The 40,920-nt window shown below is 51.9% G+C and carries 51 protein-coding genes, 1 tRNA gene and 1 riboswitch; of the genes, 18 read left to right on the forward strand and 34 right to left on the reverse strand.

The window, feature by feature from the left end; all coding sequences use genetic code 11:
• The 7 genes from GJ1_RS10675 to GJ1_RS10700 all read right to left on the reverse strand — a co-directional run.
• Positions 1-700: restriction endonuclease subunit S (locus GJ1_RS10675; RefSeq protein WP_174520114.1), on the reverse strand; the 700-nt coding region annotated here is incomplete at its 3' end.
• Positions 697-2,178: a class I SAM-dependent DNA methyltransferase gene (locus tag GJ1_RS10680; RefSeq protein ID WP_013146029.1), complete on the reverse strand. Its 1,482-nt coding sequence runs from the start codon at positions 2,176-2,178 to the stop codon at positions 697-699. The genes GJ1_RS10680 and GJ1_RS10675, both read right to left, overlap by 4 nt.
• A 2-nt stretch (positions 2,179-2,180) precedes the next feature.
• The gene (gene hsdR, locus GJ1_RS10685) at positions 2,181-5,423 is read right to left on the reverse strand and encodes a type I restriction-modification system endonuclease (RefSeq protein ID WP_066232230.1); all 3,243 of its coding nucleotides are present in this window, start codon (positions 5,421-5,423) and stop codon (positions 2,181-2,183) included.
• 189 nt (positions 5,424-5,612) lie between these two features.
• Positions 5,613-6,158, reverse strand: a complete 546-nt coding sequence (locus GJ1_RS10690) for a P-loop nucleotide/nucleoside kinase family protein (protein ID WP_066232106.1) — start codon at positions 6,156-6,158, stop codon at positions 5,613-5,615.
• 213 nt (positions 6,159-6,371) lie between these two features.
• Positions 6,372-7,427 (reverse strand): RNA-guided endonuclease TnpB family protein, encoded by a 1,056-nt coding sequence (locus tag GJ1_RS10695; RefSeq protein WP_066232110.1) that lies wholly within the window; start codon positions 7,425-7,427, stop codon positions 6,372-6,374.
• 4 nt (positions 7,428-7,431) lie between these two features.
• Positions 7,432-7,830 (reverse strand): IS200/IS605 family transposase, encoded by a 399-nt coding sequence (gene tnpA / locus GJ1_RS17875; RefSeq protein ID WP_074043776.1) that lies wholly within the window; start codon positions 7,828-7,830, stop codon positions 7,432-7,434.
• Positions 7,831-8,154: 324 nt separating this feature from the next.
• Positions 8,155-8,227 (reverse strand) — tRNA-Val (locus GJ1_RS10700).
• A gap of 311 nt (positions 8,228-8,538) precedes the next feature.
• On the opposite strand from GJ1_RS10700, the gene GJ1_RS19275 reads away from it, so the two are divergent.
• The gene (locus GJ1_RS19275) at positions 8,539-9,000 is read left to right on the forward strand and encodes an HD domain-containing phosphohydrolase (RefSeq protein WP_066232113.1); all 462 of its coding nucleotides are present in this window, start codon (positions 8,539-8,541) and stop codon (positions 8,998-9,000) included.
• A 38-nt stretch (positions 9,001-9,038) separates the two neighbouring features.
• On the opposite strand, the gene metC is transcribed toward GJ1_RS19275, so the two are convergent.
• Both metC and GJ1_RS10715 read right to left on the reverse strand, forming a co-directional pair.
• Positions 9,039-10,217: a cystathionine beta-lyase gene (gene metC, locus GJ1_RS10710; RefSeq protein WP_066232116.1), complete on the reverse strand. Its 1,179-nt coding sequence runs from the start codon at positions 10,215-10,217 to the stop codon at positions 9,039-9,041.
• Positions 10,218-10,220: 3 nt separating this feature from the next.
• Positions 10,221-11,324: a methionine biosynthesis PLP-dependent protein gene (locus tag GJ1_RS10715; RefSeq protein ID WP_066232119.1), complete on the reverse strand. Its 1,104-nt coding sequence runs from the start codon at positions 11,322-11,324 to the stop codon at positions 10,221-10,223.
• A 199-nt stretch (positions 11,325-11,523) separates the two neighbouring features.
• Positions 11,524-11,634: riboswitch (SAM riboswitch) on the reverse strand.
• Between the two features lie 186 nt (positions 11,635-11,820).
• Between GJ1_RS10715 and GJ1_RS10720 the strand changes: the two genes are divergently transcribed.
• From GJ1_RS10720 to GJ1_RS10730, 3 genes are all read left to right on the forward strand, one after another.
• Positions 11,821-12,549 (forward strand): GTNG_0744 family esterase, encoded by a 729-nt coding sequence (locus GJ1_RS10720; protein ID WP_066232122.1) that lies wholly within the window; start codon positions 11,821-11,823, stop codon positions 12,547-12,549.
• A 97-nt stretch (positions 12,550-12,646) separates the two neighbouring features.
• A complete protein-coding gene (locus GJ1_RS10725) occupies positions 12,647-13,168 on the forward strand; it encodes a YjcG family protein (RefSeq protein ID WP_066232125.1) in 522 nt (173 codons plus the stop codon).
• 2 nt (positions 13,169-13,170) lie between these two features.
• The gene (locus GJ1_RS10730) at positions 13,171-13,605 is read left to right on the forward strand and encodes a GNAT family N-acetyltransferase (protein ID WP_066232127.1); all 435 of its coding nucleotides are present in this window, start codon (positions 13,171-13,173) and stop codon (positions 13,603-13,605) included.
• A gap of 262 nt (positions 13,606-13,867) precedes the next feature.
• On the opposite strand, the gene spoVIF is transcribed toward GJ1_RS10730, so the two are convergent.
• From spoVIF to GJ1_RS10740, 3 genes are all read right to left on the reverse strand, one after another.
• Positions 13,868-14,125: a sporulation-specific transcription regulator SpoVIF gene (spoVIF, locus tag GJ1_RS10735; RefSeq protein ID WP_066232129.1), complete on the reverse strand. Its 258-nt coding sequence runs from the start codon at positions 14,123-14,125 to the stop codon at positions 13,868-13,870.
• Positions 14,126-14,249: 124 nt separating this feature from the next.
• On the reverse strand, positions 14,250-14,378 hold the full coding sequence (locus GJ1_RS17880; RefSeq protein WP_013146038.1) for a YjcZ family sporulation protein: 129 nt from the start codon (positions 14,376-14,378) through the stop codon (positions 14,250-14,252).
• 76 nt (positions 14,379-14,454) lie between these two features.
• Entirely contained in the window at positions 14,455-14,691 is a 237-nt protein-coding gene (locus tag GJ1_RS10740) for a hypothetical protein (protein WP_066232132.1), read from the reverse strand.
• Positions 14,692-14,819: 128 nt separating this feature from the next.
• Between GJ1_RS10740 and GJ1_RS10745 the strand changes: the two genes are divergently transcribed.
• Positions 14,820-15,140, forward strand: a complete 321-nt coding sequence (locus tag GJ1_RS10745) for a thioredoxin family protein (protein WP_066232134.1) — start codon at positions 14,820-14,822, stop codon at positions 15,138-15,140.
• Between the two features lie 163 nt (positions 15,141-15,303).
• Here GJ1_RS10745 and GJ1_RS18680 read toward each other — a convergent pair whose 3' ends face one another.
• The 11 genes from GJ1_RS18680 to GJ1_RS10795 form a co-directional block, all read right to left on the reverse strand.
• Positions 15,304-15,474 carry a hypothetical protein gene (locus GJ1_RS18680; RefSeq protein ID WP_167346111.1) on the reverse strand — a complete coding sequence of 57 codons (171 nt, stop codon included), beginning with the start codon at positions 15,472-15,474 and terminating at the stop codon, positions 15,304-15,306.
• Between the two features lie 20 nt (positions 15,475-15,494).
• Positions 15,495-16,355 carry a DUF421 domain-containing protein gene (locus GJ1_RS10750; protein WP_066232136.1) on the reverse strand — a complete coding sequence of 287 codons (861 nt, stop codon included), beginning with the start codon at positions 16,353-16,355 and terminating at the stop codon, positions 15,495-15,497.
• Between the two features lie 12 nt (positions 16,356-16,367).
• Positions 16,368-16,574 (reverse strand): DUF1657 domain-containing protein, encoded by a 207-nt coding sequence (locus GJ1_RS10755; RefSeq protein ID WP_066232141.1) that lies wholly within the window; start codon positions 16,572-16,574, stop codon positions 16,368-16,370.
• Positions 16,575-16,586: 12 nt separating this feature from the next.
• Positions 16,587-16,943 carry a stage V sporulation protein AE gene (gene spoVAE / locus GJ1_RS10760; RefSeq protein WP_013146042.1) on the reverse strand — a complete coding sequence of 119 codons (357 nt, stop codon included), beginning with the start codon at positions 16,941-16,943 and terminating at the stop codon, positions 16,587-16,589.
• 1 nt (position 16,944) lies between these two features.
• Positions 16,945-17,958, reverse strand: a complete 1,014-nt coding sequence (gene spoVAD / locus GJ1_RS10765) for a stage V sporulation protein AD (RefSeq protein ID WP_066232145.1) — start codon at positions 17,956-17,958, stop codon at positions 16,945-16,947.
• The gene (gene spoVAC / locus GJ1_RS10770; protein WP_066232148.1) at positions 17,958-18,437 is read right to left on the reverse strand and encodes a stage V sporulation protein AC; all 480 of its coding nucleotides are present in this window, start codon (positions 18,435-18,437) and stop codon (positions 17,958-17,960) included. Before spoVAC ends, spoVAD begins: the two co-directional genes overlap by 1 nt.
• Positions 18,438-18,448: 11 nt before the next feature.
• A complete protein-coding gene (locus tag GJ1_RS10775) occupies positions 18,449-18,925 on the reverse strand; it encodes a YhcN/YlaJ family sporulation lipoprotein (protein WP_066232233.1) in 477 nt (158 codons plus the stop codon).
• A gap of 95 nt (positions 18,926-19,020) precedes the next feature.
• Positions 19,021-19,227 (reverse strand): DUF1657 domain-containing protein, encoded by a 207-nt coding sequence (locus tag GJ1_RS10780; protein ID WP_066232151.1) that lies wholly within the window; start codon positions 19,225-19,227, stop codon positions 19,021-19,023.
• 158 nt (positions 19,228-19,385) lie between these two features.
• Complete coding sequence (locus tag GJ1_RS10785) at positions 19,386-19,589, reverse strand: holin (protein ID WP_066232154.1); 204 nt, start codon at positions 19,587-19,589, stop codon at positions 19,386-19,388.
• Between the two features lie 27 nt (positions 19,590-19,616).
• Positions 19,617-19,847 (reverse strand): hypothetical protein, encoded by a 231-nt coding sequence (locus GJ1_RS10790; protein ID WP_066232156.1) that lies wholly within the window; start codon positions 19,845-19,847, stop codon positions 19,617-19,619.
• Between the two features lie 382 nt (positions 19,848-20,229).
• Complete coding sequence (locus GJ1_RS10795; RefSeq protein ID WP_066232159.1) at positions 20,230-20,568, reverse strand: spore coat protein regulator protein YlbO; 339 nt, start codon at positions 20,566-20,568, stop codon at positions 20,230-20,232.
• Positions 20,569-20,722: 154 nt separating this feature from the next.
• Here GJ1_RS10795 and GJ1_RS10800 point away from each other — a divergent pair, with 154 nt between their 5' ends.
• Together GJ1_RS10800 and GJ1_RS10805 are read left to right on the forward strand one after the other, a co-directional pair.
• Positions 20,723-21,442 (forward strand): BMQ_0737 family morphogenetic spore coat protein, encoded by a 720-nt coding sequence (locus GJ1_RS10800; RefSeq protein ID WP_066232161.1) that lies wholly within the window; start codon positions 20,723-20,725, stop codon positions 21,440-21,442.
• A gap of 101 nt (positions 21,443-21,543) precedes the next feature.
• Positions 21,544-22,308, forward strand: a complete 765-nt coding sequence (locus GJ1_RS10805) for a hypothetical protein (RefSeq protein ID WP_066232164.1) — start codon at positions 21,544-21,546, stop codon at positions 22,306-22,308.
• Between the two features lie 285 nt (positions 22,309-22,593).
• Here GJ1_RS10805 and GJ1_RS10810 read toward each other — a convergent pair whose 3' ends face one another.
• Positions 22,594-22,944, reverse strand: coding sequence for a DUF1360 domain-containing protein (locus GJ1_RS10810; protein WP_066232167.1), 351 nt, complete (start codon positions 22,942-22,944; stop codon positions 22,594-22,596).
• A 179-nt stretch (positions 22,945-23,123) separates the two neighbouring features.
• On the opposite strand from GJ1_RS10810, the gene GJ1_RS10815 reads away from it, so the two are divergent.
• Together GJ1_RS10815 and GJ1_RS10820 are read left to right on the forward strand one after the other, a co-directional pair.
• Entirely contained in the window at positions 23,124-23,420 is a 297-nt protein-coding gene (locus GJ1_RS10815; protein WP_066232173.1) for a hypothetical protein, read from the forward strand.
• A 347-nt stretch (positions 23,421-23,767) separates the two neighbouring features.
• Positions 23,768-24,850, forward strand: coding sequence for a glycosyltransferase (locus GJ1_RS10820; protein WP_066232178.1), 1,083 nt, complete (start codon positions 23,768-23,770; stop codon positions 24,848-24,850).
• 14 nt (positions 24,851-24,864) lie between these two features.
• Here GJ1_RS10820 and GJ1_RS18370 read toward each other — a convergent pair whose 3' ends face one another.
• The gene (locus GJ1_RS18370) at positions 24,865-25,026 is read right to left on the reverse strand and encodes a hypothetical protein (protein ID WP_157068380.1); all 162 of its coding nucleotides are present in this window, start codon (positions 25,024-25,026) and stop codon (positions 24,865-24,867) included.
• Between the two features lie 180 nt (positions 25,027-25,206).
• Here GJ1_RS18370 and GJ1_RS10825 point away from each other — a divergent pair, with 180 nt between their 5' ends.
• Genes GJ1_RS10825 through GJ1_RS10835 form a run of 3 tightly spaced genes read left to right on the forward strand, consistent with a single transcriptional unit; the run spans position 25,207 to position 28,594 of the window.
• Positions 25,207-26,490 carry a UDP-glucose dehydrogenase family protein gene (locus GJ1_RS10825; RefSeq protein ID WP_066232181.1) on the forward strand — a complete coding sequence of 428 codons (1,284 nt, stop codon included), beginning with the start codon at positions 25,207-25,209 and terminating at the stop codon, positions 26,488-26,490.
• Complete coding sequence (locus GJ1_RS10830) at positions 26,487-27,443, forward strand: NAD-dependent epimerase/dehydratase family protein (protein WP_066232184.1); 957 nt, start codon at positions 26,487-26,489, stop codon at positions 27,441-27,443. Before GJ1_RS10825 ends, GJ1_RS10830 begins: the two co-directional genes overlap by 4 nt.
• Positions 27,440-28,594: a glycosyltransferase family 4 protein gene (locus GJ1_RS10835; RefSeq protein ID WP_066232187.1), complete on the forward strand. Its 1,155-nt coding sequence runs from the start codon at positions 27,440-27,442 to the stop codon at positions 28,592-28,594. Before GJ1_RS10830 ends, GJ1_RS10835 begins: the two co-directional genes overlap by 4 nt.
• Positions 28,595-28,695: 101 nt before the next feature.
• Here the strand turns inward: GJ1_RS10835 and GJ1_RS17895 are convergent, their stop codons facing one another.
• Both GJ1_RS17895 and GJ1_RS18690 read right to left on the reverse strand, forming a co-directional pair.
• On the reverse strand, positions 28,696-29,178 hold the full coding sequence (locus tag GJ1_RS17895) for a transposase (protein ID WP_083509990.1): 483 nt from the start codon (positions 29,176-29,178) through the stop codon (positions 28,696-28,698).
• Positions 29,175-29,348: a hypothetical protein gene (locus GJ1_RS18690; protein WP_167346113.1), complete on the reverse strand. Its 174-nt coding sequence runs from the start codon at positions 29,346-29,348 to the stop codon at positions 29,175-29,177. The genes GJ1_RS17895 and GJ1_RS18690 overlap by 4 nt, the downstream gene beginning before the upstream one ends.
• Before the next feature lie 496 nt (positions 29,349-29,844).
• Here GJ1_RS18690 and GJ1_RS10850 point away from each other — a divergent pair, with 496 nt between their 5' ends.
• Entirely contained in the window at positions 29,845-30,939 is a 1,095-nt protein-coding gene (locus GJ1_RS10850; RefSeq protein ID WP_066232197.1) for a CotS family spore coat protein, read from the forward strand.
• A 2-nt stretch (positions 30,940-30,941) separates the two neighbouring features.
• Positions 30,942-32,498 (forward strand): glycosyltransferase family 4 protein, encoded by a 1,557-nt coding sequence (locus GJ1_RS10855; RefSeq protein WP_066232200.1) that lies wholly within the window; start codon positions 30,942-30,944, stop codon positions 32,496-32,498.
• A 356-nt stretch (positions 32,499-32,854) separates the two neighbouring features.
• Here the strand turns inward: GJ1_RS10855 and GJ1_RS10860 are convergent, their stop codons facing one another.
• Positions 32,855-33,265 carry a CotO family spore coat protein gene (locus GJ1_RS10860; RefSeq protein WP_066232203.1) on the reverse strand — a complete coding sequence of 137 codons (411 nt, stop codon included), beginning with the start codon at positions 33,263-33,265 and terminating at the stop codon, positions 32,855-32,857.
• Positions 33,266-33,383: 118 nt separating this feature from the next.
• Positions 33,384-34,160 carry an enoyl-ACP reductase FabI gene (fabI, locus tag GJ1_RS10865; RefSeq protein ID WP_066232205.1) on the reverse strand — a complete coding sequence of 259 codons (777 nt, stop codon included), beginning with the start codon at positions 34,158-34,160 and terminating at the stop codon, positions 33,384-33,386.
• 198 nt (positions 34,161-34,358) lie between these two features.
• On the opposite strand from fabI, the gene GJ1_RS10870 reads away from it, so the two are divergent.
• Positions 34,359-35,537 (forward strand): FtsW/RodA/SpoVE family cell cycle protein, encoded by a 1,179-nt coding sequence (locus tag GJ1_RS10870; RefSeq protein ID WP_066232208.1) that lies wholly within the window; start codon positions 34,359-34,361, stop codon positions 35,535-35,537.
• A 198-nt stretch (positions 35,538-35,735) separates the two neighbouring features.
• Positions 35,736-36,473: a bis(5'-nucleosyl)-tetraphosphatase PrpE gene (gene prpE / locus GJ1_RS10875; RefSeq protein ID WP_066232211.1), complete on the forward strand. Its 738-nt coding sequence runs from the start codon at positions 35,736-35,738 to the stop codon at positions 36,471-36,473.
• Here prpE and GJ1_RS10880 read toward each other — a convergent pair.
• The 5 genes from GJ1_RS10880 to GJ1_RS10895 form a co-directional block, all read right to left on the reverse strand.
• A complete protein-coding gene (locus tag GJ1_RS10880) occupies positions 36,470-37,381 on the reverse strand; it encodes an RluA family pseudouridine synthase (RefSeq protein ID WP_066232214.1) in 912 nt (303 codons plus the stop codon). The two genes, prpE and GJ1_RS10880, sit on opposite strands and share 4 nt — an antisense overlap.
• Positions 37,347-37,523: a hypothetical protein gene (locus tag GJ1_RS18695; protein WP_167346114.1), complete on the reverse strand. Its 177-nt coding sequence runs from the start codon at positions 37,521-37,523 to the stop codon at positions 37,347-37,349. The genes GJ1_RS10880 and GJ1_RS18695 overlap by 35 nt, the downstream gene beginning before the upstream one ends.
• Before the next feature lie 42 nt (positions 37,524-37,565).
• A complete protein-coding gene (locus GJ1_RS10885; RefSeq protein ID WP_066232216.1) occupies positions 37,566-38,381 on the reverse strand; it encodes an NAD kinase in 816 nt (271 codons plus the stop codon).
• Positions 38,378-39,016: a GTP diphosphokinase gene (gene yjbM / locus GJ1_RS10890; protein WP_066232219.1), complete on the reverse strand. Its 639-nt coding sequence runs from the start codon at positions 39,014-39,016 to the stop codon at positions 38,378-38,380. Before yjbM ends, GJ1_RS10885 begins: the two co-directional genes overlap by 4 nt.
• A gap of 159 nt (positions 39,017-39,175) precedes the next feature.
• A complete protein-coding gene (locus GJ1_RS10895; protein ID WP_066232222.1) occupies positions 39,176-39,553 on the reverse strand; it encodes a UPF0738 family protein in 378 nt (125 codons plus the stop codon).
• A 134-nt stretch (positions 39,554-39,687) separates the two neighbouring features.
• Between GJ1_RS10895 and GJ1_RS10900 the strand changes: the two genes are divergently transcribed.
• Positions 39,688-40,281 (forward strand): CYTH domain-containing protein, encoded by a 594-nt coding sequence (locus GJ1_RS10900; protein WP_066232225.1) that lies wholly within the window; start codon positions 39,688-39,690, stop codon positions 40,279-40,281.
• Positions 40,278-40,901 carry a lytic transglycosylase domain-containing protein gene (locus GJ1_RS10905; RefSeq protein ID WP_066232228.1) on the forward strand — a complete coding sequence of 208 codons (624 nt, stop codon included), beginning with the start codon at positions 40,278-40,280 and terminating at the stop codon, positions 40,899-40,901. Before GJ1_RS10900 ends, GJ1_RS10905 begins: the two co-directional genes overlap by 4 nt.
• Positions 40,902-40,920: the final 19 nt, after the last annotated feature.

Here is a 40,920-nt window from a genome sequence, read left to right on the forward strand (position 1 = left end):
ATATACTTTTCTCGCTCGGATCATTTGTCCCTAATTGCCCTTTAAACGCCTTCTCCAAAATTACCGCCCGCCGCTGTTCGATCGACTCCTTCACTTCTTCAATCAGCCGCTTTGCTTCGTCGATTTTCGCAAACAGCCGCTCAATTTTATCGGCGATGCGTTTTTGTTCGTTTAGGGGGGGGAGTGGGAAAGACAGACTTTCAATGAGAGCACCACTTATATTTGGCTGTGCTCCACCATACGCCAATTTCGAAATTTCTGTCGAGGAACTAATCACAAAATAATTTCTATACGCTGCATATAAAATGTTATCATTAATCGTTTTGATATTTCCAACGCGTTGGTTTTGCATAGCGATTTCGTCCGAATTATATATACCTATTTTCCCAGTAGTAGCCCCAGACATTGCGATTAATAAGTCGCCTTTGCGCACCAAAAACTTTTCATTGTAGAGCTCTCTAGGAACCCTAACAGCGGTTTCGGGAGTTGTTTCCATACCATTTAAATCGGATATTCGAATTATTGGTATACCCTCATCAGAATAATCAGTGCTTTTAAATGCATATCCATTAAATAACTTGGCAACAACTCCAAATTTCACCCACACCCAATTCCCCGGCACTTCGTACGGCTGCTCGTCTTTGGGCACGAGCGCTTCTTCGAGCAGCTGTTCCATCGATTTTGGTTTGGCCTTGCTCATCGTTCTGACACCTCGAGTCGTTCAGCGACGTGGAGCATTTCGGTTTTTGCCGGTTCGTAGCGGGTCGGGTGTTCGGCCGCTTTCAGTTCGGCAATGACTTCATTGAGCAGCGAGATGGCGAGCTCTAATTTCTCCACCGCTTCTTCAGCCGAGTCGATCGGGTCGGGCAAGTTGTCGTACACGGACAGCGATTCGTCGGCGATGAGACCGATGTCGAGGCTGTCGCCTTTTTTGGCGATGTCGTCGCGGGTGAAGACGTTCCACCGTTCATCGTCGACTTGATGGCGGTCTTCGGCGGTGTAGGCTTTCATAAATCCGGCGAAATGGTCTTTCGTCAGCGGATTGCGCTTGCCAAACGACGGCATGTTCGTGCGAAGATCGTACACCCATACTTCTTTCGTGTTGCCCGTGTCTGTTTCCCCGCGGGTGAAGAACAAGACGTTCGTTTTCACCCCTTGGGCGTAGAAAATGCCGGTCGGCAAGCGCAAGATCGTATGGACGTTGCATTTGTCCATCAAGTCGCGGCGGATGTCGGCGCCGACGCCGCCTTCAAACAGCACGTTGTCGGGCACAACGACCGCGGCGCGCGCCTTGCCGTTTGGTCTGAGCGCCCGGTAAATGTGCTGGAGGAAGTTCAGCTGCTTGTTTGACGTCATAAACGTAAAGTCGGTCCGTGTCGCCCGTTCCCCGCCTTTTTTTGTGCCAAACGGCGGGTTTGTCAAAATGACGTCATACCCTTTCAGCTGTTCGCCAAGGGGAGAGAGCGTGTCGCCAAGCAAAATGTCGCCGTGCACATCATGCAAGAGGGCGTTCATGACCGCGAGGCGGTGCGTGTCGCGGACGAGCTCGACCCCGGAGAACGCTTCATATTTCTGGAACCGAATTTCTTCTTCCGATAAATCAAAATAGTCGTCCGTTTTCGCCCGGACGTGGCGGCTGGCGGCGATCATAAAGCCGAACGTCCCCGCCGCCGGGTCGTGGCAGCGCTCGCCGGGCTTCGGGTCAACGAGTTCGACGATGACGTCAATCAGCACGCGGGGGGTGAAATATTGCCCCGCGCCTGATTTCAATTCGCTCGCGTTTTTCTCGAGCAGCCCTTCGTACAAGGCGCCGAGCCCTTCTTCTTTCGCGTTGTACCAGTCAAGCGCGTCGATGGTGCGGATGATTTTTTCCAAGTTTTTCGGCTCACGGATGTTGGACGTCGCGTCGGTGTAAATTTGCCTTAACAGTTCGTTCTCTTCCTGCCCAAGCGCCATGAGCAGCTGTTGGTAATACGTTTTCAGCTCGATTCCATCCTTTTTGGCGAGCACGTCCCAACGGTATGGCTCGGGGATGATGTATTCTTGCCCGGTTTCTTTCATCATTTTCAAAAACAGCAAATACGTCAGCTCGGTGACATATTGGTGGTACGTGATGCCGTCGTCGCGCAAGACATTGCACAAGTTCCACAGCTTTTGGACAATTTCTCGGTTGTTCATCTCTAGGCTTGCTCCTTCTTGGCGTAGTTGTACAAGTTTTCATTAATTTCGCGCACGATTTGCGGCAATTGACCGCCGAAAATATTGTTCAGCTGCTTAAAGCCGCCGTGGCTTTTAAACGGTTCGTAGTCAAACGCTTTTTCCGGGTCGGGATGGAGGACGTATTCTTGCAGCAGCTGTTTTTCGATCCGCTCAAGCCATTTCTTTTGCAGCGGCGGCCATGGTTTCATCCGGTAAATGGCGTTCATGGCGCGGCGAATTCGTTCTTCATGACTGATGAGCGGGTCGCCGAGCGCCTGTTGGCGGATGAAGGCGATAATGTCGGCGGCGATGTCCTCATTTTTCGCCTCCCGCCATGCCGCCTGCAGTTTTTTCTCGGAAAAGCCTCTTCGGTCAAGTTCCAATCGCAGTTGTTTCAACTCTTCCCTCGTCAGTTCGGACGGCCGCTGGCAGACAATCATCAGCGCCGGGATTTTATTCATGTTCGTGCGGATAAATTCACCGAACGCCTCTAAATAGTCGTCCGGTTTTTCCGCATTGCCGTAGCCTCGTTTGACGCCAAGCAGCTTGTCTTCATGGTGGGAAATGTATTGCTTGCGCTCGCGGTACCGGTTTTCGTCCAAATAGCGGAACATCGATTTATATTCTTTCAGCCCGTCTTTCAGTTCATCAGACGGCAGCGATTTCAGCCAGTCGATGAATTCATCGACCGTTTTTCCGCCGGAAAGCACGCGGAAATCTTCGTGTTGCCTGTCGGACCACGTCCGCTTTTTCCGTTGCATCTTCGCAATGATTTGTTCTTTTTGGTATTCCAGATGGGCGGTCTGTTCAAGCTGTTCGAGTTCATCGAACAGCTCCGTCAGCGTCGCCTGCGGGCGGGCGACGACCGGTTTCATGCTTGTATACGGCTTTAACGTTTCGTAAATGCCGACGGCGTCAAAGATGTTGAAATGGTCTTTCCCAATCTCATCGCACCGCCTTGTCGCCCGGCCGAGCATTTGTTCATACAAAATGCGCGAGCGAACGCGGCGCAAAAAGACGAGGTTCGTAATCGCCGGCACATCGACCCCTGTCGTTAACAAATCGACCGTCACCGCGATTGTCGGGTATTTTTCGTTTTTAAACCTGCGGATCGCTCCTGACGGGTCTTTGATCGATCCGGTGATTTTCATGACCGCATTGTCATCGAACTCTCCGTATACGCGCGCAAATTCTTCTTTCAGCAGTCGGACGACGAGATCAGCGTGATCGTCCGTCGCGGCAAAAATGAGCGTCTTCCCTTCATCATCCGGAGCGATATAGTTGACGAGCTCGCGAATGATGACGCGGTTAAAGCTTTCCGTTACGACTTTCGTGTTAAAGTGCGAAACATCAATGTTCAGTTCATCCTCCAAATACTCTTGCGACACCGTATGGGATACGGCGTCGTAGACATCAACCGTCTCTCCTTTCGCCCACGTAATCCCTTCCCGTTTCAGCACCGTATCAAACTGATACGGCGGCTCATGGTCGACCAAATACCCGTCGATGACCGCCTCGCGATACGAATACGTAAACACGGGCGGGCCGAAAATGTCCGTCGTATGCAAGGCGGGCGTCGCGGTCAAACCGATGCGGACGGCATCGAAGTAATCGAGCACTTGCCGATACTTGCTTACATAATCGCGATGGTCTTTAAACTCCAGCTCGATTTCGTTCATTTCTTTATCCAACGTATAGCCGCGGTGGGCTTCGTCGACGATGATGCAGTCATACTGGTCAATCGGCGGAACGTCTTCGGGACGGTCGTTGTAAAAAATGCGCTTCAACATTCCTTGAACGGTGGCGATATGCACTTTCGTCTCCGGATCGGGCTTTTGGTCGTACAGCGACTGCAAACCGTAAATCTCGGCAAACGTCTGAAAGTGCTCCATTCGGCTTTCTTTAAACGCCGCTTCCGCTTGTTCGGCGAGCGCTTTTCGGTCAACGAGAAACAAAATGCGCCGAAACCGTTTCGCTTTGAGCAAGCGGTAAATCAAGCCGATCGCCATGCGCGTTTTTCCCGTTCCCGTCGCCATGGCGACAAGCACGCTCCGGCGCTTGTCTTCAAGCGCCCGCTCAACAGCCTGAATCGCCCGCACTTGGTACGGCCGCAGTTTCAAATAATCGAACGTCTCATCGCGCAGCCGCTGTTCGGATCGTTCAATGTCTTGTTCCAGCAGCTGTTTCAACCCGTCCGGCGTATACCAGCCTTGCAGCGGGCGCGGATGGTTCGTCGATTTCCGGGCGTCCAAAAACCAAATGCCGGACTTTTGTTCAAGCTGTTTCACGTACGGACGGCCGTTGGTGGCGAACAAAAATGGAACGAAATACTCCCCCCACGGCTCGTGAATCACTTCTTGCCCATGGCGCACAACGAGACGGGCGTATTGTTTTGCCTGTTCGATATCGGCGGGGATGTCTTTGCTTGCGCGTTTCGCTTCAATGAGGCCGACCAGCTCCAAGCCGATAAAAAGAGCATAATCGGCAACCCCGTGCCGAAGCGGCCATTCGGCAATCGCCAAATTCCGCCCCTTCTCTGGCCGCGCGCCTTTGGCAAAGCGCAGTTTTTCCGAATCAGCCTCCCAGCCAGCCGCCCGCAGCTGTTCATCGATGATGAGGCGCGTCTCTGCCTCAGTCAGTTCGAAATTCGCCACCGCCCGCCGCGAATAGTCACGCCGCTTTTGTTTTTCCTCGGCACTCGTATACAGCCCCGTCTCGCGGATGTGCGAAAGCTCCGCTTCCAAGTCGGCAAGCCGCTGTTTATACGATTCGATGAGCCGATTCAGTTCATCCGTCGATTCAGACGATGGCGGCAGCGGCTCTCGATACTGGGGAGCTTCGAACGACCAGTCGCCGTACACTTCCATAAACCATACAGCTAGGCGAAACGCCATGTGCAATAGCGTCTTTGCCTCATGCACGTCCCCATAATTGGGATCATGCACCGCTTGATTGCCTTTTAAGCGGATCATCGTGAAGATGTCATATATCTCTTTTGGGATGATTTGTTCATACAGCAGCACCTTGAGGCGGTCTTGCTGATCGGTGCCGCGCTCTTCGCGAATGCCTTCGAACGCCAATATGTATTTCGTCATCGCCTCGGCCAACTTGCGCAGCTCGCTGATCGCCACGTTTGGGTTTTGATGCACATGCCGCTCGGCCGTCTCCCCTACCCGGGCAAGCACATCCCATTTTCCTTCTAGAAATTGAAAGTTATGCGCCATGTCCATCCCTCATCTTCGTCTCTTTTGCAACTTTCTTCTTTTGTTATTATCATATCATGAAAAAAAGCCCGCTGAAAACGGGCTGTTTGTGTTCACCGGCAGAGCAATAAAATTCGCAGTGTCATTGCTTCAAAGATGTGAGAATCAACTCGCGATGGCAAGGAAAGAGCAGCGCCAATGAAACATCTTTTAACAAATTCGAAATCTTTGATTGCTCATGATTTCATCAATCATCTCATCTATGTCATCCTTACGTTTCCCGCTAGTATCCAAAAGATGCTTTCGATCGAATCCTGATGCATGGAACTCATTCAGCAAAATGAGGCAGCGTTCCCCCATTTGTTGCTCGGGGGCCCTCATCTCATCCCTTTGCCTTAACGTTTTCCCATCTGCCCACAAAACAACATACATAACCGTTACGTTTAAATTCTTTACATTTTCATACAACCATATCACTTCATGAGGAAAGGCAATATAATCCACTACCACATCATTGCCGTATTTTACAAAATTTCTTGCAAGACTTAGAATATTATCCCAAATTAATGAAAGCTCTTCTTTACTTTCCCACGGTTTTTTCCGTCCATTGATATGCATATGGCTGATGTCATCGCCCGAAATATACGCACTACGCTCCAACTTGTTCGCCAATGCTGTTGAAATTGTTGATTTGCCAACCCCAGCGGGGCCTGATATGACATAGACTGTGCTTGTTTGATTATTTTTCATATGCATCCCTTTTTACCTATCTTTCAACCAAATTTTTTATAGAACGATCGACTTCTTTTTGACACTCCGCACGCCTAAATCCGTGGGATTCTTGGGTCATTCGCGTCCTCATCCATTTCTGGTTCGGACAACGCCCAAGTTTAGGGGTGTGTCATCACCCCGTCCCATCGGGTTAAGCTGTACCCCCATGGGCGGCGCACCTGTGACCAGTGCGCTAGGTTAGGAGGCGAAACCCGAAATCGCTTTGGCGATGTTGATCGCGCCATTCAAGTCGGCGTGGAGGGTGTATCCGCATTGTTTACACTGAAAGTGGATGCCATTGCGATTTCCCTTTTCCCGATGTCCACATTTACACGTTTGGCTCGTGTAGGTTGGATCCACCCACTCCACCCGAATGCCTGCCATTTCCGCTTTATAGGCAATCATCGTTTGCAGTTGGTGAAATGCCCAAGCATGAAGGCTTCGCCCCGCTTCTTTGGCCGATTTGGCCCGTTTCCGAATCCCCGTCAACGCTTCCATCCGAATCACGCCAACACCGTTGGCGAGGGCAAAATTCACGAGTTGACGGCTGATTTTGTGATTTTGATCCTTCATCCAGCGGGACTCTTTACGGCCGATTTTGCGAATCATATAGAGCTTTTTGGCTTTGCCCAACGTTCGCCGCAAAGCCGCATAGCGTCGGCGCACAAAGGCGCATTGGTTCCCTTTGAAAAACAACGATTTCGTTCCCACGCTGGCCACGGCGATATAGCGAAGTCCCAAATCAACGCCCATTGCCTTTGTTTCGTGCTGTGGCTTCACGTCAAAGGTGATCGCGATCGCCAAATACCATCTCGTTCTCTTTTTGTAGAGCTTGGCGGCCCCTTGTTTGGCGGTTCCGTCCAACAGCCGCTTCAGCCACCCTTCTTGATAGGGGCGCGCAACCACTGGCACGCCAATTCGCTTCTCCAGTGTGGGGAAGGAAACCGTGTAGAACGCTCCTTTCTTTTCCACCTTCACGTTTTGATTGTTAAAGCAACACCAGAATGTTCGGAACTTCTTTGCCTTTTGTTTTTTCTTTTGGGACTTCACTTCTCGAATCGTCTGATTGACGACGGCGGAAGGAAACCGCTGCGACGAAAACGTTTTAAAAATTTTGCTCGTCGCTTGATTCAGTTCGGGATGATTCAACAGCCAATTCGCAAACGCGGTATTCACTGCTGTCATCCGTTCATACATATCTTGTTTGGCTTTCGTTGGCTTGTGCAGCTCCAGCCTTAGGGTGATCGTCGGCATGGATTCACCCCCTTTTCTTTTGAGATTCCACATAACGTTTTATTGTCTCACTTGATACATTCCCTGCTGTACTAACGAAGAAAGAGCGTGTCCAAAGACTCGGCAGATGAGACAAGTGTTGAAATTCTTGTCTTAATCGTCTGGAAGTCGCTCCTTTCACTTTTGCCATCATATCTGATGGAGAATCAGAAGGGAGGCAATTCAAGAACAAATGACAATGATCAGGCATCACTTCCATAGCAAGGATGATCCAATCATTCTCCTGGCAAATTTCTTCTACTAACTGCTTGAATCGCTCTTCCACTCTGCCCACTAACACCTTTCTTCGATACCGTGGACAGAAAACAAAATGATAGTTAATCAACGATACAATTGTTTTCGTTCTTCGATATTCTTGTTCCATATTATTAATTGTATCGGTTTAATGGTTATACTGAAACGCCATACCGCCAAGATACGGTTGCTTTTGCCATTCTTGTATCGGTTTAATGGTTATACTGAAACCCTTAAAGATAAACATTGTTGCGCTAAACAATCCCATTAAGGGATTTACCGAGCAACACCGTCTTTCATCCCACGATTGAAACCGTGGGCTTTCATACGGTTTTTTCTGTAAATGTTTTCGCTAAACATAGTCTCCCACATACAACCCAAACATTCAAATTAAAAACGACAACATAAACAAAAAAATCCCTTTAAGCCTTGCAGCTCAAGGGATTTCACTTGATGATTCCGACTGGGCTCGAACCAGCGACCTCCACCCTGTCAAGGTGGCGCTCTCCCAGCTGAGCTACGGAATCATATGTTGTTGTTCACTGTTAAACACATTTTTAATTATATAAACGGGAATACAGGTTGTCAACTATTTTTTTAAAAAATGAGTGTTCACCGTGAAAAAGGGGAAGCTCGTGCCGCCCCCTATCAAAACAACCCGCTCTCAAACGGCTCGAGCAAAAGCGGGGTGTACCGGCGGCGGGCGGATTCGTACTGCGTGATGATGCGGCAGCGCTGCTGTTCGGCAAGGGGGGCAGGGAGATCAGCTCGGTGGCAAGCTGCAAGCTGGCCGTCGAGATGACGCAGCGTTCAAGGGCGCGTGAGACGGCGAAGTCGAATGTTTTTATTGGCACAGCTTCAACAAATCCTCAATGTGCTCGTTAACGTGCAAACCGCTTTTCAGCAACGGCTGCCAGCTGTTTCCCTCACGACAATAGAACCTCCGACCATTTCCTCTGTCTTGCATCCCGTCAGCTTACTGCTTACCCATATGAAACGGGAGGAAAAAGAAGTGTATCAACCGATCGTTCATAACGTCTATCACGAGCGCATTGATGGCAAGGGATATCCGGACGGCTTAACAGGCGACGACATTCCGTTGTTTGGCAAAATCATCGCGGTGGCCGATGCATTTGACGCCATGACTTCGGATCGTCCGTACCGTAAAGGGATGGATATTCATCAAGCGGCAGACATCTTGAGAAAAGGAAAGGGAACCCAGTGGGACGGCGAACTCGTCGATCTCTTTTTGAAACACTTAAAAGAGGAGCGGCTGTTGTCAACCTCAGCGGCATCTTGACCCGCCCGCCGAGCTGTGAAGGCTTGGCGGGCTGATGGCTATGTCGTTGAAACCGATGGCCGCTCTTTCACAAACGACAGCGCCTGCTCAAAATCGGCGATCAAATCGTTGACATCCTCCAGTCCGACGCTCAGCCGCAGCAAGCCGTCGGTGATGCCGCGACGAAGCCGCTCGTCTTTCGGCATGGCGGCGTGCGACATTTTCGCCGGGTGCGATAAAATCGACTCGACCGCGCCAAGGCTGACGGCGAACACGGGCAGGCGGACGTTGCGGACGAACGTCCGGGCCGCTTCTTCATCGGCCAAGCGGAACGACAGCACGGCGCCAAACCCGTCCGCTTGATGGCGCTGGATGTCATGGCCTGGGTGGTTCTCGAGCCCCGGATAATACACTTCTTCGACCTTTGGGTGACAAGCCAAATATTGGGCGATGGCGGCCGCTGATTCAGATGACTGCTTCAGCCGGACGTGGAGCGTTTTTAATCCGCGCAGCACAAGCCACGCATCTTGGACGCCAAGGACAGCGCCAAATGCGTTTTGCAGTTTGTACAGCTCTTTTCCCAACTCTTCATCTTTCACGACCGCCAGCCCGGCGACGACGTCGCTATGGCCGGCTAAAAACTTCGTGGCGCTGTGAAGGACAATATCGACGCCAAGGTCAAGCGGCCGCTGCAGCGCCGGCGTCATGAACGTATTATCCAAGAACGTCAAACAGCCGTGCGCTTTCGCCAGCTTGACGACGCCTTGAATGTCGGTCACTTTTAACAGCGGATTGGACGGCGTTTCCATATAAATGACTTTCGTGTTCGGACGAATGTTTTCCGCTACTGTGTTTAAATCCGTCATATCGACAAACGTATGCTCGATGCCAAAGCGGGTCAACACTTCCGTGATCATCCGGTACGTGCCGCCGTAGACGTCTTCAGTCACGAGGACGTGGTCGCCTCGGGACAAGAGCAAAAACGCCGTCGAAATGGCGGCCATGCCAGAAGCGAAGGCGAATCCGCGCACGCCGCCTTCTAACGCCGCGATCGTTTCCTCGAGCGCCTCGCGCGTCGGGTTGCCGGAGCGGCTGTAGTCGTATTTGCCGAATGAATCGAAATCGAACTGATGGAACGTGGAGGCGTGCTGGATCGGCACGCTCACCGCTCCCGTGTGGCGATCGACTTTCCATTCATTATGGAGCAGTTTCGTTGAAAACGACCATTCCCGTTCCATCGCTTACACCTCTTTCATGTGTTTGAACGCTTGCGCCAAGTCGGCGATTAAATCATCCGCATGTTCGATGCCGACCGAGAAGCGGAGCAGTCGGTTGCAGACGCCGTTTTGGATGCGGATTTCTTCCGGAATGTCGGCGTGCGTCTGCGTCGCCGGGTACGTGATGAAGCTTTCGACTCCGCCTAAGCTTTCCGCGAATGTAATGAGGCGCAAGCTTTTTAAAAACCCGTTCACCCACTTTTCATCGGCAATCCGGAACGACAGCATCCCGCCTCTTCCCGGATACAACACATCGGTGACATCTTCATGTTCGCGCAAAAAGGCGCTCACTCGCTTCGCGTTTTCTTCATGTTGGCGCATCCTTAGGGCCAGCGTTTTCATCCCGCGGATCAACAGCCACGAATCAAACGGCGACAACACTGCGCCGATGGCGTTATGGTATTCGGCCAAGCGTTGACAGAGCTCCTCGCCTTTGGCGACGACAAGGCCAGCCAAGACGTCGTTATGGCCGCCCAAGTATTTCGTCGCGCTGTGGATGACAATATCGGCGCCTTGTTCGATCGGGCGTTGAAGCACCGGCGTATAAAACGTGTTGTCAACGATCAACAAAAGCCCATGCCGCTTGGCGAGCTCGGAGACGGCGGCAATATCCGTCTCATGCATCAGCGGGTTCGTCGGCGTTTCCAAAAAAATGGCTTTCGTTTTTTCCGTTATGGTTTCTTCCACTGCATCGAGGTCAGTGAAGTCAACGTAATGGAACGCAAGGCCGTACTTGCGCCAGCCGCGCTCAAACAAGCGGTACGTGCCGCCGTAAAGGTCGGCCGATACGAGAAACTCGTCTCCGCTCTCAAACAAGGCAAGCACCGTCTGAATGGCGGCCATGCCAGAGCTGAACGCATAGCCTTGGTCGCCGCCTTCGAGTTTTGCGATCGCTTCTTCGACGATTTTGCGCGTCGGGTTGCCGGTGCGGATGTAGTCAAACCCGGTCGACTCCCCGATGCCAGCATGGCGATAGGCCGTGGAAAAATAAACCGGAGGGTTGACCGTCCCCGTCACCGTTTCGCTCCGGTTGCCAATTTGCGCTAACAACGTCTCCAGTTTCTCCATCTCATCTCTCTCCTTCTGCTGAAAATTCCATCATGGATTGACGGCCGACCGCTTGGCGCAAAACGAAGCGCCGCTGTCTCTCGGGCAGCGGCCGAGCGCCTTGGTCCTAGACCGCCACGCGGTTCATCGGAGCGGCCGCTTGAATAAATAAAAAAAGTCTTCTAAGAAGAAGACTTTTCCATACACATGGTCATGCTTCTTCTTATCTGCCGAATTGAATGCTCAATTCGCTGGATTTAGCACCTGGCCGCCGGGCGGCTGGTTGCTGAAGCTTCATTGGGCCAGTTCCCTCCGCTTCTCTTGATAAGAACGAGACGTGTATTCAATTTTTCTAATTTAATAAAAAATGTAGCGCATTCCGCCCGTTTTTGCAAGCCATTTTTTTATCAACCGCACGGTTCGGCAAATTCACAAAAAATTCGAGCCCTTCATTAACATCTTTTGACGCAAATATGTTACAATAACAGATGAACTTACGCTTTCATGGAGGATGGTCATGGCGACAGCAACAGGAACGATGCGCGACTACAAGCTGTACAGCGGAGAGCTGCAAGAAGAAATCGAACTGCTCGTCTACTTGCCAAGCAATTTTTCGCCCCTTTACAAATATTCTTTATTAATCGCGCAAGACGGCAAAGATTATTTTATGTATGGAAAAATAAAAGCTGTCATCGAAATGCTGATGGAAGACAGAAAGATCGACCGGACGATCGTCGTCGGCATCCCGTATCGGAACGTCAACGACCGCTACGAGAAATACCACCCACAAGGCCGAAAACACGAAGCATACGTTCGTTTTTTAGCCCATGAACTCGTTCCGTTTTTGGACCGGGAACTGCCGACGTATCAAATGGGCAAAGGCCGGGCGCTGATCGGCGACTCGCTCGGCGGAACGGTGTCGCTTTTAGCCGGGTTGTTGTATCCGCATACATTCGGGAAAATCGCCATGCAGTCCCCCTATATCGACGACTCGATATTGGCGCGCATCCGCTCATTCCGCGATCCATCGCTCCTTTCGCTTTACCATTCTGTCGGCACGGAGGAAACAGCGGTGAAAACAACGGACGGCCATGTGCGCGATTTTGTCACCCCGAATCGAATGGCGCGGGATTTGTTTATGGGACAACGATTTGCTTATACGTACCATGAGTTCAAAGGAGGCCATGCGTGGACGTATTGGCAGCCGGATGTGCCGCGGGCAGTAGCCTCTGTTTTATCGTTATAGGCCAAAACAGAACGGCTTCGAGGACGTCGAGCCGCTGTATCCTTTCCGTACGCCGTTTGCGCATGGAAAACAAACTGGTTCAAGGAGGGAAAACAAAATGAAGTACGGCATTGTGATCTTTCCGCCAAAACGGATTCAAGATTTCGCCAACTCGTACCGGAAACGGTACGACAGCCATTACGCCCTCATTCCGCCGCATATTACGCTGAAATACCCGTTTGAAGCGGATGAGGAGCAACTGAAAGAAATCACGAAAGAGCTGCGCCGCATTGCGGCGGAAACGCCCCCCATCCCGATCAAAGTGACGAAATTCAGCTCGTTTTATCCGACAAGCAACATCATTTATTTAAAAGTGGAGCCAAACGACGTGCTCGAGCGCCTTCATGAACAACTGCACAGCGGCTTGTTTGCCGGAAAGCCGGAGTTTGTGTTCGTGCCTCACATTACGATCGGCCGCGATTTGCCGGGCGCGGAATATGCGGACGTCTACAGCCAGCTGAAGTTGCAAGAGGTGCACTTCGAGGAGACCGTCGACCGCTTCCATCTCCTCTACCAGCTTGAGAACGGATCGTGGACCGTGTATGAAACGTTTGTCGTTGGAGGAAAGGAAACAGTCTGACAATGAACGTCGCGATTGGAACAACAAAAGACTGCGCCTTGTATGAAGACGCCCTGCACGTCCGCCGACTCGTGTTCATTGAAGAGCAAAACGTGCCAGAAGAAGAGGAAGTCGATGCGTTCGAGCACGACTCGTTCCATCTCGTCCTGTATGACGGCGAGGCACCGGTCGGCGCTGGCCGGCTTCGCTTCATTGACGAAGGCGTCGGCAAAATCGAGCGCATTTGCGTCCTGCCGTCCCACCGCGGCCGCGGCGCCGGACGGATGGTGATGGAAGCGATCGAACAGCTGGCAAAAACAAAAGGAGCAAAAACAGTGAAGCTGAACGCTCAGACGCACGCGGAACCGTTTTACAAAAAGCTCGGCTACACGACCGTCTCCGGCGTCTTTATGGATGCTGGCATCCCGCATGTCACGATGGTGAAATCGCTCGAATGACTATCTGATTAAGCGTCCCCGCCTATATTGCATCAAGAGCTGGGGGGATTCCTCCTAGAAGGCCGGTGAAAAAACAACCGTTTCCCCTAAATTGTTGGCTCTCGAGTGAAGAGAGGCGCAGGACTTACAATGTTTCTCAATTGGAGAAACTTCATTGTTGAGCCACATTTTCCGTTAAATCACCGGCTTTCTAGACACCTTTTCTTTTTGCTCGGTCAAGACAGATCAAAAGGGAGCTGTGCACACGCAAGCTCCCTTTTGCTTATTTTTTATTGTTCAGCATATTGGCAATCGTATTGAAATCAATTTGCTTGCCGTTATGGACGATCGCCTTGACGATTTGGTCTTCAAGTTCTTTTGGCACTTTTCGGTTGGCGATTTGCGCCACCCGCTTCACGACTTGGCGCACCGTTTTTTCGTCGCTGAAATTGGCGTTTTGCAGCGAGTTGGCCAGCTCAAAAATGTCTTTCATGTTGACGCCCGTTTTCTTTTCGATGTTTTTGAAAAATTGCTGATCCATCGTTCCGCCTCCTTCTCCCTGCTATTATCGTATGGATGCCCCCGCCTCGGCGTGCATCAAAGGAAAGAAAAATACGAGCCGCTCCGTGGCGCCGAAACGGCCCGTATTCCATTCGCTTGTTCCGTTAAGCGACAAATGCCGCGCCGACAATAATCAACAAAATGAACAACACGACAATCAGCACAAAGCCACCGCCATAGCCACCGCCATAGCCGTAGCCGTAAGGATAACCATAACCGCAGAAGCCCATCATAATGTGCACCTCCTTCTCCGTTTACTGTATCGTATTCACCGGCTTAGCGAGGCGTATGGGCGCAAACGCCATTTTGTCATCCAAATCGGCGGAACAGCTCGGCAAATTCCCGCTCCTTCTTCGCAAACCATTGCTCGATGTAGTCTAAGTTGCCTTGCACACTTTTTAGAAACCCATTGTTCAATTTTTCGATTTCTTGCAGCTGCTTGTCGAAGTCTTTTCCCCATTGTTCAAACAGGCGGATGAACGTTTCATGCCCTTCTTTGCGCGACGCAACCCAACCTTCGAGCGCCTTTTCCAGCTCTTTGCTCACACGTTTCCCCCCTTTCTTACTGTTGTATGCAAAAACGGCTGCCCGGGGTGAAGGCGTCGCCGTTCTTTTTTTACCTTGCCATATGGTAAAGTAAAGATGAACGGCAACATGAAAGGGAGGGAACGAATGTGAAAACGATTGAAACAGCTGAACAATTTCAAGCTGCCATTTCCGGCGACAAACCAGCCATCGTCAAATTTTACACGACTTGGTGTCCAGACTGTATGCGCCTCAATATGTTTATCGATGACATCGTTCGCGACTATGGGCAATACGACTGGTTTGAAATCAACCGCGACCAGTTTCCGGAACTTGGCGAGAAATACCAAGTGCTTGGCATCCCGAGCTTGCTCGTCTTCCGCAATGGAGAAAAAATTGCTCATCTGCACAGTGCTGACGCCAAAACGCCGGAAGAAGTGCGCGCCTTTTTGCAGTCTCTCCCAGCGTAAATCGGTCCTGTTTCGCTCTGAAAGTCATCCGGATGAACAATAAAAACGCCGCCCGCTTTTTCGGGCGGCGACTGGCGCAAAAAAATCGAAGCTGTCCGCAAAACATTTGCGGACAGCCTTATTTTGCCGTTAGACGGGTGTTACCTATCAAAAAAGAGCGCCGTTAGTATTCGATTTCGTCATAATCTTTCGGCTGGTGCGTCCGCTGCGGGCTCTCAAACATAAATTCAATGGAAATTTCTTCATCGGTCGTCCGCGTCCGTTCGGAGCGTCCGTTTGTTTTCAATTGGATTTGGATTTCCTCATCGGTCGTTTTTGTCCGTTTGTCTTCCATCGTCGTTTCCTCCTATGTCCTCAGTTTCGCAAGAGCGGCTCGACTTTTTGCACAAGCTCTTGCATTTTCGAGGCGTTTCGTTCATACAGCGCCTTCGCCTCTTCGGAATTGGTCTGCAACGCATACAGCTCCAAGTCAGCTTGCACTTTTTTCATCGCGGCCAAAAGCAGTTTTTTCTCCTGCGGCTCGGCAATTTGGATCTTGTCGTCATACAAATCGATTGTCAGTTGCCCGTATGAATCGACTTGGGCGAGAAAGACGTTTTCGACCGCCACCCCTTGCTTGTCGAGCTGCTCCTTCAGCCAGCCGCGCCCAAGCCCCATCGCAGCGAGAGGCTCATCCAAAATCATACCGTCCATAATGACCGTTTGCGGCTCTTTTTCCCGCGGCGGGTTTGGGAACACGTCGCCGACGGTGAGCGGCTGTTTTTCCCGTTTCAGCAGGATGTTCAAATCGCCGTTGGGCTCAAGCACCGCAAACTCGACGTCGGCGACGCGGAACACATCTTTTTTGCGCAGCTGTTCGAGCAGCTCGTCAACCGTATATTTCTCCCGTTTCAAATTTTCCTCTAAAATTTTGCCATTTTTAATAAAAACCGTGGAATTACCCTCGACAAAATCGCGAAATTTCTTGTTGCGCAGCGAGAGACGAGCGACAGCCACTGGAAACAGCGACCAAATCAAAATGCTGGTGATGCCTTCTTGCAACGAAATGCCTAAATCGACCGACATCGTTCCAGCGATATCGCCGACGGTGATGCCGACGATGTATTCAAAAAACGACAATTTTGATAATTGCTTTTTGCCGAGAATGCGGGTGATCACAAATAACCCGATTAAAATGCAAATCGAACGAATGGCGGTTTCTAACCATATAGGCATCGATCATGCTCCTTACTTTCCGTGGTATTGCGGCTCTTCGAACTCGAGCCGGCCGATCCGGTTTTTGATGTCCGCGATGATCTCCTCTGTCACAAGCATCGCTTCATGAAACGTCCGCTGCGCCGTTTCGTCCTGGGAAGTGAGCGCCAGCTGTTGCAGCCCAGCGTGAATGCCTTTTAGGCTCGCCAACGTTTGTTTCACTTGCGAAGCAACGGTCATGGAAGATCCCTCCTATCCTTTCGGGCGGAACAAGAGCGCCCCGATAAACCCAAAGACGATCGCCGCGGAGATGCCGGCGCTCGTCACTTCAAACATGCCGGTCAATACGCCGATAATGCCATGTTTTTCCGCCTCTTGCATCGCACCATGAACGAGTGCGTTTCCAAAGCTCGTAATCGGAATCGTCGCCCCGGCGCCGGCAAAATCGATGAGTGGCTCATACAAACCGAATCCATCCAAAATCGCCCCGACGACGACGAGAATCGTCAACGTATGCGCAGGTGTCAGTTTAAAGACATCCATCAAAATTTGCCCGATCACGCAAATCAGCCCGCCGACAACAAACGCCCAAAAAAACATAGCCAACACGCTACGCCTCACCTCCATACTCGATCGCCACCGCGTGGGCGATGCACGGAATCGTCTCGTTTTGCTGGAACGATAGCGGCGACAATAGCGCCCCTGTCGCGACTGCCAAAATGCGCTTCAGCTCGCCGCGCCGCATCCGTTTGATGAGATGCCCGTAAACGACAACGGCGGAACAAGCCGCCCCGCTCGCCCCAGACAATACCGGCTGCCCGTCGCGGTAAATGAGCAGCCCGCAATCTTGGTAGCGTTCCTCATCGATGTCAATGCCGTGCTGGCGCAACAAGTCAAGGGAAACTTGGCGGCCGATCCGTCCTAAATCGCCGGTGACGATCAAATCGTAATACGATGCATCGATTTGCCTATCGCGCAAATGCGCCTCAATCGTATCGACCGCCGCCGGCGCCATCGCTCCACCCATGTTGAACGGATCGGCAAGCCCCATATCAACGACGCGCCCGATCGTCGCCGCTGTCACGCGCGGCCCGTCTCCTTTCGGGCTGACGATCGCTACGCCTGCTCCCGTCACCGTCCATTGCGCCGTCGGCGGCTTTTGCCCGCCGTATTCCGTCGGGTAGCGGAACTGCTTTTCGACGGCGGCATTGTGGCTTGAGGCACCGGTTAATATATAGTCTGCCCCGCCGTAGTTCGTAATAAAAGCGCTGAGCGCCAGTCCTTCCATCGAAGTGGAACAGGCGCCAAAAACACCGAGATACGGCATGCCGAGCGTCCGGGCGGCGAAGTTCGTCGGGGTCATTTGGTTGATCAAGTCGCCGGCGATGAGAAATTGCACTTTTTCTTTCTCCAGGCCCGCTTTTTCCATCGCCTGAAACGCTGCTTCTTCAATGAGCACGCGGTGCGCCTTTTCATACGACTCTTCGCCGAGCCATAAATCTTCATGGAGAAGATCAAAGTCTTCCGCGAGGCGGCCGTTCGCCTCAAACGGCCCGCCGACCGCCGCTGTTGCGATGATCACCGGCTTGTTCGCAAACACCCATGTACGGTGTCCTTTCAGCATTACAATCCCCCCCACTGGGTCGCAATCGTTTTGACAAGGGCAATGACAAAGGCGGAAAACGTACCGAACAAAATGACAGAGCCGGCAAGCTTGAACATGTTCGATCCGACGCCCAACACAAATCCTTCCGTCCGGTGCTCAATCGCCGCCGAGATGACGGCGTTGCCAAACCCTGTCACCGGCACGGCGCTTCCCGCCCCGGCGAATTGGGCGATCCGGTCATAGAAGCCAAGCCCAGTTAAAATCATCGATAAAAAGACCATCGTCGCCACCGTCGGATTGCCTGCCGTTTGTTCGGTGAAATCAAAGAAGTACATATAGAAATAAGAGATCGCCTGCCCGATCGTGCAAATGATTCCGCCGACGAGAAACGCGCAAACACAGTTGCGAACGATAGGGCGCTTCGTCTCCCTCTCTTTTTCAAATAAATGGTATTCCTGTTGAACAGGAGTCAGCTTTTTCCGTTTTTCATTCGCCATAATAACACCTCTTATGTCTGCTCTTTGCTTAGCTTTTCAATCCGCCTGATTTCCTGATTGAATTTTCGTTCATCCCAGCGTGGATTGTCCATGTTGGCTTTTAATTCTTTCGTCTTCCAAAAAATTTTCAAATCGCTCGAGGAAACGACGTCGTAGCCGGGAAACATGTCACGCAGTTTGTGGTCAATGTCTTTCTCAATTTGCTTTCGACTCCACCGCTTCATATGGGGAATTTGATAAGCGACAAGCAACCGATCCCCGCTGTTGACCGCCACCACATCCCGGACGTCGTCGCGCTGGCGCAAATAGGCAACCGCCCGCTCGGCCGGACCTTGGTTCAGCTCCGCATGTTTCGCCGTCCCGGACGTGTGGGTTCTCAGCAAGTTCGCCCTTTGCAGCGATTGTTTTTGTTCCGTTTCTTCCTTGGCGCAGCCGCTCGTTGCAATGATTGCCGCCACGGCCGCCAACCACCATTTTTTCATCTCCATCAACCCATTCGTTTTATGTATTTCCGCAAAGCCGGGAAAAGGTTGGCGTGCTGCCAACCTTCCCGCCTGAACCATCCCATTCGCCTTAGCGAAGGTTATTGTTGTTTATATTGTGGCTCTTCATTTTGAATTTCTTGCACGCGCGAGTTCACCAAATCGATGATCGCCTGCGTTTGTTGGGCAGCTTGTTGGTAAAGCTGTTTGGCAGCTTGGTTTTCCGTTTGCAAAGCAAACGTTTCGAAGCTCGCTTGCGCCGATTTTAATCCAGCCAATGTTTGTTTCACTTGTGTTGCAACTGTCATGATTCATGTCCTCCTTATATGGTGCAAAATTGGCGGTGACAATGTTTAGAATGTTTTTTTGCCGTCAAATTATAATTGTCATTTTCTGCAAAACGTTCTGTCGCCTTTCCAGCTTTTCCGGGCATGAAAAGGGCGCCTTCTGCAGGCGCCCATACGGTTTACGACTTGTTATCAACTTTGTCGGAATAGCCGCGGCCGAGCGACGGGTTGTTTAAAATGCCGGCCATCACCAAAATGCTTAACAGGGCATGGTATAGCCGTTCATATTTGCCAAGATCAATGTCGACACCGAACGTCTCAAGCGCAATCACGACAAACGAGCCGATTGCCAGCCAAAGCCCATAATTTTTAAAACGCTCCACCGTTTGCGTCCCCCATTTGCTTCGTCGCTAAATCCATGAGAACGGTCTCCGTTCCCCTTCGTTTCGATCATGGCCTCCTTCATCGTGTTCTCCCTTATCCCGGTCCCGCACATCTTCAACAGCTTCCATTTCCGTATCATCGCGGTGCGGGAACAACCATGGATCGCGGATGCGGCCGCGCGGCATAATGACGATGTCATCGGCATGAATGATCAATTTATCGACATGAATCACTTTCGCTTTTTTCCGATCCGACATGCCCTTCCCTCCTTCCTTTCGCCTAGTTGCACTGTTAGACTATGCAAGGAGGCGAAGCGAAGTATAGGCATCTCTCACAGATTTCCGTTATTTCTTCTTGATGACGGCTGGCCGACCGCATCCGCATCCGCTCGGACGCCGCACAGGCTGCGTTGTCGAAGAAAGCACCCTTGTCACCGGTTTCGACGGAGTAGGCTTCTTCATTCCTCATCCCTCCATCCCGAAAAAGTGTAGCCCTCGCCGATCAACCAATTTATGTTCAAGTCCATTTCCGTACGATTCGTCTCTAATCGAAACGGCATAAAAACAAACAATGTCTAACGGCGAGAGAAAAAGCGAGCGGCTACTGCTATTGTATGGCTTGGCGAGCCAAGGGTGCCTCTCATTTTTCGTTTCGCTCCGGGTGTGGCATGATGGCATTTTCTTGCCTCAGCGTACGGAAAAACCAGCTGTCCGGACGTTCGTCCTCATCCGCCTTGCCTGCTTCTTCGATCCATGGCACTTGCTGTTGCAACTGACGGCGGAGCTCGTCATTTTCCTTCGCCAGCTGTTTGAGCTGCTCGTAGCGCTTGGCGCTCTGGTAAGCCAGTTCCTTTAACACAATGTTTTCGGCTTCCACCTCTTTCAGCCGGCGCTCCAGTTCAGCCATTCGCCCAGCAAGCCGCTGTTCACCTGTCCCCCTTCTCTCTTCATTCATCGCCCCATGTTTGTCTTTCATCATTCGACATCTCCTCCTTTGATTCATCGTTGTCTGCGCCCACCAACAAAAAATCCGCATCTGTCCCAACACATTTACCTAAGCCGTTCCATAGTATACAGTAGTCCCAAACCACCAGGCGTTGGGGAACAAATGAACGATAGGAGGAACGAACAAAATGGGTCATCATCACCGTCGCGATACAGAAAGAGTATGCATCAGAACGCGCAAAATTTACGACTGGGTGACGCGCCAAATCGATGTTCCATTGCGAAGCTTCAGCGGCGAGGATTTGGAAGCGATCTTCCCGACGAATCATTGCCCGCGGGAGGGAACGATTTGCGACTTTTTAGGAGCGCAACATACAAACCCGCAAAACTTGACGATTCGCTGCTTCCTGACGGACGCCTACGGAAACCCGATCGACTCGGTCGTTGACCAAGACGCATTAATTTGCCAAGAAATTACGCAACCAAACGGCCGGCAGTCCGTAAACGTCACCCTTCCTTCTGGAGAAACGGTGACGTTGCAAAAAGTCAAAGCGCTCATCAAAGGGCATGTCGTCGTGCAAATTGTCAGCCCAACCGGCACGGTCATTTGCCAATCGACACCGATTCCGTTCGCTACAGCACAAACGTTCATCTTGTGCGCCCCAGAAGGCACGCAGCTCAACTGCCATATTTCGTTCTTCGAATGCGACACGAGCCTAGTCTGCACAGACAACTTTGCACAACTTGATGTTTCCATCACCTTATGCCTTGAAGTCCAAGTGGAAGCTGATGTCAAAATCGAAGTCGAAGCTCGTTTCTGCCAACCGCGCGAAGAATTGGCCGAAGCCGTGCTTTGCCCGACAACCAAATTCCCGCCGCAATGCCCGGACGTATTCCCGGCCATGTAGCGTCCTGCACCGTTCAGGCTGTTGTTCCAACAACAGCCTTTTTTATATGGCATGCACCCGCAATGGATACATAAGATGAGAATGGAAGGGGTGGAAACCGTATGAAAAACAAAAACGACCAACACCTCCGTCTGCAGCAGCAAATCATCCACTACCGGTCAGAAGCAGCCTCATGCCGGCAACAAGTGCAGCAACTGGAGGCCGAGTTGGCCAAGGAAAAAATGCGCAGCGCCTATTTGAAAGAGAAGCTGCGTGAAGCAGAAACAACCAACGTTGAAACGTACAAGAAAAAAATCGCCGCCTTGGAACGCCAGCTTCTGTTGTGTGAAATTGCACTGGAAGAAACGCGATATAACACCTCAAAAGAGACACAGACACCAGCGTTTGAACGAGCTGCTGCCGTGTCAGCGTTGTTTCACTATTCTGTCGTCGTTCCACCGCGCCTCGATGAGGAAGAGATAACTATCATCGGCGATTTCATCATTCGCAACCACGGAACGGCGCCGCTTCACCATCTGATTGTCTGCCTCCGCCTTTCGCCCCCAAAGACGGCGGTGCTGAGCGGGAAAATCATTTTGCCAAACAGCGTGCGGGCCGAGCAGGAAGCGCTGATCTCCAACAGCGAGGAAAGCTGGACGTTCACCCAAGAAAACTGGCGCGAAAAAGTGCGGCAAAGCGGGGAATATTGGCTTGCCCCGCTCTATGACGCCCCGCTCGAACCGGGCGGGGAGCGGCGTTTTTCCCAGTTTGAAATCACTGTTCGCCCGTCCAGCAACGCCCGCTCATTGACGGTCGATGGGTTCGTGTATTGCTCGGAACTGCCAAAGGGCGTTCCTGCCGCCAACCATATCGCCATTCAATGGTGACCCGTTCGTTTTCCGCCTTCATGCCGCCCAGCGTCGCACCTGCTGTTTTGGCCGGCCGGTTTGGGCCGGCCCCCCGTTATTTCAGACAATAGCGATTGGGAGTTTCCTTCCGTCAACGGCATCCCGACAAGCTTGGCGGCGGCTTTCATCAACACCGCCGGTCATTCCTTCAGCGAACATTGCCCAGCCGGCAAGAGCGGTTCACTGTCCATTCCTTTGATCAAAACGCCACCCTGCCGACATCCCTCATCGGTTGTATCATGACCTCAATAGCCGCCTTCCTCCTTACAACAGCCATTTGCTGACTATCGTCTCAATGATCGCCGCCCCGCCGGCAATGGCTAGAAGCGTAATAAGCGGCTCAAAAACGTTCGGCCAAAGCGTCAGGCCCATGTAACAAAACGCCGCACACCAGATCCCCGTGCACCAGTAGCAGCTCAGCAGTTCACCGATCCATCGCCGCAACCCACTTCCCTTTAAGGAAAGAAATACTTGTTTGCTTCCGTCTGGAATCTCCTGCTCCGTCCATTCGTGAAATGGACGGCGTACCCAGTCGGTGATCGCATCATATACGATGAGCCGTGTCAAGCGAAAACTGGCTAAACAAAGAAGGACAAATGAAAACGGATCGTCCATGATCCCCTCCCCTTTCCGTCGCGGTCATGACCGCCAAAAAAATCGATTGCCTCCTGTCGTTCCAACTTGGCAGCCAGCGAATTCTCTTTGGCGCGGACGTTTACCCAAACGCTCTCCTACGCCAATCATATGATGAAGTATAGGTTTTTAACACAAGGAACAAGAAAGGAGGCGACGCGATGTACCATGTATTTTTCGACCGGCGACCGCCCCGCCTTCCCCGCGTGCTTTACGAACAGCTGACCACCCTTCCGCCCAACGTTGAAGTCAACGTGCACACCGCCAACGGGACGTATTACAATGCGCTCTTTCTCGGTTTCGAGCCCCGGACGAACAACGTTTCGCTGTTGGTCGACCGCTTTTATAAAGATGGAGGGCGCTCGCTTACGATCGATGCAGCCGCGATTACTTCCATCGATCTCCCCGTGTCCATACGGCCGACTTCATCCGCCGGTCCAGACGACGAGGAAGAATAACAGAAAACGAAACGCCGCTGGCGCCACCGGGTGCGGCCGGGGCTTCTTTTTTAGCGGCGCTGTTTTTTCTTTGTTTCGTGCGCTTGTCTATACCAACTTCTTCTCTTCTTACATACACTTTTGGCAATCGACAATGGATGCTAAGGCGAAGACCATTAATCATGGAAACGATCTTTCTCATATAATGAAACAGATGACCCTGATCGCCAGCCAAAGTTATGCACTGCTTGAAAAAAGCAATCTAGCCGATTTTTGCCGCGAGGCAGAGGGGAGAAAAGCCATTTGCCACGGGGATTACAACAGCAACGTTTTTGTCTGATTTCTTCAAAAGCGAGGGATAGAGAAAAATGAAACAAACGATCGCCCACTTTCTCCATGAAAAAATGAAAATTAATCAGCGCTTTATTTACAATCAAATGGTTCATTTAAAAAAATACCGCCCGGTCATGATCGGATCGTTTGCCGATGACGGCAGCCATCCGTTTCCTTTGATCAACTATTATCATCTCAACGACATCAATCATTTCGGCCACTTCGCCAAAGAACAAAATATTGTCGCCATTCACGCCCACCACGGGAAACATGCCGTCGAGATTCTCCCGATTTGCATCGCTCATGGCATTCCGCTTGTCGTCAGCATCCGCGGCCGTGATGGATCGGCGAAACATCACAGCCTGTGGCGCAATCAAACACGGTACAGCTTGCTCAAACAGCACGGGGCGCTCTTTCTTCCTGTCTGCCGCTACCTCGCCAATGAACTGATCATGCTAGGTTTTCCGCCGGAAAAAATTCATGTCCTCTACGGCGGCATCGAGCTCGATTTATTTCCATACCGAGAGCGGACGATTCCTGAAAGCGGAGACATCATCATACTCTCGATCGGACGACTCGTCGAGAAAAAAGGCTTCTTAACGCTCGTGCGCGCCTTTAGACACGTGCATGCGGCGCATCCGCGCTGCCGCCTCCGCATCATCGGCAGCGGCAAAGAGGAAGAAAACATCCGCCGGCTTGTCAAAGAGTTGGAGCTCGATCCGTTTGTCGATCTGCTTGGCGCCATGGACGCCGCTTCGATCGCTCGCGAAATGGAGCGCGCTCATCTATTTTGCCTGGCGAGCGAGACTGCTTCTGATGGAGACATCGAAGGCATCCCCAACGTATTGAAAGAGGCGATGGCAAGCGGGCTGCCGGTCGTCTCGACAAACCACGCCGGCATCCCCGAGTTGATCGAACACAAGCGAACCGGCTATCTCGCGCCGGAAAAAGACGATCACGAGCTGGCGAACGGCATCCGGTTTTTTCTTGACCATCCAGAGCAAATTACGGAGTTTACCAAACGGGCGCGCAAAGTAATCGAACAGCGGTTTGATGTCGCCAAGCAAATTAAAGAGCAAGAACGTTTGTATGATTGGCTGACAAAAAAAACCAGGTGATTTGCACCTGGTTTTTATTTTCCTTTCCAAACAGCGGAAAGGAGCGCCATGTAACCGTCAGCCGTACCAATGTCAACCCGCGTTCCGGCGACGAGTTTCCCTTGGCATCCTTCCCCTGCCACCGGCAAGCTTCTTGTCCCATATCCAGCCGCGGGGATGGTTGCTTTTTTGACCATCGCTTCCCCCCTTGTCTTTTTTATATCCTTATCGTATTCGCTTCCGAATGGCGGGGAAGTTTGTCCACTGAAAATAGGCCGCCTCATTTCTAGCGTTTTAGGCGCTTGCCATGTAGCAAACGAAGCTTGTCCGTTAATACGCTATAAAAGCCGGAGATTTCGCGAAGGAGGCCTATGAGCATGAATATTTGTATCATCGGCGCTGGCTACGTCGGACTGACCACCGCAGCTGTCCTTGCTGAACTTGGACATGAAGTGCATTGCATCGATCATGATGAACGGAAAATCCGCCTGCTCAATAACGGAGAAGTTCCGTTTTATGAGCCAGGGCTTGAGGAATTGATTGTCAAAAACTATAATTATTTGACGTTCAGCGGCCGCTGGGATTACATCAAACGGGCGGCCGTCGTTGTCATTTGTGTCGGCACCCCGCCGCGGCCCGACGGCGGCACCGACTTAAGCTATATTGAAGCGGTGCTCGACCGTTTGGCAGCGACGATCGAATCGTACAAAACGATCGTCACGAAAAGCACCGTCCCACCGGGGACGAATGAATGGATGCGCGCCGAGCTCATCCGCAAAGGAGTGAAACCGCAGTTGTTCCGCATCGTATCCAACCCAGAATTTTTGCGCGAAGGATCAGCCGTTTACGATATGTTTCATCCAAATAAAATCGTCGTCGGCCTCGAACCGGATGATGACCAGTCGCTCACCGTCGTCCAAGCGATGTATGCCGGCATCAACGCCCCCTACGTCACCACGAGCCTGGCTGGCGCGGAACTGATCAAATACGCCTCCAACGCCTTTTTAGCGACCAAAATTTCCTTTATTAACGAAATGGCGCGCATTTGTGATGCGTTTTCAGTCGATGTCAATGATGTCGCCCGGGGAATCGGCCTCGACCCGCGCATCGGCCCGCATTTTTTGCAGGCTGGCCTCGGCTATGGCGGTTCATGCTTTCCAAAAGATATAAAATCACTGGAATATGTGGCGCGCTCGCGCCAAGTGGAGCCTTATTTGCTGCAGGCGGTGCAGACCGTCAACGACACCCAGCTTGATGTTTGCTTTCAAAAGCTCAATGAACAGCTTGCCCCATTGACTGACAAAAAGATCGCCGTGCTTGGCATCGCCTTCAAGCCAAATACAGACGATACGCGTTTTTCCCCCGCCGAAGCGCTCATCCGCCGATTGAGCGAAAACGGCTGCACGGTTGCCGCCTACGACCCGAAGGCAACGCTCTCGGAGCCGCTCGCCCATGTCACGCAAGTCCAGTCGGTGCACGAAGCGATCCAAGGGGCAGATGTCTTGGTCATCGCCACCGATTGGGACGAATTCCGCACGCTTGACTGGCCGCAAGTGAAAGCGGCGATGAATGGAACGCTCGTGTTTGACGGCCGAAACTGTTTGGATCGCCATGCGGTCGAACAAAGCGGATTGCGCTACATGGGGGTGGGGTGCCCGTGAATATTCTCATCACCGGTGCGGCCGGGTTTATCGGCTCCCATTTATGTGAAAAACTGCTCGAAAACGACGAGCATCATGTGATCGGCGTCGACGGCTTCCTTGGACCGACGCCGGCGCCGCTAAAAGCGAACAACATTGCCCATTTGCAGTCTCATCCGCGGTTTACCTTTCTTAAGCTGGATTTGCTGACAGCCGATTTGCCGTCCTTGCTGCAAAACGTGGAAGCTGTCTACCACTTAGCCGGCATACCCGGCGTGCGAACGAGCTGGGGGACGGAGTTTGCCGCCTATGCCGCACACAACATTTCCGCTACCCAGCGGCTGCTTGAGGCGTGCAAAGACCGGCCGCTCAAACGGTTCATCTACGCATCAACCTCATCCGTCTACGGCGAGCGGAGCGGCCCGTTGTCGGAAATGCTCGAACCGGTTCCGCTCTCCCCGTATGGCATTACGAAGCTCACCGGCGAGCATTTATGCCGCGTCTATTTTCACGAATTCGCCGTACCGGTCGTCATTTTGCGCTATTTCACCGTCTATGGCCCGCGCCAGCGCCCGGACATGTCGTTTCACCGATTCATCCGCCAGCTGCTCGACGGCCAGCCGCTCACCGTGTTCGGCGATGGGACACAATCGCGCGATTTCACCTATATTTCTGACTGCGTTGATGGAACGATCGCCGCACTCGAGCGGGATGGCGTCATTGGAGAAACGATCAATATCGGCGGAAAAGAACGAGCATCGGTCAATGAGGTGATCCGTCTGCTGGAAACGCTGACGGGAAAACAAGCGATCATTCAGTATACCCCCGCCGCCCGCGGAGAGCCGAAACAAACGTGGGCCGACTTGACAAAAGCGGGGCAGCTGCTCGGGTACAAGCCGGTTGTAACGCTTAAAGACGGCCTTCAAAAAGAGATCGAATACATCCGTTCACTGTACGAGGATGAGCATTCATGAAAATCGCCTATATCTGCACAGAAAAACTGCCAGCCCCGGCAGTACGGGGCGGAGCCATTCAGGTGATGATCGACGGGATTGCTCCATTGATCGCCCGCCGCCACGAACTGACGATTTTTTCGATCGCTGACCCGCTTTTGCCGCCTGAAGAAACAAATGGAAACATCTGCTACATCCGTTTTCCGAAGCTGACATATGAAACTGATGTGGCACGCGCGCTCACCGCGTGCAAATTTGATGTCGTCCACGTCTTCAACCGTCCCATTCCACTTTCAGATTACCGTACATCGGCGCCGCAAAGCGCCTTTGTGCTGAGTCTCCATAACGATATGTTTTCGCCGCTGAAAATCACAGCAGAGCAGGCGAAGCGGGCGCTAGACGCCTCCACCTTGCTGACCGCTGTCAGTGAATACATCAAACGGACGGTGACAAACCGTTACCCAGTCGACCCTCAGAAAGTAAAAGTCATTTATTCTGGGGTCGATGTTGCCCAATACATCCCCGTCTGGACGGAAGAGGGCAAGCGCATCCGCCAGGCAGAGCGCCAAGCATACGGGCTCACCGATAAAAAAGTCGTGCTGTTTCTCGGCCGGCTCAGCAAAACAAAAGGACCGCATTTGCTTATTCAATGCCTGCCACTTCTTTTAGCCCGCCATCCCGAGGTGGTGCTCGTCATCGTCGGCGGGAAATGGTTTAGCGACAGCAGCGGGAGCGAATACATCGATTGGCTGCATCAGTTGGCCGCGCCGATGACCGACCGCGTCTTGTTTACGAATTACGTTCCGCACAGCCATATCCCAAAACTGCTCTTAATGGCCGATGTGTTTGTATGCAGCTCGCAATGGCACGAGCCGCTCGCCCGCGTCCATTATGAGGCGATGGCGGCAGGCATTCCGGTCGTAACGACCAACCGCGGCGGCAACGCTGAAATCGTCCGCCACGGCGAGACCGGCTTCGTCATCGATGACTACCAAAACCCGCACGCTTTTTTTGAAGCGATTGATTACATGCTTACGAACAGACGCGAAGCGGAAACCATGGCGAAAAAGGCAAGAAAACTCGTTGAACGGCAATTTCAATTTCACCATGTTGCCAGGCGGTTTGAAGCGGTTTATATAGAAGCGCTTTCCTCCCTTTCCCCAAATCGATAAAGGGGCTGACCCAAAAGTCCGCCGAAAAGCGGACTTTTGGAGCCAGCCCACTTTATTTTTTGTTAAATAGAAGGTGATTCAACCTCCCTTGGGTTCCTCATTTATGCCGTTAAGGACGGTTGTTTGTCCTTAGCGGCTTTTTTGAGGAGATTATGAGCAGCACAAATCAGCCCCCATTCGATGGAAACTTTTTGGAGGACTCGCAGGACGAAGCGGCGAAACCCGCGATTTTGCTTGATTTGCCCAAACACACTCCCAATGTCGGTTTTGCGTTGGCGGTGCCGTGCCTGTCCTTCTTCGCTTTCCAGCCGTTCACGAGCTTTCTGTTTCTGTTCGTGATAGACGGGTGTGCGTCCATACTTGGAAGTCGTGCAGGCCAAACGGAACGGACACCCCTCGCATTCGTGGGCATTGGCAGTGTTGGATGACCGAGGTGTATCCCGATTCTGTCGTCTGTTTCGAAGTTCCTGTACGGACCAGCTTTTTCCCGTTGGCACAAATCCAAACGTCCTCTTCTTCCTTGTATGTCCAGTTCTGTTGATGGTGCGGGTTCTTCTTGGCTTTGCGCGTGTTCTCTTTCTCATTTCGGATGATACGCAGAGGTGCCTCCCCCTTTGCAGTAAGGAAGAAACGTCTCCATGGGGATGCGTTCAACCATCTCGTGAACCACGTGAGCCATGTTATCCGGCGGAATGAGATCGGCGATGTTGCTTGGCAGAGAGAGGTTGTCCATGGTATACTGATCATGTTTCATAAAAGAATCGCCCTTCTTTCGGTGATAGTTGTAATGGTGACTCTATTCTACCAGAAAAAGGGCGATTCTTCTATTTTGGCGTAAAAAAAGTGGGGCTGACCCAAAACGCGAGTGCGTTTTGGGTCAGCCCCTTTTTCTCTTTGCTTCGATGAAACCAACAATGCCGCTTCCTTGTCAGTGCATCCCCATTGGTGTGTTCCCCGCCGCACCCTAAAGGGTCGGTGATTTAACGGAACATGCCGTTCCCCAGCAGCGTTTCTCAAATTGAAAAACCTTGCAAATCCCGTCCTTCGTTTCAATTGAGAACCATTGATTGAAGAGGAACAGTTATTTTTTCACCGACCTTCTAATTCATCGGCAGCTGCAGAGGCGTAGAAAAATATCCTGCATAAGTTAATGAGCTTACCCAATCCAATTCCCTTCTGAATACATATCCTAGTAGCAATCACACATATTTCGCTTCGTCCATTCCCAAATACCCGACAGGAGGGATAGCGTGAAGAACATAGTCATTGAACCATGGCTCATCGATGAAACAACCTATGAATTTTTTGTCCCTGATTATATTATCCAGCTGGCAGAGGAAGTGCTGAAAAACTACGATTTATCTGTTCAAAACATGCAAATAGTCACGACAAAATCAGACAAAGGAGGAGCAATTTGGAAACTCGAAACAAAATCAGGCCCGAAAAGTTTGAAGCTGCTGCACCGAAGACCGACGAGAAGTTTATTCAGCTTAGGAGCGCAGGAATATTTAGCAGAAGTGCGCAAGGCAAGAGTGCCCCCGATTGTAAAAACAAAGGACGGAAAAAACTATGTTGAAGCGGGAGGAAAACTATGGTTTGTCGCGGAATGGATTGAACCGTTGACGCCGGTTGCAAAGAATTTGGAAGGAGCAAAGCAGCTTTGTTATGCCCTTGGCGAATTCCATCGTCTAAGCAAAGGGTACGTACCTCCCGAGCAAGCGGAAATGGCCTCGCGGCTGCACAAATGGCCGAAAAACTATGAAAAAATGATCACCAAAATGGACTGGTTTCGGAACATTGCCAAATGGTACGCCGAAATGCCGGCAAGCCCCCCGTTATTAGAAGTAGTGGATCAATTTGAAGAACAAGCGCGGAAAGGCATGGAACGATTCCGACAATCCAGCTATTTTGAATTCGTCAAGCAAGGAACGGCCAGTTGGGGGTTGGCTCACCAAGACTATGGCTGGTCCAACGGCCAAATGGGAGCCAACGGAATTTGGATTATTGACCTTGATGGAGTTGCCTTTGACCTTCCGATTCGTGATTTAAGAAAGCTCATTAGCGGCACAATGGCGGATTTATACAAATGGGATGCAACATGGGTGCGGGAAATGATTCTAGCGTACCATGAAGCGAATCCAATAACACCTGAATTATACGAGCTTTTGATGATTGACTTGGCCATGCCAAACGAATTTTATAAAAACATCAAAGAAATCGTCTATGAACCGGAAATCTTTCTCAATGAACAAACAGCACAATTAATTCAAACGATTGTCGAAACCGACCAGTCGAAATGGCCTGTATTGTCAGAAATCGAAAATGACTGGAAAGGGGTGGAATAAGCGTGAGAATTTTAATGGTTTGTACAGAAAAACTCCCAGTTCCCCCTTTATTAGGTGGAGCCATTCAAACGTATATTTCCGGCATTCTTCCACATGTAAGCCAATTCCATGATGTTACCGTTTTAGGCATTACCGATTTGTCACTTCCCGCGCAAGAAACGATTAATGGCGTTCACTACGTGCGCGTACCGGGAAAAGTATTTGAAATATACCGAGAAAACGTTGTTCGTTATGTGGAGACGAACAAGTTTGATTTAATCCATATCTTTAACCGCCCTCGCCTTGTTCTGCCCGTCCGACAGGCAGCTCCCTACGCCAAAATTACGTTGAGCATGCACAACGATATGTTTCAACCGGAAAAAATCGATCCAGAAGAAGCAGCGGCGGCAATCGCAGAAGTGTCCCACATCGTAACAGTGAGCGATTATGTCGGCAATGTCATCCGCAGCCTATATCCGCAGGCATCGCCAAAATTGCGCACGATTTATTCTGGAGTAGACAGCAAACAATTTTTGCCGGGAAATCATCCAAAAATGCAGAAAATACGCAACGACATTCGGCGGGCTCATGGGCTAGAAAACAAAACGGTCATTTTGTTCGCCGGCAGGCTGTCGCGCAATAAAGGAGTCGATAAACTCGTCCTAGCATTGCCGGAGTTGGCCAAAAAATTTAAAGACTTAGCCCTGGTGATTGTTGGAAGCAGCTGGTTTAGCGAAAATAATATTACTGATTATGTCGCATACGTAAGAGCACTGGCGAAAAGAATGCCTGTGCCCGTTGTCACGACAGGCTTTGTCGCACCGAATGAAATCCAAAATTGGTTTGCAGCAGCCGATTTGTTCGTATGCACCTCGCAATGGCAGGAACCGTTGGCGCGCGTCCACTACGAAGCCATGGCAGCAGGCCTTCCGATCGTCACGACCGCAAGAGGCGGCAATCCGGAAGTCATTTTTGCCAATGAAAACGGCCTTATCGTGGAGAATCCAGAGAATCCAAGCGACTTTGCCGACAAGATTGCCCAAATATTATCGGATCAATCCTTGATGAGAGGAATGGGAGAAAAAGGCCGGCAGCTTGCGGTTTCGATGTATAATTGGGAACGGGTAGCTTCCGAGTTATTGGAAGTTTGGGAACAAGCGGAGAAAATAAAACAAGCTGCAGTGAGCGAAGATCAAGCGGCCGACATAACAATAGAACCGCTGAAAGAAGATGCAACAGAACAACTGAAGCCGCCAACCCCTAAAACGAATAAAGAAAAAGTCCGCTCGATAAAGAACTCGTCAGCTTCGAAAACATCCGACAAAACGAACGCCGAGCTGAAAGATAATCAACGAACAACAAACCGAGAAGAAGATATAGCACAGCAACCAGAAATCCAGAAAAACGATCTCCCCCCTAAACAAGAGCAAACCAACGGTCACAGCAAACCTTTTATGATTACAGGCAACCAACAAGCACGAAACACGACAGGCGAAATGTATTTGAACCGTAAACAAACGGAAGAAAAAAAACGTGCCAAATATTTTACGATTGCAAGTCATACGAATCCCCATCGATAATCCTAACAAAGGTAGTGCGTGAACTACTCCCACTTCGCTTCGCTTTGAAGTGGGAGACTTCTTTCGGAAATCTGTTAAAGAACGGAATCGTAAGCAAGCAAACGGAAATGATTAGCTGGAACGTTTTCCCGTCCGAAACATCGATGGGCGCACCAACAGCCTGCGACTTGCCTCGCTGTAGAAAAACCGGACGTTCCCAGGCCGGCGGCGCCTCCCGGGAACGCGGCAAAACGCGAGACGGCGGGCGGACAGCTATATCTGCCCCCCTTCATGCCTTGAGCAACAGCAGACAAATGAAAGGGTTGCCTCGTTGATAAATGAATGGTTCAAGGTGCATTCGTATAGCCAACAACCGGTTATTGCACAAACCCGATCATCGCCACCGCCAGAAGCTGCGCGCGCCCGATGACCGTTTCGTTTCCTTGTTCATCAGCGATCGTCAACTTGGTCGCCGTGCACTGCTTTAATATGCCTTCATAGCTCTTATCCTTCATGACAAATTGGCATTTCAACGGCGGCAAATGAGCGGGCAGCTCCGCCAAAAAGGCCAACCGCTCGTCAAGCGTCATCGCCTGAAACTCCTTGTTGGCAAAAAATTCAGTCGGTTCCTCCTCGCCGCCTTGTTCATCGCTGGAACTTCCTTCCTCTTCCTGTTGCGCTCGGCTAGTCCACGTAAACGTTTCTTGCATGTGCGCCGCGGCCCGCATCGCTTTTGGCTGCACAATATAAAGCAACGGCTCCGTCTCCACAACTTTTTGTTTCCGCACGTCAATCCCCCTTTCCGTGCTTGCCTTACCTTAATATATGTATGCTCATGATCCGAATAATTGCCCAAGTCAAACAAAAAACAGCCGCTCCATCAACAGGAACGGCTGCTCGTTCGTTTTAATATCCTAAAATATGGTATCCCGAGTCGACATGAATGATTTCCCCGGTGATGCCGCGCGACAAATCGCTGAACAAAAACAGCGCCGCATCCCCGACTTCTTCTTGGGTCGTCGTCCGGCGGAGCGGGGCGCGCTCTTCGATTTGTTTTAAAATCGAGTTGAAATCGCTCACCCCTTTGGCCGACAGCGTGCGGATCGGTCCTGCGGAAATGGCGTTGACGCGGATGCCGTATTTGCCTAAATCGTTTGCCAAATATTTGACGCTCGCATCAAGCGATGCTTTTGCCACACCCATGATGTTGTAGTTTTGCACGACGCGCTCGCCGCCAAGGTAAGTGAGGGTGACGATGCTGCCGCCTTCGGTCATCAGCTCTTTTGCCTCGCGCGCGACCGCGGTGAGCGAATACGCGCTGATGTTATGAGCGAGCAAAAAGCCTTCGCGGCTTACGTTCATATACTCTCCGCTCAAGTCTTCTTTGTTGGCATAGGCGATGCAATGGGCGACGCCATGGATGACGCCGACTTGTTCTTTGATTTGTGCAAAGCATTGAGTAATGTCTTCATCTTTTGACACATCGCACGGCAAGAGAAGCGAACGCTCATCCTCAAGCGTATCCACAAGCGCCCGCACTTCTTTTTCAAAACGCTCCCCGGCATACGTAAACACAAGGCGAGCGCCGGCAGCGTGAAGCGAACGGGCGATGCCCCAGGCAATGCTCCTCTTGTTCGCCACCCCCATGACAACATATGTACGTCCTTCCAACGATAAGTTCATTCGTTCATCCTCCTAATTATCGTTTATTATTAGTACCAGGTGTTAATTCTATTATAGGCGATGCGGCGGGCGATGTAAATGCACGCTTCCCTTTTGCCTTCCGATTCCTTCATGCTGCCGGCGGTTTTTCCCACTTTGCAAAACCGGCACGATTCGCTAATATGGTATATGGTACATTTGAATGGAGAGGATCGTTCCATGGATCATGATCGTTTTTCCCAGTCGAAGCTCGATTATCATTTGTTGTTTCTTTTATTCTTAATGGCCGTTATCAGCGCGATCGCCATCCATAGCGCGGAACCGATGCTTCCCGAGAAACTGCAAAACGTCAACTTTGCTTCAAAGCAGCTGCAATGGTACGCCATCGGCGCTGTCGTCATCGCCTTGACGATGATCATTGACTATGACCGGCTGTTTCAAATCGCTTGGTATTTGTATGGATTCGGGATGCTGCTGTTGCTTGGGCTGGAATTAAACGTCCCAGGATCAGTGACCATTAAAGGGGCGACGAGCTGGTACAAGCTACCTGGAGGAAACTTCCAGCCTTCCGAGCTGATGAAAATTTTTATGATCATCGTCCTAAGTCGCATCATCGTCAACCATCGGGAAAAATATCCCGAACCGACGATCAGCGATGATTTTAAATTGCTCGGCAAAATCGCTTTGACCGTCTTACCGCCGCTCATTTTGCTCGCCAAGCAGCCGGACATGGGCATGTCGATGGTGTTTATGGCCATCACCGCCACCTTGGTGCTCGTTTCCGGCATCCGCTGGCGCATCATTTTCGGCATTGTCTTTTCCGGCGTAACAGCGGTGGCAGTCGTTGTGTTCATTTTCTTTTATTTTCCCGATTTCTTCCACCAATACATTATTAAAGAAGATTACCAGTTGAACCGGTTTTACGGCTGGCTGGCTCCATATGAATATTCCAACGAGCAAGGCTTCCAGCTCATCCGTTCGCTCATGGCCATTGGGTCGGGGGAACTGTATGGGAAAGGATTAGGCAACTTGCAAGTCTATTTGCCCGAGGCGCATACAGACTTTGTGTTTGGCGTCATCTCTGAACAGTTCGGATTTGTCGGCTCAAGCATCGTCGTTTCTCTCTTTTTCCTGCTCATTTATCGCATGATCCATATTGCGCTCGAGAGCAACGATTTGTACGGCAGCTATTTATGCGCCGGTGTTGCGGGCATGATCACATTCCAAGTGTTCCAAAACATTGGCATGACGATTGGGCTTTTGCCGATCACCGGACTGCCGCTGCCGTTCATCAGCTACGGGGGAAGTTCGCTGGCAACCTACATGCTGGCGATCGGCCTCGTCTTAAACGTCCATTCGCGGACGCGAAAGTTTATGTTCGCGAGCGACGACGAATAAGCCGCTTGCTGTGGGCAGGCGGCTTTCTTTTGGCCTTCATCCCGGCCCAAGGCCCCTTCTTTGTTCCGCTCCCCGCCGCGGCCACTGCTTTTTGAACAGCGCCTTCGATGGGTAGGGCAAGGCTGCCTCATCTTTTCTTTTCCTTGTCGAACGGACATACTGGTAGTATAACGATTATGGCTAGAAAGGAGCTCATGTATGCAGGTGGACATCATCGGCGACATTCACGGCTGCTTCCGCGAATTCGCCGCGTTGACGGAAACGCTCGGCTACCATTGGGACGAAGGGGTTCCAGTTCATCCGGACGGACGAAAGCTCGGTTTTGTCGGCGATTTGACCGACCGCGGTCCTGAATCGCTGAAAATGATCGAAATCGTCTGCGACCTGATCGAGCGGAACCTCGCCTATTACGTGCCGGGCAACCATTGCAATAAACTGTACCGCTTTTTCTTAGGACGAAATGTGCAAATCGCCCACGGGCTTGAGACGACCGTCGCTGAGTACCGCGCCTTGCCCCCGAGCGAGCAGGAGATGATCCGCCGCAAGTTCATCCGCCTGTACGAAGGGGCGCCGCTGTATGCCGTGCTGGATGAGGGGCGCCTTGTCATCGCCCATGCCGGCATCCGTCACGACTATATCGGGCGGACGGACAAAAAAGTCAAGACGTTCGTCCTGTATGGGGACATCACCGGCGAAACGAACCCGGACGGAACGCCGGTGCGCCGCGACTGGGCGAAACGATATCGCGGCAGCGCATGGGTTGTGTATGGCCACACGCCGATCGAAAAACCGCGGTTTGTCGGACGGACGGTCAACATCGACACCGGCTGTGTATTTGGCGGCGCGCTGACCGCCTTGCGCTATCCGGAAATGGAAACGGTCTCCGTTCCTTCCTCGATGCCGTTCGTTCCCGAAAAGTTCCGCACGTTCTCCTAATCAGCACTTCGTCTGCGCATTGCCTCGATCAGGCGCGCCATATCGCCAGGAAGCGGGGCGGAAAATGTATACCAACGCCCGGCAAACGGGTGAAAAAACGACAGCTGCCGGCTGTGAAGCGCCTGGCGGCCGATCATCTCTCGGCTTCCACCGTACAGCTCATCGCCGGCGAGCGGGTGGCCGAGATAAGCCAAATGGACGCGGATTTGGTGCGTGCGCCCCGTCTCCAGCCGAAGCGAAACGTATGTATAGCCATAAAGCCTCTCCAACACGCGAAAATGAGTGACGGCTGGCTTTCCGTCTTCCCGTACTTCGCGGGCGATGATGCTGTCGCTTTGACGGCCGATGGGGGCGTCAATCGTCCTTTCATCCTCGACGATGACGCCATGGCAAATGGCCTCATATGTGCGCGCAACCTGTCCTTTTTGTTGCAACGCCGACAGCAAATGATGAACGTGGCGGTGCTTGGCGACGAGCACAAGCCCGGACGTGTCGCGGTCAAGCCTTGTCACAATATGGACGGTCGAGTCAAGCTGCTGCTGGCGATAATGGTAGAGCAAGCCATTGGCGAGCGTCCCGCCCGGATGGTGGCGCGACGGAATCGTCGCCAATCCAGCTGGTTTGTTGACAACGAGGACGTAATCGTCTTCATACATAATGTCAAGCGGCATCGCTTCAGCGTCCATCCAATCGCTTGTCCGCTCCGGCGGAAAGACGACCGACAGCGTCTCGCCGGCGCGCAGCACATGGCGGACGGTGACGAGCCGCCCGTCAATCAACAGCGCCCCGCCGTGGAATTTAATATCGGTGAGAGCGGTCCGCGAAATGCCGTTCTCTTGCAAAAACTGGCGCAACAGTTTTCCGTCATGCTGTTCATCGATGGAAAAAGTCAAGGTAAACGGCGGCAATGTTCGTCACCTTTCTGTCAAAAAATCGTCGGCTCAATCGGCATGTCCAACTGCTTTGCTTCACCGCCCTCCGCCGAACGGAATGCCGGCGGGCGAACGCCGCCATGGCATCGGCGTCTGCGCCGAAAGGCCATTGCCCCACGCAAACGGGAAGCTCCGGCATCACTGAAGGGATGGACTTTCATCAGTCGGCGATAAACGAGTCGCGCACCCGCCGCCAAAACGGAAACGGCCGAAAGCGGGCGAAACGCACCTTTTCATCAGCCACGCGGCATTGAATCGACTTTACGTCTTTATGCAAGAGCGACAAATGGTCGATCGTAATTTGAAAATCGACGTGGTTGACCGGCTTGAGTAAACACGTATGGTGCGCCGGCAATACGAGCGGCGATCCGATCGTCCGAAAAACGCGGTTGTTGATCGACGCCATCTCGGTCACTTGAATCGCCTCAAGCGAAGGATGCAAAATGGCCCCGCCGAGCGCTTTATTGTAAGCCGTGCTTCCGGTCGGCGTCGAAATGCACAACCCGTCGCCGCGGAACCGTTCAAACAAGTCGCCGCGAATTTCAACGTCCATCACGAGCGTCCCGCTGACGCATTTGACCGTGCATTCATTGAGTGCTAAATACTTTGCCTCGCTTCCGCCGTTCAGATAGCGGATCGTCACCTCAAGGAGCGGATATTCGACCACTTGATACGGCGTCTTGGCAATGGCGATAACAAGCTTTTCGAGTTCCTCCGGCACCCAGTCGGCGTAAAAGCCGAGATGGCCGGTATGGACTCCGACGAACGCCGTCTTGTCCAACCGGTGGCAATAGCGATGGAACGCGTACAACAACGTTCCATCGCCGCCGACCGAAATGACAAGGTCGGGTTCCTCTTCATCGCAGCGCAAGTCAAAATCAAGCAAATACGTTTTCATTTTTTGCGCCAAGGCGTTTGACGTGTCATCTCCTTTGGACGTGATGGCGAATGCGAGCGGCGCGTCCGTCCGTTTCATTGTCCTTCTCCTTTTGCCTCTTGTTTTCGGGAAAAAGCGGCTTGCGCTTCTTGAATTTCAAAGCGGATTTTGGACATCTCCTCATCGAGACGATAGGCCGCCTCGGCAGCGCGCTGCAGCCGAACTTTGATGTCCTCGGGGAAACGTCCGCTGTACTTATAGTTCAACGAATGCTCAATCGTCGCCCAAAAGTTCATCGCCAACGTTCGAATTTGAATCTCCGCCAAAATGTTTTTTTCACCGCGGATCGTCTGCACTGGGTAGCGGATGACAAGATGGTACGAGCGGTAGCCGCTCTCTTTTTTTTGCGTGATGTAATCGCGTTCCTCAACAATCGTAAAATCGTTGCGCTGACGCAATAACTCGACGACAGTCTTAATGTCATCGACAAACTGGCACATGATGCGCAGCCCCGCAATATCTTGCATCTCTTCCTCGAGGCGGTCAAGCGGGATATTTTTCTTTTGCGCCTTATCCAAAATGCTGGCGACAGGCTTCACCCGCCCAGTGACAAACTCAATCGGCGAGTGCGCTTCGATCATCTCAAATTGGGCGCGAATGCCCCTCAGTTTCACTTTCAATTCCTCAACCGCCTGCTTATACGGGGCTAAAAACAAATCCCAATGGTTTATCATCATACCACCTGCCTATACGATCTCCGACTTCCGCATCCTAGCCCAAGAAGGCGTAGCCGCGCCTTAGTGCCCTTCTTGAAGAAAACGCGCGTCAGCCCCATTTGCCCAGACCGCTCCGTTTCTCTTTCGTTCCCGCGCCAAAAGGCAGGCAACCGCAGTTCATTCGCCAAAAAATACGTCTTGCACCGCCTGTTCAAGCGCCTCGCCATAGTTGGCGTTGCCGCGAATATTTTCAAGCAAATAAGACAGTTCGTCACTAAACTGTTGGAGCTCGACCGCCGCTTCCCCGCACCGAAGCCAGACCGGCTCCCGAGCGTCAAGCGCCGCCTTCAGCTTGGGCCACCATTGCTTCGGGATGATGGCATAAAGAAAGCGGTCATCAGTTTCCAAAATGTACGCAAACGCCAATGCATCCGAGTCGACAAGCATATGGCGTTTCGGCGTCACGCGATCGAGCGAAACCGGAGCATCATTGACATACAGCCAAAGCCGGCCGCCTTCCCGCTCCGCCCGCCTAACGATCACTTTTTCGTTCATGCTTCCTCTCCTTCCGCATCAACCATCCGCCTTTTATTTTACCATATTCACCCTATGCAGACGAAATAATTGATATTCGCCGCAAAACGACTGATAATAGAAGGAGACGATGTCTTGCCTGAAGGAGATTTACCATGCGTCAAGAAGTGGAGATCGAGTTAAAAAACTTGTTGACGGCGGCGGAGTTCACCGCCGTTCGCACCGCTTTTCGCCTTGATGATGGCGCTTTCCGCCGCCAGGAAAACCATTACTTTGACACTCCGTCATTCGCCCTGAAAGAACGGGCGGCGGCGCTGCGCATCCGGGCGAAAGAAGGACGCCTGACCTTGACGTTGAAACAAACTCGGGTGGATGGAACCATTTTGGAAACGCATGAGCCGCTTTCACCATCCGAAATGGAAGCATTGCTTGCCGGCAAGGCAGCACCCCGTGGGGTGATCGCCGCTTTGCTTATCGAAATGGGCGTCAATCCACAAGAGGTGCGCTGCTTTGGCTCCCTTGTCACCGACCGCGCTGAATGGCCGCATGAAGGCGGCACGTTATGCCTTGACCATAACCGTTACTTGCAAAGCGAAGATTACGAACTTGAATATGAAGTGGATCACGTGGAAGCGGGTGAGGAGCGGTTTTTGCGCCTGCTTGGGGCGCTTGGCATTCCGCGCCGCCCGGCGCCAAACAAAATCGCCCGCTTTTACGCCCGCAAGAAGGAAATGGAGGAAAGACGATGACCGTTTCGCCATTAAAGCTGCTCGTTGAATGGCAGGCGCTCGATGCGTTCTCACCCGGGCGCTCAAGCCTGCTGCCATCGCCGGCTCCATCCCTGTTTTCAACCTTGCTTGCCGAATATCTCAGCCGCGGGGAGGAATCATCTGCCGAGGCGCCTCAAGCCGCCTCAAGCGGTCAGCCTCCGGCGCCCGCCGGCCATAGCAGCACCCCGCTCGAGCATGAAGAGGCCGCCGCTTCCAGCGCACCCTCTTCCATCGATGCCTTGATTGCAGCGGCAGCGGAAAAATACGATGTTGACCCGCAGCTTATCCGCGCCGTCATTCGCCATGAGTCAAACTTCCGTCCCGATGCGAAAAGCCCGGCTGGAGCGCTTGGACTCATGCAGCTCATGCCAAGCACGGCGAAAATGCTCGGCGTGGACGATCCGCTTGATCCGGCGCAAAACATCGACGGTGGCGTAAAATATTTGCGCCAGCTCCTTGACCGGTATGGCGGCAATATCACTCTCGCCTTGGCCGCCTACAACGCCGGGCCTGGGCACGTCGACCGCTATGGGGGCGTACCGCCGTTTGCCGAAACGCGGGCGTATGTCGAACGCGTGTTGAAAAGCTACCGCACATAAACGAGCGGCGCTCGAGTCG

Source organism: Geobacillus jurassicus NBRC 107829 (genome assembly GCF_001544315.1).
Taxonomy (GTDB): domain Bacteria; phylum Bacillota; class Bacilli; order Bacillales; family Anoxybacillaceae; genus Geobacillus; species Geobacillus jurassicus.

What these genes read in the sequence shown, in the direction of transcription:
- GJ1_RS10680 (WP_013146029.1), bottom strand. Translation starts at nt 2,178, where the DNA reads ATGAACAACCGAGAAATTGTCCAAAAGCTGTGGAACTTGTGCAATGTC.
- hsdR (WP_066232230.1), bottom strand. Translation starts at nt 5,423, where the DNA reads ATGGCGCATAACTTTCAATTTCTAGAAGGAAAATGGGATGTGCTTGCC.
- GJ1_RS10690 (WP_066232106.1), bottom strand. Translation starts at nt 6,158, where the DNA reads ATGCATATGAAAAATAATCAAACAAGCACAGTCTATGTCATATCAGGC.
- GJ1_RS10695 (WP_066232110.1), bottom strand. Translation starts at nt 7,427, where the DNA reads ATGCCGACGATCACCCTAAGGCTGGAGCTGCACAAGCCAACGAAAGCC.
- tnpA (WP_074043776.1), bottom strand. Translation starts at nt 7,830, where the DNA reads ATGGAACAAGAATATCGAAGAACGAAAACAATTGTATCGTTGATTAAC.
- GJ1_RS19275 (WP_066232113.1), top strand. Translation starts at nt 8,539, where the DNA reads ATGTTTTTATTGGCACAGCTTCAACAAATCCTCAATGTGCTCGTTAAC.
- metC (WP_066232116.1), bottom strand. Translation starts at nt 10,217, where the DNA reads ATGGAACGGGAATGGTCGTTTTCAACGAAACTGCTCCATAATGAATGG.
- GJ1_RS10715 (WP_066232119.1), bottom strand. Translation starts at nt 11,324, where the DNA reads ATGGAGAAACTGGAGACGTTGTTAGCGCAAATTGGCAACCGGAGCGAA.
- GJ1_RS10720 (WP_066232122.1), top strand. Translation starts at nt 11,821, where the DNA reads ATGGCGACAGCAACAGGAACGATGCGCGACTACAAGCTGTACAGCGGA.
- GJ1_RS10725 (WP_066232125.1), top strand. Translation starts at nt 12,647, where the DNA reads ATGAAGTACGGCATTGTGATCTTTCCGCCAAAACGGATTCAAGATTTC.
- GJ1_RS10730 (WP_066232127.1), top strand. Translation starts at nt 13,171, where the DNA reads ATGAACGTCGCGATTGGAACAACAAAAGACTGCGCCTTGTATGAAGAC.
- spoVIF (WP_066232129.1), bottom strand. Translation starts at nt 14,125, where the DNA reads ATGGATCAGCAATTTTTCAAAAACATCGAAAAGAAAACGGGCGTCAAC.
- GJ1_RS17880 (WP_013146038.1), bottom strand. Translation starts at nt 14,378, where the DNA reads ATGATGGGCTTCTGCGGTTATGGTTATCCTTACGGCTACGGCTATGGC.
- GJ1_RS18680 (WP_167346111.1), bottom strand. Translation starts at nt 15,474, where the DNA reads ATGGAAGACAAACGGACAAAAACGACCGATGAGGAAATCCAAATCCAA.
- GJ1_RS10750 (WP_066232136.1), bottom strand. Translation starts at nt 16,355, where the DNA reads ATGCCTATATGGTTAGAAACCGCCATTCGTTCGATTTGCATTTTAATC.
- GJ1_RS10755 (WP_066232141.1), bottom strand. Translation starts at nt 16,574, where the DNA reads ATGACCGTTGCTTCGCAAGTGAAACAAACGTTGGCGAGCCTAAAAGGC.
- spoVAD (WP_066232145.1), bottom strand. Translation starts at nt 17,958, where the DNA reads ATGCTGAAAGGACACCGTACATGGGTGTTTGCGAACAAGCCGGTGATC.
- spoVAC (WP_066232148.1), bottom strand. Translation starts at nt 18,437, where the DNA reads ATGGCGAATGAAAAACGGAAAAAGCTGACTCCTGTTCAACAGGAATAC.
- GJ1_RS10775 (WP_066232233.1), bottom strand. Translation starts at nt 18,925, where the DNA reads ATGGAGATGAAAAAATGGTGGTTGGCGGCCGTGGCGGCAATCATTGCA.
- GJ1_RS10780 (WP_066232151.1), bottom strand. Translation starts at nt 19,227, where the DNA reads ATGACAGTTGCAACACAAGTGAAACAAACATTGGCTGGATTAAAATCG.
- GJ1_RS10790 (WP_066232156.1), bottom strand. Translation starts at nt 19,847, where the DNA reads ATGTCGGATCGGAAAAAAGCGAAAGTGATTCATGTCGATAAATTGATC.
- GJ1_RS10795 (WP_066232159.1), bottom strand. Translation starts at nt 20,568, where the DNA reads ATGATGAAAGACAAACATGGGGCGATGAATGAAGAGAGAAGGGGGACA.
- GJ1_RS10800 (WP_066232161.1), top strand. Translation starts at nt 20,723, where the DNA reads ATGGGTCATCATCACCGTCGCGATACAGAAAGAGTATGCATCAGAACG.
- GJ1_RS10805 (WP_066232164.1), top strand. Translation starts at nt 21,544, where the DNA reads ATGAAAAACAAAAACGACCAACACCTCCGTCTGCAGCAGCAAATCATC.
- GJ1_RS10810 (WP_066232167.1), bottom strand. Translation starts at nt 22,944, where the DNA reads ATGGACGATCCGTTTTCATTTGTCCTTCTTTGTTTAGCCAGTTTTCGC.
- GJ1_RS10815 (WP_066232173.1), top strand. Translation starts at nt 23,124, where the DNA reads ATGTACCATGTATTTTTCGACCGGCGACCGCCCCGCCTTCCCCGCGTG.
- GJ1_RS10820 (WP_066232178.1), top strand. Translation starts at nt 23,768, where the DNA reads ATGAAACAAACGATCGCCCACTTTCTCCATGAAAAAATGAAAATTAAT.
- GJ1_RS18370 (WP_157068380.1), bottom strand. Translation starts at nt 25,026, where the DNA reads ATGGTCAAAAAAGCAACCATCCCCGCGGCTGGATATGGGACAAGAAGC.
- GJ1_RS10825 (WP_066232181.1), top strand. Translation starts at nt 25,207, where the DNA reads ATGAATATTTGTATCATCGGCGCTGGCTACGTCGGACTGACCACCGCA.
- GJ1_RS10835 (WP_066232187.1), top strand. Translation starts at nt 27,440, where the DNA reads ATGAAAATCGCCTATATCTGCACAGAAAAACTGCCAGCCCCGGCAGTA.
- GJ1_RS17895 (WP_083509990.1), bottom strand. Translation starts at nt 29,178, where the DNA reads ATGAGAAAGAGAACACGCGCAAAGCCAAGAAGAACCCGCACCATCAAC.
- GJ1_RS18690 (WP_167346113.1), bottom strand. Translation starts at nt 29,348, where the DNA reads ATGAAACATGATCAGTATACCATGGACAACCTCTCTCTGCCAAGCAAC.
- fabI (WP_066232205.1), bottom strand. Translation starts at nt 34,160, where the DNA reads ATGAACTTATCGTTGGAAGGACGTACATATGTTGTCATGGGGGTGGCG.
- GJ1_RS10870 (WP_066232208.1), top strand. Translation starts at nt 34,359, where the DNA reads ATGGATCATGATCGTTTTTCCCAGTCGAAGCTCGATTATCATTTGTTG.
- prpE (WP_066232211.1), top strand. Translation starts at nt 35,736, where the DNA reads ATGCAGGTGGACATCATCGGCGACATTCACGGCTGCTTCCGCGAATTC.
- GJ1_RS10885 (WP_066232216.1), bottom strand. Translation starts at nt 38,381, where the DNA reads ATGAAACGGACGGACGCGCCGCTCGCATTCGCCATCACGTCCAAAGGA.
- yjbM (WP_066232219.1), bottom strand. Translation starts at nt 39,016, where the DNA reads ATGATAAACCATTGGGATTTGTTTTTAGCCCCGTATAAGCAGGCGGTT.
- GJ1_RS10895 (WP_066232222.1), bottom strand. Translation starts at nt 39,553, where the DNA reads ATGAACGAAAAAGTGATCGTTAGGCGGGCGGAGCGGGAAGGCGGCCGG.
- GJ1_RS10900 (WP_066232225.1), top strand. Translation starts at nt 39,688, where the DNA reads ATGCGTCAAGAAGTGGAGATCGAGTTAAAAAACTTGTTGACGGCGGCG.
- GJ1_RS10905 (WP_066232228.1), top strand. Translation starts at nt 40,278, where the DNA reads ATGACCGTTTCGCCATTAAAGCTGCTCGTTGAATGGCAGGCGCTCGAT.